The sequence below is a fragment of the Rhodococcus sp. 14-2483-1-2 genome, assembly GCF_002259405.1.
Lineage (GTDB): Bacteria > Actinomycetota > Actinomycetes > Mycobacteriales > Mycobacteriaceae > Rhodococcoides.
In genome coordinates, this window is record NZ_NPFW01000021.1 from 230,687 (window position 1) to 287,360 (window position 56,674).

The 56,674-nt window shown below is 65.0% G+C and carries 58 protein-coding genes and 1 tRNA gene (1 of these 59 only partly in view); 42 read left to right on the forward strand and 17 right to left on the reverse strand.

Translation table 11 applies throughout. The features are described 5' to 3' along the window. The 3 genes in view from CH295_RS19540 to CH295_RS19550 are tightly spaced (at most 8 nt apart) and all read left to right on the forward strand, a layout consistent with a single transcriptional unit that may run on beyond the window. A protein-coding gene (locus CH295_RS19540) for a circularly permuted type 2 ATP-grasp protein (RefSeq protein WP_082323755.1) crosses the window boundary here: on the forward strand, window positions 1-598 show its final stretch. Its footprint begins 1,097 nt before the window's first position; 598 of the gene's 1,695 nt are visible here — the last part of the coding sequence; the start codon falls outside the window, past its left edge; the stop codon is at window positions 596-598. Further along, a complete protein-coding gene (locus CH295_RS19545; RefSeq protein ID WP_032394562.1) occupies window positions 599-1,573 on the forward strand; it encodes an alpha-E domain-containing protein in 975 nt (324 codons plus the stop codon). An 8-nt stretch (window positions 1,574-1,581) separates the two neighbouring features. Further along, window positions 1,582-2,412, forward strand: a complete 831-nt coding sequence (locus tag CH295_RS19550) for a transglutaminase family protein (RefSeq protein WP_094635545.1) — start codon at window positions 1,582-1,584, stop codon at window positions 2,410-2,412. Window positions 2,413-2,461: 49 nt separating this feature from the next. On the opposite strand, the gene CH295_RS19555 is transcribed toward CH295_RS19550, so the two are convergent. Continuing rightward, entirely contained in the window at window positions 2,462-3,031 is a 570-nt protein-coding gene (locus CH295_RS19555; protein WP_094741841.1) for a type II toxin-antitoxin system PemK/MazF family toxin, read from the reverse strand. Window positions 3,032-3,181: 150 nt separating this feature from the next. Between CH295_RS19555 and lepA the strand changes: the two genes are divergently transcribed. Together lepA and CH295_RS19565 are read left to right on the forward strand one after the other, a co-directional pair. Then, window positions 3,182-5,029: a translation elongation factor 4 gene (lepA, locus tag CH295_RS19560; RefSeq protein ID WP_052047853.1), complete on the forward strand. Its 1,848-nt coding sequence runs from the start codon at window positions 3,182-3,184 to the stop codon at window positions 5,027-5,029. A 153-nt stretch (window positions 5,030-5,182) separates the two neighbouring features. After that, the gene (locus CH295_RS19565) at window positions 5,183-6,190 is read left to right on the forward strand and encodes a nitronate monooxygenase (protein ID WP_094741692.1); all 1,008 of its coding nucleotides are present in this window, start codon (window positions 5,183-5,185) and stop codon (window positions 6,188-6,190) included. A gap of 10 nt (window positions 6,191-6,200) precedes the next feature. Here CH295_RS19565 and CH295_RS19570 read toward each other — a convergent pair whose 3' ends face one another. Beyond that, on the reverse strand, window positions 6,201-8,246 hold the full coding sequence (locus tag CH295_RS19570; protein ID WP_037193573.1) for a glycoside hydrolase family 15 protein: 2,046 nt from the start codon (window positions 8,244-8,246) through the stop codon (window positions 6,201-6,203). Window positions 8,247-8,339: 93 nt separating this feature from the next. On the opposite strand from CH295_RS19570, the gene CH295_RS19575 reads away from it, so the two are divergent. The 6 genes from CH295_RS19575 (at window position 8,340) to CH295_RS19595 (ending at window position 12,759) form a co-directional block, all read left to right on the forward strand. Then, the gene (locus tag CH295_RS19575; protein WP_037193083.1) at window positions 8,340-8,573 is read left to right on the forward strand and encodes a hypothetical protein; all 234 of its coding nucleotides are present in this window, start codon (window positions 8,340-8,342) and stop codon (window positions 8,571-8,573) included. Window positions 8,574-8,691: 118 nt separating this feature from the next. Then, the gene (locus CH295_RS28525) at window positions 8,692-8,781 is read left to right on the forward strand and encodes an Ms4533A family Cys-rich leader peptide (RefSeq protein WP_310180897.1); all 90 of its coding nucleotides are present in this window, start codon (window positions 8,692-8,694) and stop codon (window positions 8,779-8,781) included. Window positions 8,782-8,984: 203 nt separating this feature from the next. After that, window positions 8,985-10,007 carry a sulfate ABC transporter substrate-binding protein gene (locus CH295_RS19580; RefSeq protein WP_094741842.1) on the forward strand — a complete coding sequence of 341 codons (1,023 nt, stop codon included), beginning with the start codon at window positions 8,985-8,987 and terminating at the stop codon, window positions 10,005-10,007. Window positions 10,008-10,013: 6 nt separating this feature from the next. Beyond that, the gene (gene cysT, locus CH295_RS19585) at window positions 10,014-10,907 is read left to right on the forward strand and encodes a sulfate ABC transporter permease subunit CysT (RefSeq protein WP_082323739.1); all 894 of its coding nucleotides are present in this window, start codon (window positions 10,014-10,016) and stop codon (window positions 10,905-10,907) included. Then, on the forward strand, window positions 10,904-11,707 hold the full coding sequence (cysW, locus tag CH295_RS19590; RefSeq protein WP_094635543.1) for a sulfate ABC transporter permease subunit CysW: 804 nt from the start codon (window positions 10,904-10,906) through the stop codon (window positions 11,705-11,707). The genes cysT and cysW overlap by 4 nt, the downstream gene beginning before the upstream one ends. Then, window positions 11,704-12,759, forward strand: coding sequence for a sulfate/molybdate ABC transporter ATP-binding protein (locus tag CH295_RS19595; RefSeq protein ID WP_037193080.1), 1,056 nt, complete (start codon window positions 11,704-11,706; stop codon window positions 12,757-12,759). The genes cysW and CH295_RS19595 overlap by 4 nt, the downstream gene beginning before the upstream one ends. Here CH295_RS19595 and CH295_RS19600 read toward each other — a convergent pair. From CH295_RS19600 to CH295_RS19620, 5 genes are read right to left on the reverse strand one after another with little or no spacing between them, the layout of a single operon-like run. After that, window positions 12,719-13,555, reverse strand: coding sequence for a sirohydrochlorin chelatase (locus CH295_RS19600; RefSeq protein WP_094741693.1), 837 nt, complete (start codon window positions 13,553-13,555; stop codon window positions 12,719-12,721). The two genes, CH295_RS19595 and CH295_RS19600, sit on opposite strands and share 41 nt — an antisense overlap. Beyond that, entirely contained in the window at window positions 13,552-14,856 is a 1,305-nt protein-coding gene (locus tag CH295_RS19605) for a sulfate adenylyltransferase subunit 1 (RefSeq protein WP_037193077.1), read from the reverse strand. The genes CH295_RS19600 and CH295_RS19605 overlap by 4 nt, the downstream gene beginning before the upstream one ends. Next, window positions 14,856-15,800 (reverse strand): sulfate adenylyltransferase subunit CysD, encoded by a 945-nt coding sequence (gene cysD / locus CH295_RS19610; RefSeq protein ID WP_037193075.1) that lies wholly within the window; start codon window positions 15,798-15,800, stop codon window positions 14,856-14,858. Before cysD ends, CH295_RS19605 begins: the two co-directional genes overlap by 1 nt. Then, entirely contained in the window at window positions 15,797-16,507 is a 711-nt protein-coding gene (locus tag CH295_RS19615) for a phosphoadenylyl-sulfate reductase (RefSeq protein WP_094741694.1), read from the reverse strand. The genes cysD and CH295_RS19615 overlap by 4 nt, the downstream gene beginning before the upstream one ends. Beyond that, a complete protein-coding gene (locus tag CH295_RS19620; RefSeq protein WP_094635660.1) occupies window positions 16,504-18,222 on the reverse strand; it encodes a nitrite/sulfite reductase in 1,719 nt (572 codons plus the stop codon). Before CH295_RS19620 ends, CH295_RS19615 begins: the two co-directional genes overlap by 4 nt. Before the next feature lie 356 nt (window positions 18,223-18,578). On the opposite strand from CH295_RS19620, the gene hemW reads away from it, so the two are divergent. Next, window positions 18,579-19,790: a radical SAM family heme chaperone HemW gene (gene hemW, locus CH295_RS19630; protein WP_037193070.1), complete on the forward strand. Its 1,212-nt coding sequence runs from the start codon at window positions 18,579-18,581 to the stop codon at window positions 19,788-19,790. A 10-nt stretch (window positions 19,791-19,800) separates the two neighbouring features. On the opposite strand, the gene CH295_RS19635 is transcribed toward hemW, so the two are convergent. Next, window positions 19,801-20,106 (reverse strand): type II toxin-antitoxin system VapB family antitoxin, encoded by a 306-nt coding sequence (locus tag CH295_RS19635; RefSeq protein WP_032379172.1) that lies wholly within the window; start codon window positions 20,104-20,106, stop codon window positions 19,801-19,803. 134 nt (window positions 20,107-20,240) lie between these two features. On the opposite strand from CH295_RS19635, the gene hrcA reads away from it, so the two are divergent. The 8 genes from hrcA (at window position 20,241) to era (ending at window position 28,092) form a co-directional block, all read left to right on the forward strand. After that, entirely contained in the window at window positions 20,241-21,284 is a 1,044-nt protein-coding gene (gene hrcA, locus CH295_RS19640) for a heat-inducible transcriptional repressor HrcA (protein ID WP_037193069.1), read from the forward strand. Window positions 21,285-21,382: 98 nt separating this feature from the next. Beyond that, the gene (gene dnaJ, locus CH295_RS19645) at window positions 21,383-22,540 is read left to right on the forward strand and encodes a molecular chaperone DnaJ (RefSeq protein WP_094635539.1); all 1,158 of its coding nucleotides are present in this window, start codon (window positions 21,383-21,385) and stop codon (window positions 22,538-22,540) included. A gap of 3 nt (window positions 22,541-22,543) precedes the next feature. Then, window positions 22,544-23,317: a 16S rRNA (uracil(1498)-N(3))-methyltransferase gene (locus CH295_RS19650; protein WP_094741696.1), complete on the forward strand. Its 774-nt coding sequence runs from the start codon at window positions 22,544-22,546 to the stop codon at window positions 23,315-23,317. After that, the gene (locus CH295_RS19655; RefSeq protein ID WP_094741697.1) at window positions 23,314-24,069 is read left to right on the forward strand and encodes an alpha/beta hydrolase family protein; all 756 of its coding nucleotides are present in this window, start codon (window positions 23,314-23,316) and stop codon (window positions 24,067-24,069) included. Before CH295_RS19650 ends, CH295_RS19655 begins: the two co-directional genes overlap by 4 nt. Before the next feature lie 93 nt (window positions 24,070-24,162). Next, entirely contained in the window at window positions 24,163-25,206 is a 1,044-nt protein-coding gene (locus CH295_RS19660) for a PhoH family protein (protein ID WP_032394544.1), read from the forward strand. Window positions 25,207-25,254: 48 nt separating this feature from the next. Next, window positions 25,255-25,797 carry an rRNA maturation RNase YbeY gene (ybeY, locus tag CH295_RS19665; protein WP_032394543.1) on the forward strand — a complete coding sequence of 181 codons (543 nt, stop codon included), beginning with the start codon at window positions 25,255-25,257 and terminating at the stop codon, window positions 25,795-25,797. A 40-nt stretch (window positions 25,798-25,837) separates the two neighbouring features. Then, complete coding sequence (locus tag CH295_RS19670; RefSeq protein ID WP_094741698.1) at window positions 25,838-27,160, forward strand: hemolysin family protein; 1,323 nt, start codon at window positions 25,838-25,840, stop codon at window positions 27,158-27,160. 17 nt (window positions 27,161-27,177) lie between these two features. Further along, a complete protein-coding gene (gene era / locus CH295_RS19675; protein WP_094741699.1) occupies window positions 27,178-28,092 on the forward strand; it encodes a GTPase Era in 915 nt (304 codons plus the stop codon). Window positions 28,093-28,104: 12 nt separating this feature from the next. On the opposite strand, the gene CH295_RS19680 is transcribed toward era, so the two are convergent. Then, window positions 28,105-29,526, reverse strand: a complete 1,422-nt coding sequence (locus tag CH295_RS19680; RefSeq protein ID WP_094741700.1) for an amidase — start codon at window positions 29,524-29,526, stop codon at window positions 28,105-28,107. A gap of 73 nt (window positions 29,527-29,599) precedes the next feature. Between CH295_RS19680 and recO the strand changes: the two genes are divergently transcribed. The 4 genes from recO to CH295_RS19700 are packed head-to-tail and all read left to right on the forward strand — an operon-like array spanning window position 29,600 to window position 32,663. After that, a complete protein-coding gene (gene recO / locus CH295_RS19685; RefSeq protein ID WP_094741701.1) occupies window positions 29,600-30,433 on the forward strand; it encodes a DNA repair protein RecO in 834 nt (277 codons plus the stop codon). After that, window positions 30,390-31,208: an isoprenyl transferase gene (locus CH295_RS19690; RefSeq protein WP_052047848.1), complete on the forward strand. Its 819-nt coding sequence runs from the start codon at window positions 30,390-30,392 to the stop codon at window positions 31,206-31,208. The genes recO and CH295_RS19690 overlap by 44 nt, the downstream gene beginning before the upstream one ends. Further along, window positions 31,201-31,620, forward strand: a complete 420-nt coding sequence (locus CH295_RS19695) for a hypothetical protein (RefSeq protein ID WP_094741702.1) — start codon at window positions 31,201-31,203, stop codon at window positions 31,618-31,620. Before CH295_RS19690 ends, CH295_RS19695 begins: the two co-directional genes overlap by 8 nt. 50 nt (window positions 31,621-31,670) lie before the next feature. Further along, window positions 31,671-32,663: an iron-siderophore ABC transporter substrate-binding protein gene (locus CH295_RS19700; RefSeq protein ID WP_037193032.1), complete on the forward strand. Its 993-nt coding sequence runs from the start codon at window positions 31,671-31,673 to the stop codon at window positions 32,661-32,663. 6 nt (window positions 32,664-32,669) lie between these two features. Here the strand turns inward: CH295_RS19700 and CH295_RS19705 are convergent, their stop codons facing one another. Beyond that, window positions 32,670-33,110 (reverse strand): Fur family transcriptional regulator, encoded by a 441-nt coding sequence (locus CH295_RS19705; protein ID WP_094741703.1) that lies wholly within the window; start codon window positions 33,108-33,110, stop codon window positions 32,670-32,672. After that, the gene (locus tag CH295_RS19710; protein WP_306437421.1) at window positions 33,107-33,568 is read right to left on the reverse strand and encodes an ArsR/SmtB family transcription factor; all 462 of its coding nucleotides are present in this window, start codon (window positions 33,566-33,568) and stop codon (window positions 33,107-33,109) included. Before CH295_RS19710 ends, CH295_RS19705 begins: the two co-directional genes overlap by 4 nt. A gap of 185 nt (window positions 33,569-33,753) precedes the next feature. Here CH295_RS19710 and CH295_RS19715 point away from each other — a divergent pair, with 185 nt between their 5' ends. Further along, window positions 33,754-35,139: a glycine--tRNA ligase gene (locus CH295_RS19715; protein ID WP_032379159.1), complete on the forward strand. Its 1,386-nt coding sequence runs from the start codon at window positions 33,754-33,756 to the stop codon at window positions 35,137-35,139. Window positions 35,140-35,208: 69 nt separating this feature from the next. Here CH295_RS19715 and CH295_RS28445 read toward each other — a convergent pair whose 3' ends face one another. Further along, window positions 35,209-37,245, reverse strand: coding sequence for a TPM domain-containing protein (locus CH295_RS28445; protein WP_288143194.1), 2,037 nt, complete (start codon window positions 37,243-37,245; stop codon window positions 35,209-35,211). Window positions 37,246-37,373: 128 nt separating this feature from the next. Here CH295_RS28445 and CH295_RS19725 point away from each other — a divergent pair, with 128 nt between their 5' ends. The 7 genes from CH295_RS19725 to dnaG are packed head-to-tail and all read left to right on the forward strand — an operon-like array spanning window position 37,374 to window position 44,898. Continuing rightward, a complete protein-coding gene (locus CH295_RS19725) occupies window positions 37,374-38,303 on the forward strand; it encodes an ABC transporter ATP-binding protein (protein ID WP_094741844.1) in 930 nt (309 codons plus the stop codon). Beyond that, window positions 38,300-39,103, forward strand: coding sequence for an ABC transporter permease (locus CH295_RS19730; protein WP_094635530.1), 804 nt, complete (start codon window positions 38,300-38,302; stop codon window positions 39,101-39,103). The genes CH295_RS19725 and CH295_RS19730 overlap by 4 nt, the downstream gene beginning before the upstream one ends. A 46-nt stretch (window positions 39,104-39,149) precedes the next feature. Next, window positions 39,150-40,259 carry a sensor histidine kinase gene (locus CH295_RS19735; RefSeq protein ID WP_094741845.1) on the forward strand — a complete coding sequence of 370 codons (1,110 nt, stop codon included), beginning with the start codon at window positions 39,150-39,152 and terminating at the stop codon, window positions 40,257-40,259. A 12-nt stretch (window positions 40,260-40,271) separates the two neighbouring features. Next, window positions 40,272-40,880, forward strand: a complete 609-nt coding sequence (locus CH295_RS19740; protein ID WP_037193024.1) for a response regulator transcription factor — start codon at window positions 40,272-40,274, stop codon at window positions 40,878-40,880. Window positions 40,881-40,936: 56 nt separating this feature from the next. Then, entirely contained in the window at window positions 40,937-41,653 is a 717-nt protein-coding gene (locus CH295_RS19745; protein ID WP_037193022.1) for a YdcF family protein, read from the forward strand. Then, window positions 41,654-42,928, forward strand: coding sequence for a deoxyguanosinetriphosphate triphosphohydrolase (locus CH295_RS19750; RefSeq protein WP_094741704.1), 1,275 nt, complete (start codon window positions 41,654-41,656; stop codon window positions 42,926-42,928). Window positions 42,929-42,981: 53 nt separating this feature from the next. After that, window positions 42,982-44,898, forward strand: a complete 1,917-nt coding sequence (gene dnaG / locus CH295_RS19755) for a DNA primase (RefSeq protein ID WP_037193018.1) — start codon at window positions 42,982-42,984, stop codon at window positions 44,896-44,898. Here the strand turns inward: dnaG and CH295_RS19760 are convergent. Further along, window positions 44,895-45,140 (reverse strand): hypothetical protein, encoded by a 246-nt coding sequence (locus tag CH295_RS19760; protein ID WP_141217061.1) that lies wholly within the window; start codon window positions 45,138-45,140, stop codon window positions 44,895-44,897. The genes dnaG and CH295_RS19760 overlap by 4 nt on opposite strands. 138 nt (window positions 45,141-45,278) lie before the next feature. Here CH295_RS19760 and CH295_RS19765 point away from each other — a divergent pair. Further along, window positions 45,279-45,351 (forward strand) — tRNA-Asn (locus CH295_RS19765). A gap of 270 nt (window positions 45,352-45,621) precedes the next feature. Next, window positions 45,622-46,536, forward strand: coding sequence for an AfsA-related hotdog domain-containing protein (locus CH295_RS19770; RefSeq protein WP_094635525.1), 915 nt, complete (start codon window positions 45,622-45,624; stop codon window positions 46,534-46,536). Here CH295_RS19770 and CH295_RS19775 read toward each other — a convergent pair. Beyond that, complete coding sequence (locus CH295_RS19775; RefSeq protein ID WP_037193014.1) at window positions 46,514-47,155, reverse strand: ScbR family autoregulator-binding transcription factor; 642 nt, start codon at window positions 47,153-47,155, stop codon at window positions 46,514-46,516. The genes CH295_RS19770 and CH295_RS19775 overlap by 23 nt on opposite strands. A gap of 96 nt (window positions 47,156-47,251) precedes the next feature. Between CH295_RS19775 and CH295_RS19780 the strand changes: the two genes are divergently transcribed. Next, window positions 47,252-47,929: a VOC family protein gene (locus CH295_RS19780; RefSeq protein ID WP_094741705.1), complete on the forward strand. Its 678-nt coding sequence runs from the start codon at window positions 47,252-47,254 to the stop codon at window positions 47,927-47,929. A gap of 1 nt (window position 47,930) precedes the next feature. Here CH295_RS19780 and CH295_RS19785 read toward each other — a convergent pair whose 3' ends face one another. Next, window positions 47,931-48,764, reverse strand: a complete 834-nt coding sequence (locus tag CH295_RS19785; protein WP_094741706.1) for an oxidoreductase — start codon at window positions 48,762-48,764, stop codon at window positions 47,931-47,933. Between the two features lie 95 nt (window positions 48,765-48,859). On the opposite strand from CH295_RS19785, the gene CH295_RS19790 reads away from it, so the two are divergent. The 3 genes from CH295_RS19790 to CH295_RS19795 all read left to right on the forward strand — a co-directional run bounded on the left by CH295_RS19790 (window position 48,860) and on the right by CH295_RS19795 (window position 51,073). Continuing rightward, the gene (locus CH295_RS19790; RefSeq protein ID WP_094741707.1) at window positions 48,860-49,327 is read left to right on the forward strand and encodes an NUDIX hydrolase; all 468 of its coding nucleotides are present in this window, start codon (window positions 48,860-48,862) and stop codon (window positions 49,325-49,327) included. Window positions 49,328-49,401: 74 nt separating this feature from the next. After that, a complete protein-coding gene (locus tag CH295_RS27880) occupies window positions 49,402-49,554 on the forward strand; it encodes a hypothetical protein (protein ID WP_155292937.1) in 153 nt (50 codons plus the stop codon). A 52-nt stretch (window positions 49,555-49,606) separates the two neighbouring features. Then, window positions 49,607-51,073, forward strand: coding sequence for a DHA2 family efflux MFS transporter permease subunit (locus CH295_RS19795; protein WP_094741708.1), 1,467 nt, complete (start codon window positions 49,607-49,609; stop codon window positions 51,071-51,073). 9 nt (window positions 51,074-51,082) lie between these two features. On the opposite strand, the gene CH295_RS19800 is transcribed toward CH295_RS19795, so the two are convergent. Beyond that, complete coding sequence (locus CH295_RS19800; RefSeq protein ID WP_037193008.1) at window positions 51,083-51,805, reverse strand: ANTAR domain-containing protein; 723 nt, start codon at window positions 51,803-51,805, stop codon at window positions 51,083-51,085. Window positions 51,806-51,919: 114 nt separating this feature from the next. On the opposite strand from CH295_RS19800, the gene CH295_RS19805 reads away from it, so the two are divergent. The 4 genes from CH295_RS19805 to CH295_RS19820 all read left to right on the forward strand — a co-directional run bounded on the left by CH295_RS19805 (window position 51,920) and on the right by CH295_RS19820 (window position 55,245). Continuing rightward, entirely contained in the window at window positions 51,920-52,387 is a 468-nt protein-coding gene (locus tag CH295_RS19805) for a universal stress protein (RefSeq protein WP_094741709.1), read from the forward strand. Window positions 52,388-52,493: 106 nt separating this feature from the next. Further along, window positions 52,494-54,284 (forward strand): TIGR03767 family metallophosphoesterase, encoded by a 1,791-nt coding sequence (locus CH295_RS19810; protein ID WP_094741846.1) that lies wholly within the window; start codon window positions 52,494-52,496, stop codon window positions 54,282-54,284. After that, window positions 54,281-54,634, forward strand: a complete 354-nt coding sequence (locus tag CH295_RS19815) for a hypothetical protein (protein WP_141217062.1) — start codon at window positions 54,281-54,283, stop codon at window positions 54,632-54,634. The genes CH295_RS19810 and CH295_RS19815 overlap by 4 nt, the downstream gene beginning before the upstream one ends. A 23-nt stretch (window positions 54,635-54,657) precedes the next feature. Next, on the forward strand, window positions 54,658-55,245 hold the full coding sequence (locus tag CH295_RS19820; protein WP_141217063.1) for an EI24 domain-containing protein: 588 nt from the start codon (window positions 54,658-54,660) through the stop codon (window positions 55,243-55,245). Between the two features lie 178 nt (window positions 55,246-55,423). Here the strand turns inward: CH295_RS19820 and CH295_RS19830 are convergent, their stop codons facing one another. Continuing rightward, on the reverse strand, window positions 55,424-56,347 hold the full coding sequence (locus CH295_RS19830; RefSeq protein WP_094741713.1) for a sensor domain-containing diguanylate cyclase: 924 nt from the start codon (window positions 56,345-56,347) through the stop codon (window positions 55,424-55,426). Window positions 56,348-56,674: the final 327 nt, after the last annotated feature.

Consider the following 56,674-nt stretch of genomic DNA (forward strand, 5'->3'; position numbering starts at 1 on the left):
CATGGGCGAGAAGCCGTTGCTGGCCAACGTCGACACGTTCCGGTGCTGGCTCGACGACGAGTGCGAGGAAGTTCTCGACCGCATCGACGAACTGGTCATCAAGCCGGTGGAAGGCTCGGGCGGCTACGGCATCGTCTTCGGACCCGACGCTTCACCGAAGGAACTCGCGACCATCAGCAAGAAGGTTCGCGCGGATCCGCGCGGCTGGATCGCGCAGCCCGTCGTGCAGCTCTCGACGGTGCCGACCAAGATCGGCGACCGTTTGGTACCCCGCCACGTCGACCTACGGCCGTTCGCTGTCAACGACGGCGACGACGTCTGGGTGTTGCCCGGCGGTCTCACTCGGGTGGCGTTGCCGGAGGGTTCTCTGGTGGTCAACTCGAGCCAGGGCGGCGGCAGCAAGGACACCTGGGTTCTGGCCACCCGAACGTCGCAGGAGGAGCAGGAGCTCGCAGGCGAGGAGATCGTCAGCGTTCCGCCGGAGTCACCGATGGCCGAACAAGGCCCCGAGCTGACGATGGACCAGCAGATGAATCAGCAACAGCAACAGCAACAGCAGCAAGCAACGAACTCGGACTCGAACGGCGGTGGACAGTAAATGCTCGCGCGCAACGCAGAGTCGCTCTACTGGATCGGGCGGTACGTCGAGAGAGCGGACGACACGGCCCGCATTCTCGACGTCACCGTCCACCAGCTTCTCGAAGACGCCACGGTCGATCCCGACCACACCTCGCGAGTGTTGTTGCGAGTGCTCGGGTTCAAGCACGAGCCGGACGTCTCGCTCGACGTGTGGTCGCTCACCGAGGTCGTCGCCTTCAGCCGAGACGGATTGGGTTCGATCGTGGACTCACTGTCGAGCGCGCGCGAGAACGCCCGCGGTGCGCGTGAAGTCACGTCCAGTGAGATGTGGGAGTGCTTGAACACCACGTACAACGGGTTGAACGAGCGCATCAGGGCGTCCAAGCGCACCGGCCCGGCCGAGTTCTTCAGCTACATCGAAGAGCGCGCCGCGATGTTCGCCGGTCTCGCGGACTCCACCCTCAGTCACGACGACGGCTACCGCTTCCTCCTGCTCGGTCGCTCGGTCGAGCGCATCGACATGATCGTTCGGTTGTTGCTCTCGCGAGCCGGTGACCGGCCGTCGTCGCCGGCGTGGGTCACTGTGCTTCGCTCCGCCGGTGCCCACGACACCTACCTGCGCACCTACCGCGGCGCGCTCGACGCCCAGCGAGTTCTCGAATTCATGTTGTTGGACAGGCTCTTTCCTCGATCGGTGTTCTACGCACTCAACGAGGCGGAACGTTCGCTGGATCAGCTCGACCATCAGCCCAACAGTCGAGTCGGTGCGCGCGCCGAAGCGCAGCGCCTACTCGGTCGCGCTCGCAGCGAACTCGAATTCCTCCGTCCCGGGGAAATTCTCGACGATCTGCAGGAGCGCCTGCTCTCTCTGCAGGAAACCTGCCGTGAGCTCGGTGATGCGATCTCCAAGCAGTATTTCCACGCCGCTCCGTGGGTTGCGTGGACGGACGCCGGCTCCGGAACATTCGAAGATCAATTGGAAGGTGAACTGTGAGCTGGCGTATGCGTGTCGTGCACACCACGGGCTATCAGTACGACGCACCGGTGACGTCGTCGTACAACGAGGCTCGGTTGACGCCGCGAAGTGACAATCGGCAGAACGTGATTCTGAACCGAGTCGAGACCAACCCGGTGACGCGTTCCTATCGCTACACCGACTACTGGGGCACTGCGGTGACGGCGTTCGACCTGCACGCACCGCACACCGAGCTCGAGGTCACCGGATCGTCGGTGGTCGAGACCGACCCCTTCGTCTACCCGGACGAGAACGCCTCCTGGGAAGAACTCGCGAGCGATCCGGTCATCGACCGTTTCAACGAGGTCCTCGACAACACCGAGTACGTGCCGAAGAACAGGCAACTCGCGTCGGTGGCGAAAAAGCTGTCGAAGGGCCTACCGCCGCAGGAATCGGTGGTCGAGATCGCCAACTGGGTCAACCAGGAGATGTCCTACGTGCCGGGAACCACCGGCGTGCACACCTCGGCCGTGGAAGCGTGGTCGGAGAAGAAGGGCGTCTGCCAGGACTACGCCCACCTGACGCTGCTGATGCTGCGCAGCGTCGGCATCCCCAGCCGGTACGTCTCGGGCTACCTGCACCCGAAGAAACAGGCCGCGATCGGTGCGACGGTGGAAGGCCAGAGCCACGCCTGGATCGAGGCCTGGACCGGGGCGTGGTGGGGCTACGACCCGACCAACGCCATCGCCGTCAACGAGCAGCACGTGTCGGTCGGACTCGGCCGCGACTACGCCGACGTCCCCCCGCTCAAGGGCATCTTCTCCGGCGGCGGTTCGACGGCTCTCGACGTGGTCGTGGAAATCACGCGGTTGGCTTGAGCTCGGTGCGCGTTGTGCGCCCTTTCATGGGGTGCACAACGCGCACACATCAGTTCCAGCCGAAGTCGCGGCGCAGTCTGTTTGCCACGGAATCGAATTGGGGCTTGCTCAGAATGGCGCCCTCGCGTCGGATACCGTCCTCGGGCACGTCGAGAACCCGATCCAGGCGAATCCAGCTCGGTCGGCCCTCGGCGTCCCAGGCCCCGGATCCGATCGACTGCCAGTCACGGTCTCCGTCGCGGCTGCTCTGGCTCGACAACATCAGGCCGAGCAGATCGTTGCCCTCGCGTCCGATGACCAACACCGGGCGGTCCTTGCCCTGGCTGGCATCCTCCTCGTACGTGACCCAGGTCCAGACGATTTCGCCGGGATCGGCTTTGCCGTCCAGGTCGGGGGAGTACTCGATGGTGCGGGCTCGTTGTGCCGTAGGCCTGGTCTGCGACGCCACCGGACGCCCAGGACGAGGAGTCGGCGCGGACGTGCGCGTGGCCGTCCCGCTGATCGCGTCCTTGCCCTTCTGCACGGCACCGGACTTCTGCAATTGACGCAGTAGCCGAGGGCCCTCGCGCATCGCGATCTTGCCCAGTTCCTTGCCGAATCTGCTCCAGTTGCCAGCCATGCGGCGAGTGTAGCGATGCAGACGCTGCTGCTCATCGCCCGAACCGCGGCGACGTGAACACCCGAGTCGGACAGCCGGGGACGGCGCACCGTTCTCGGCGTGGGACGATAGAGAAACCCGTTCGCTCATTTCGAACACGCCAGCCGAAGGATACGAGTGCCCAGCTTCGCCGACACGACGTTCACCGATCCGTCCAGGATCAGGAACTTCTGCATCATCGCCCACATCGACCACGGTAAGTCGACGCTGGCCGACCGGATGTTGCAGCTCACGGGCGTCGTCGACGACCGGTCGATGCGCGCTCAGTACCTGGACCGGATGGATATCGAGCGCGAGCGCGGCATCACCATCAAGGCACAGAACGTGCGACTTCCGTGGGTCGTCGACGGTGACGAATTCGTCCTGCACCTCATCGACACGCCCGGCCACGTCGACTTCACCTACGAGGTATCGCGTGCACTCGAGGCCTGCGAAGGGGCAGTGCTGCTGGTCGACGCTGCGCAGGGCATCGAGGCGCAGACGCTCGCGAACCTGTACCTCGCTCTCGACAAAGAGCTCACCATCATCCCGGTGCTCAACAAGATCGATCTCCCCGCCGCCGACCCGGACCGCTACGCCGCCGAGATCGCCCACATCATCGGGTGCGAGGCCGACGACGTTCTGCGCGTGTCCGGCAAGACCGGTGTAGGCGTCGAGGAATTGCTCAACGAGGTCGTCAAGCTGGTTCCGGCCCCGGTCGGCAATCCGGACGGGCCTGCCCGCGCGATGATCTTCGACTCGGTCTACGACACCTACCGCGGCGTCGTCACGTACGTGCGAGTGGTCGACGGCGCGCTCAACCCGCGCGAGAAGGTCACGATGATGTCGACCGGCTCGACACACGAGCTGCTCGAGGTCGGCATCGTCTCGCCCGATCCGAAGGCCACCAAGGGCCTGGGTGTCGGCGAAGTGGGATACCTGATCACCGGAGTGAAGGACGTCCGTCAGTCCAAGGTCGGCGATACCGTCACCACCTTCCGCAAGGGCGCGACCGAGCCGCTGACCGGCTACCGTGAGCCCCGTCCCATGGTGTACTCGGGCCTCTACCCGCTCGACGGTTCGGATTACCCCGACCTGCGCGACGCTCTGGAGAAGCTGCAGCTCAACGATGCTGCACTGACGTACGAGCCCGAGACTTCGGTGGCGCTCGGATTCGGCTTCCGCTGCGGATTCCTCGGGCTGCTGCACATGGAGATCACCCGCGAGCGGCTCGAGCGAGAGTTCAACCTGGACCTGATCTCGACCTCGCCGAACGTCGTCTACCGCGTCGAGATGGAAGACGGTGCCGAGCACATCGTCACCAATCCGTCGTACTGGCCCGAGGGCAAAGCGCGCGAGGTGTTCGAGCCGATGGTCAAGTGCACCATCATCTCGCCGAGCGAGTTCATCGGTTCCATCATGGAACTGTGCCAGGGACGACGTGGCGAACTCGGCGGCATGGATTACCTGTCCGAGACCCGCGTCGAGCTGCGCTACACGATTCCGATGGCCGAGATCATCTTCGACTTCTTCGACATCCTGAAGTCGCGGACACGCGGATACGCCAGCCTCGACTACGAGGAGATCGGCGAGCAGAGCGGAGCGCTCGTGAAGGTCGACATCCTGCTGCAGGGTGAGGCCGTCGACGCGTTCTCGGCGATCGTGCACAAGGACGCTGCTGCTGCCTACGGCAACAAGATGACGACCAAGCTCAAGGAACTGATTCCGCGTCAGCAGTTCGAGGTGCCGATCCAGGCCGCCATCGGATCTCGCATCATCGCCCGCGAGAACATCCGCGCGATCCGCAAGGACGTTCTGGCCAAGTGCTACGGCGGCGACATCAGCCGTAAGCGCAAGCTGCTCGAGAAGCAGAAAGAGGGTAAGAAGCGGATGAAGACGATCGGTCGCGTCGAGGTGCCGCAGGAAGCCTTCGTCGCCGCGTTGTCCTCGGAATCGTCCTCGGACAAGCCGAAGAAGTAGGGCAGCAGTTCCGGGTCGCAGGAATTGACCTCACACCCTTTCTACCGACTGCGCGCCCCCGCTCGCCACAGAACAGGGGCGCGCAGTTGTCAGTAGGGTCGCGCGGTCCCACCGAACCCTGTCGGAAATGGCGGGCGAGTACATTTCGAACCTGTGACGACGCCGATTCTGAAGCAGCTGCGTGTTCCCGTTGTCGGTGCGCCGATGGCAGGTGGTCCTAGTACTCCTGAACTCGCCCGTGCGGTGTCGGAGGCAGGTGGACTCGGCATGATTGCCGGTGCGCTGTTGACGCCCGAAGCCTTTGCGGCGCAGATCGATTCGATGCGCGGTCTGCTGTTCGGTGTCAATCTCTTCCTGCCGGAGGAGCCATCGGGTGCGGATGTGGAGTCCTATGCCGAGCACCTGGCACCCTGGTTCGAGCGTTTCGACGCAGAGCCGGGAGAGTTGATTCGACGTGACGACTTCTACGCCGAGAAGTTCGCCTGGCTGCTGGCGCACCCGGTACCGCTGGTGTCGAGTACGTTCGCGACGTTCGACGCGGACGAGGTCGCCCAGTTGCACGCCGTGGGAACCGAGGTGTGGGCCACCGTCGCCACCGCGTCGGACGCATCGGTGGCCACCGCCAACGGGGTTGACGCGCTGGTGGTGCAGGGACCCGAAGCGGGCGGTCATCGAGGTACCTTCGACGGCTCGGCCCCGGACGAGCCTCTGACCGAACTGCTGATCGCAGTGCGTGAGATATCCGATCTACCGCGGATCGCCGCGGGCGGACTGATGGATGGCAACGACATTGCGCCACTGCTGGATTCGGGTGCCGCGCATGCCGCGCAGCTCGGTACGGCGTTTCTGAACACGCCGGAAGCCGGGACCAAGCCCGTGCACCGAGAGCAACTGACCGTCGCTCCCGACACCGCGGTGACGAAGGCGTTCTCCGGTCGCCCTGCACGGGGGCTGGTCAACGAGTTCATGCGTGAGAACTCCGACGCAGCACCGTTGGCGTATCCCGATCTGCACTACCTGACGGCACCGATGCGCGCCAAGGCCGCAGCGGCAGGGGATCCGTCGGGACTGTCGATGTGGGCCGGCACCGGTTTTCGCCGTGCACAGGCGGCACCCGCAGCCGAGTTGATCGCCGAATGGGCGAAGCAACTCGGCCGCTGAGCCCGCACTCTCAGGGGTTGGCGTGGGCAGGCTGGAAGTGCCCCGACACCTGGGCTTCCTCGGCGCGGATGACGTGCACCACCGCGTTGATGAGTGCGAGGTGCGTGAAAGCCTGCGGGAAGTTGCCGAGGTGACGGCCGGTGCGGTGGTCGATCTCCTCGGCGTAGAGCTTGAGCGGGCTCGCGTACCCCAACAGACGCTCGCAGAGATGCTTGGCGCGCGGGAGTTCGCCGATCTCGACCAGCGCCGATACGAGCCAGAAGGAGCAGATCGTGAATGTCCCTTCCTCGCCCGCCAGACCGTCGTCGGTGGTATCGGTTCGGTAGCGCAGGACCAGGCCGTCCTCGGTCAGCTCGTCGGCGATGGCCAGCACCGTCGCACGGATGCGTTCGTCCTCGGCAGGCAGGAATCGAAGCAGCGGTGCGAGCAGCAGTGACGCATCGAGCGACGGGTCACCGTAGCGCTGAGTGAGGACACCCCGAGAATCGGTGCCGTTCTCGAGAATGTCCGCCTTGATCTCGTCGGCGATCTCGTTCCACTTGGCCGAGTACTCCTTCTCGCCGTGGATGTCGGCGAGCTTGGCACCGCGGTCGAGCGCGACCCAACACATGAGCTTCGAGGAGGTGAAGTGCTGCGGTTCACCGCGCACCTCCCAGATGCCGCGATCGGGCTTGCGCCAATTGGCGATCGCCTCCTCCACCTGTCGCTTGAGCAGGGGCCACAGGAATTCGGGGACGTGCTCGCGCGACTTGACATGCAGATACACCGAGTCGAGCATCGTGCCCCAGATGTCGTGCTGCTCTTGGTCGTAGGCTCCGTTGCCGATACGCACCGGACGTGCGCCGTCGTATCCGGACAGGTGTGGCAGCTCGCTCTCGTCGAGCGTCTTCTCGCCGCCGATGCCGTACATGACCTGTAGCGGATTGACCTCGCCGTTGGCAGTGGTCGCCACATCGGACATGAACGCGAAGAAGTCGTTGGCCTCACGGTCGAGTCCGAGTGTGTAGAGGCCCCACAGTGCGAACGTCGAGTCTCGTACCCACGTGTAGCGGTAGTCCCAGTTACGTTCTCCACCAGGAGTTTCCGGAAGCGATGTTGTCGACGCCGCCAGCAGTGCACCGGTGGGGGCGTAGGTCAGACCCTTGAGTGTCAGGGCGCTGCGCTGCAGGTAGCCCCGCCACGGGTGATCGGGGAACCGGCCGATCGTGATCCACTGCCGCCAGCACTCGGACGTGCGCCACATCTTGTCCGCGGCTTCCTCGAAGGTCTGCGGCGCAGGCAGATCCGACCACGACAGCGCGACGAACACGTTGTCGCCCTCCGTCATTCGGGTGCGGGCGCGGGCTTCACGTCCTTCGATGCCGATGCGGAGGTTGGTGGTCAGCTTCAACGTGGGCTGATCTCCGCCCGCACTGGCCTCGCAGGTTGCGGTGGTTTCCTCGTACACCTTGCCGGTGTACTCCCACTTCGCCGGCGCGCGGTGGTAGTCGAAGGCCGGCTCGCAGCTCATCTCGAGTTCGACCGTGCCGCTGACGCACTTGATGGTGCGCAGCAGGATGTGTTCGGCGTCCCAGTCGCTCGGTGCGCGCTTGTGGGTGCGAGAGCGCTGATCGGTGTTGTGCCACGGTCCCATGACGAGTGCGTCGCGGACCACGAGCCAACCGGTTTCGGTCTGCCACGTCGTTTCGACGATCAGTCCACCGGGCAGATACCGCCGTGCCGCCGGCACCGATTGACCGTACGGGCCGACACGGAAATGGCCCGCGCTGCGATCGAGAACCGCTCCGAAGATGCTGGGGGAGTCCGGACGAGGCACGCACATCCACTCGACCGATCCGTTCCGAGCGATCAGGCAGGTCGTCTCGCAGTCCGAGAGGAAGGCGTAGTCGTCGATCGGCGGAAAGGCACTTCGATAGGACGTCAGGGTGGACACCGGTGCGTCGGTACTGCCCAACGCTCCCTGAACCTCGACCCCGCCCAAACCTGGATGCCCCGACCCCATGGCGGGCTCGTCGGCCACCGGGGGCACTGGCGAAACATCTTCGTATGCCGTCATGGCGTAATCATCGACCGATCCACGGCACGCGTCCACTGCTGGTCGTCGATCGGCGTGGCGTGAGAGCGGAACGAGCTGGTTTAAGCTGCGAGGGTGGAATCGATCGCACGCTGGTGGGACGGCGTCGAACTGTGGGTGACGGGTTTGCCGTTCGTGCCACAGTCGGTAGTCGTGCTGCTGGTCATCGTGCCTACCGCGTTCCTGCTGGCACGTGTCTTCGATCGCGTGCTGGCGGTAGTTCTGCACTTGCTCGGGCGTGATGCCCGGGCTGCTCGCGACGCGGAGCCCTCGGGTGCGGCCACCACTACGACGAAGGATGGACAGTAATGCCACGGTCTCGGGTCACGCTGGCGCTCATCGCGCTGCTGGTGCTGGTTGTCATCGCCTGGTTGCTCACTCGATAGCCGATTAGAGTCGGTCCGGAACCTCTGCTAGATTTCTGACCGTGTCTTCTGCCGCCGAGTACCGCGTCCGCCATCAGTTGGCGTTGATTGCTGTCGGCATGCTGGCAGTCGCCGATATCGACTGTTGTTGATTCTTTCCTTCGTCGAATCGGTTCCGTCGATCCGTTGCCCACGCGCCTACATCTCGCGGTCGGGCGGTTCACGACGTACTTTCTGCCACTCACGGTGATCTCGCGATGACACGCGGCCACGGTGGTGCTCCGGTTCGACCTCGGGAATGTCGACTCTGCCCAGCTCGCACTCACTGCACACCATCATGAAAGGCCTTTTCTCGATGAGGCATAACTCTCGCTACCTGCTGACCACGTTCGCGGCCGTGGGAACCCTTCTACTGACTGCCTGCGGCGGTGGATCGAGTGACGTCGTCGGCGGTGAGCCGGACACCGCGAGCGGCCCCGCACTGACCCTCGTGGGTTATGCAGTCCCCAAGAATGGTTGGGACGCAATCGGTCCGGCCTTCGCGGCAACCGAGGACGGCGACGGTACGGCGATCAACGCGGACTACGGCGCATCGGGCAATCAGTCGCGCAAGGTGGCCGACGGCGCACCCGCCGATATCGTCAACTTCTCGGTCGAACCCGACATCACCCGTCTGGTGCAGGCAGGCAAGGTCGACGAGGACTGGAATCAGAATGCTTACGGCGGCGTGCCGTTCGGCTCCGTGGTGACCATCGTCGTACGCGAGGGCAACCCCAAGAACATCCGTACCTGGGACGATCTGGTAAAGCCCGACGTTCAGGTCATCAGCCCCAGCCCGCTCAGCTCGGGCTCTGCCAAGTGGAACCTGCTCGCTCCCTACGCGGCGAAGAGCAACGGCGGCCAGGACAAGCAGGCCGGTCTCGACTTCGTGCGCACACTCGTCGCCGATCACTTCCCGGTTCAGCCCGAATCCGGCCGCGCCGCAACCGAAGCCTTCCTGCAGGGCCAGGGTGATGCGTTGCTCAGCTACGAGAACGAAGCACTCCTGATCGAGGAACAGGGACAGAACGTGGAGCACGTCGACGTTCCCGTGACATTCCGCATCGACAATCCCGTGGCCGTGATCAACGACAGCGCCAATCTCGATCGCGCCAATGCTCTGAACGATTTCATCTACACCGACGAGGGCCAGAAGATCTGGGCGGAGGCCGGTTTCCGACCGACGAACCCCGACATCGCGTCGGAGTACTCCGACAAGTTCTTCACCCCCGAAAAGCTGTACACCATCGATGATCTCGGTGGCTGGACCCAGGTGGACGCAGATCTGTTCGGCGACAACGGTGCGATCACGACGATCTATCAGGAAAGTACTCGGTAGAGATCGATGTCATCTTCGACCACCGAAGCCGCAGCTGCGGCTTCGACCCTCTCGCCCGGCACGAGACCACGGTTTCGTGCCGGGCGGGAAGGCCGAAAGTTCAGGGGTCCGGGATCGGTCGGTCCACTCGGCCTCGGCGTCGCAGTGTTGTGGCTCAGCGTCATCGTGCTGCTTCCGTTGGCGGCGTTGACGGTTCAGTCGTTCGACGACGGCTTGACCGGTTTCTGGAACGCGGTCACCGAGCAACGCGCCTTGGCCACGTTCAAGGTGACGCTTCAGGTGTCGGTGGCCGCGGCCGTGGTCAACCTGTTTCTCGGAACCCTCATCGCCTGGGTACTGGTGCGGGACGAGTTCCCGGGCAAGCGTTTCGTCAATGCCCTGATCGATCTGCCGTTCGCGTTGCCGACCATCGTGGCCAGCCTGGTTCTGCTGTCGCTGTACGGTCCTGCGAGCCCGATCGGGTTGGTGTTCAACGCAACCAAGCCCGCGGTGATCGTCGCGCTGCTGTTCGTCACATTGCCGTTCGTGGTACGAGCGGTGCAACCGGTGCTGATCGAACTCGACAAGGATGTCGAGGAGGCCGCGGCCTCGCTCGGCGCGAACAACTGGACCATCTTCCGCCGCATCGTCCTGCCGGTACTGCTGCCGGCGATCCTCAGCGGCGGCGGCCTCGCCTTCGCGCGCGCCATCGGCGAATTCGGGTCGGTGGTGCTCATCGGCGGGAACATCCCCAACGACACGCAGGTGGCGTCCCAGTACATCCGTGAGCTCATCGAGTACGACCGCCCCACCGACGCGGCCGCGATCTCCGTTGTGCTGCTGGCGATCGCGTTCGCAGTGCTGTTCGTCCTTCGCGTGGTGGGCAATCGCCTGGCCCGACGTGAGGAGCAGATCTCGTGAAAATCGGTCTGCCGATCAAACTGACGCTCCGCACCGTAGCTCTGCTGTACCTCGCCGTTCTGGTGCTCTTTCCCCTCGGCACCATCCTGTTCCGCACCTTCGAGGACGGCGTCGTCACGTTCTGGGAGCAGATCACCACGCCGGCCGCGCAGTCGGCGTTGCAGCTGTCGTTGTTGATCGTCGCCATAGTTGTTCCGATCAACATCGTGTTCGGTGTGGTCACCGCCCTGGCGCTCGTGCGAGGACGGTTCCGTGGCAAGGGTGTCCTGGAAGCCATCGTCGATCTGCCGTTCGCGGTGTCGCCCATCATCACCGGCGTTGCGCTGATCCTGCTGTGGGGTGCCAACGGCTGGTTCGGTGGCGTCGAAAGCCTCGGCTTCAAGGTCATCTTTGCGCTTCCCGGCATGGTCATCGCCACGATCTTCGTCACGCTGCCGTTCGTCGTGCGCGAGGTCGAACCCGTGCTGTACGAAATCGGTGAGGAGCAGGAGGAGGCCGCCTCGACGCTCGGTGCGTCGTCGTGGCAGACGTTCTGGCGCATCACTCTTCCGGCGATCCGGTGGGGACTGACCTACGGCGTCGTACTCACCGTCGCGCGCTCGCTCGGCGAGTTCGGTGCCGTCATCATGGTCTCGACCAACCTGCCGGGCATCTCCCAAACACTGACGCTGCTGGTCAACTCACGATACGAGGACTTCAATCAACAGGGCGCGTACGCCGCGTCCACATTGCTCATGGCGATCGCCGTCATCGTGCTGCTGTTGATGACTGCCCTCGACAAGAAGAGGACGAAACAATGACCGAGACATCCCCCGAGATCGAGATCTCCGTCGTTGGCGGCAACAAGCACTACGGCGACTTCGCCGCGCTCGACAATGTCAGCATCGACATTCCCAAGGGGTCGCTGACGGCACTGCTCGGCCCCAGTGGCTCGGGTAAGTCGACGCTGCTGCGCTCCATCGCCGGGCTCGAGCAACTCGACTCCGGTCGGGTGGTGCTCGCAGGCCAGGATGTGACGTGGGTGAGCCCGCAGCGCCGCGAGATCGGATTCGTCTTCCAGCACTACGCGGCGTTCAAACACCTCACGGTGCGAGACAACGTCGCGTTCGGCCTGCAGATTCGCAAGCGGCCCAAGGCCGAGATCGCCAAGAAGGTCGACGAGTTGCTCGAGATCGTCGGGCTGGCCGGTTTCCAGAGCCGCTACCCGGCGCAGCTGTCCGGTGGACAGCGCCAGCGCATGGCGTTGGCTCGCGCTCTCGCCGTCGACCCGCAGGTGCTGCTGCTCGACGAGCCCTTCGGCGCGCTCGACGCCAAGGTGCGCGCCGATCTCCGTACGTGGCTGCGTCGACTGCACGACGAGGTGCACGTCACCACCGTGCTGGTGACCCACGATCAGGAGGAGGCGCTCGACGTCGCCGATCGGATCGCGGTGCTCAACAAGGGTCGCATCGAGCAGGTGGGCAGCCCGGAAGATCTTTACGATCGCCCGGCCAACAACTTCGTGATGTCGTTCCTCGGTCAGGTCGCCAAGCTGAACGGACTGCTCGTGCGACCGCACGACATTCGCGTCGGACGCGACCCGTCGTTGGCGCAGGCCCAGGCCAGCGGGACGGCCGAATCGGCCGGTGTCACGCGTGCCGTCGTCGAGCGGGTGGTGCACCTCGGCTTCGAGGTGAAGGTCGAATTGAAGAACGCGGCCACCGGTGAACTGTTCGCGGCCCAGATCACCCGCGGTGACAGTGAGGCTCTCGGTCTTCGCGAGGGCGAGACGGTGTACGCGCGAGCGACTCGGGTGCCGAAGATTGCAGACGCTAGCGGTGCAGACGCGATCGACGGTGCACCGGTTCGCTGAACGGGTGCGGTCGAGCGTTCGGCTCCGGTGTCGCAACGGCTCGTGCCGCAGGAGTGGAGCCTGCGGAACGACCCATCGAGACTGCGGAGTCGTAGCGCCGCGACACCAGTTCTGCCAGCGCCGGATGGGCTCCGATCACTTCGGCATGCACCACATTCGGTAGGCCTGCCACAGACTCTTCGATCCTGTCGGTGAGCAGCCCCGGGGCCAGGAACCAGGGTGCAACGACGATGCGGTCGGCTCCCAGTGTGCGCAGCTGTGTGATCGCATCGGTGGCGGACGGGGAGACCGATGTCGCGAAGCAGGTCACAGCTCCGGCCCAGTCTGTTCCGGCGAGCACTTTCTGCGCGATGACTCGGGTGCGCTGATTCGCCGGTGCCACCGATGAGCCGACAGCTGCCAGGGCGATTCCGACCGTCGAATCGGATGCTGCGACACCGGTATCGGCGATACGGTCACGGACTGCCTCGATGAGGAGTCGGTCGTCTCCCAGAACGTCGGCCTGCGTTATCGAGACGTGCGGGTGTCGCGTTCTCGCCGCTTGTAAGAGCTCGGGCAGATCGACTTTCGCATGAAAAGCCCTGCCCAGCAACATCGGAACGGCGACTATGCGTCCGTGTCCGGCATCGGCCAGGTCGTCGACCACCTGATCGACGCCGGGCTCGGAGAGATCGAGAAATGCGACGCGGACGTCCAGATCCGGTCGCCGTCGACGCAGGGCGTCGACGGCGCGGTGAATCGTGGCGCTCGAGCGCGGGTCACGGCTGCCGTGGGCAACCGCGATCAGTGCGCTCACGCCGGAACTGCCGACCCCAGCTCGACGGCAGCCAGAGCGTTGCCCACGAGCCCGGCAGCCAACGTGTTGCCACCGGCCGGATCGATCAGCAGGAAGCTGCCCGTGTGCCGGTTGACGGCGTAGTCGTCTGCCACGATGGGCTCGGCGACGCGCACCGAGATTCGACCGATTTCGTTGAGCTCCAACGACTCCGGGCCTTCTTGTGCGGTGAGCTCCTGCTCGTCGAAGCGCTCGATCAGCGTCCCGACGATGGCCTGGGTGGTGCGAGTGCCGTGCTTGAGCAACAGGCGAGCGCCCGGGCGAAGCGGCTTCTCGGCGAGCCAGCACACCGTGGCCTCGAAGTCGCCGATCGGCTCGGGTGCGTCCTGCGGTGAGGCGATGGTGTCGCCGCGCGAGACGTCGACATCGTCGGCGAGGACGAGGGTGACGCTGCGTCCGGCGTGAGCGGTACGCAATTCGCCGTCGGCGGTGTCGATGCGCTCGACTGTCGTTCGGGTGCCGGAGGGCAGGATGACGACCTCGTCGCCGACGTCGACGGAGCCCGCTGCGACCTGGCCGGCGTATCCGCGATAGTCCGGGAATTCCGCTGTGCGGGGCCGGATCACGTACTGCACGGGGAATCGCAGACCGACCCGGTGCGGTTCGGCGTCGACCGGGACCGACTCGAGGTGCTCGATGAGGGTCGGACCGTCGTAGTACGGGGTCTTCTCGGACTTCACCGCGACGTTGTCGCCGTGCAGTGCGGACACCGGGATCTCGATGACGTCCTCGCTGGACCAGCCGAGGGAGGAGGTCAGCGAGTTGAACTCGGCCGAGATCTCGGCGAACACCGTTGCGGGGTCCTCGACCAGATCGATCTTGTTGACCGCGAGCACCAGGCGCGGAACGCCGAGCAGAGCGAGAACCGCTGCGTGCCTGCGGGTCTGAGTGATGACACCCTTGCGGGCGTCGACCAGCAGGATGACCAGCTGAGCCGTCGACGCACCGGAGACGGTGTTGCGGGTGTACTGCACGTGGCCGGGGGTGTCGGCCAGTACGAACGAGCGGTGCGGCGTCGCGAAGTAGCGGTACGCGACGTCGATGGTGATGCCCTGTTCACGCTCGGCGCGTAGGCCGTCGACCAGCAGGGACAGATCCGGTGTCGCCAGTCCCTTGTCCACCGAAGCCCGAGTGACGGCATCGATCTGATCGGCCAGAACGGATTTGGTGTCGTACAACAGCCGACCGACGAGGGTCGACTTGCCGTCGTCGACGCTACCTGCGGTGGCGAGGCGAAGAAGCTGAGTTCCTGTGCTGCTCATCAGAAGTATCCTTCTCGTTTGCGATCTTCCATGGCAGCCTCGGAGACGCGGTCGTCGCCGCGGGTGGCTCCGCGTTCGGTCAGTCGAGATGCGGCTACCTCGGCGAGGATTGCTTGGTTGTCGGCGGCCTCGGACAGCACGGCACCGGTGGTGGATCCGTCGCCGACGGTGCGGTAGCGCACCGACAGGGTCTGCAGCTCTTCGTTCTCGGCCGGTCCGCCCCATACGCCGGGCGTCATCCACATGCCGTCGCGCTGGTAGACGGGGCGCTGGTGGGCGTAGTAGATGCTCGCCAGTTCCACGTCGTCACGGGCGATGTAGCGCCAGATGTCGAGTTCGGTGAAGTTGCTGAGCGGGAACACCCGCACCTGCTCGCCGGGGGAATGCTTGCCGTTGTACAGGTTCCACAGTTCGGGGCGCTGCTTCTTGGGCTCCCACTGGCCGAACGCGTTGCGCAGCGAGAAGATTCGCTCTTTCGCTCGGGCTCGTTCCTCGTCGCGTCGGGCACCGCCGAAGACGGCGTCGAACCGATTCTCGGAGATCGCGTCGAGGAGGGGAACGGTCTGCAGCGGGTTGCGGATGCCGTCGGGGCGCTCGGTGAGGCGTCCGTCGGCGAGGTACTCCTCGACGCTGGCCACGTGCAGGCGCAGGTTGTACTTGGCGACGACGTGGTCGCGGAAGTCCAGCACCTCCTGCAGGTTGTGGCCGGTGTCGACGTGGAGCAGAGCGAACGGCAGGGGAGCGGGCCAGAACGCCTTGATCGCCAGGTGCAGCAGGACTGTCGAGTCCTTGCCGCCGGAGAACAGGATGACGGGGCGCTCGAACTCGCCCGCCACCTCGCGGAAGATGTGGATGGCCTCGGATTCGAGTGCGTCGAGCGTGTCGAACCGATCTGCGTCGAGATGGGTTCGACCGACGGTGGCCGAGGTGAGGTCGAGTGTCATGAGGCGTGCAACCCACATTCGGTCTTGGCCTTGCCGGCCCAACGACCGCTACGCGGGTCGGCTCCGGGGGCAGGTTTGACGGTGCACGGTGCGCACCCGATGGATGGATAGCCTTCGTCGACGAGGGGATTGACCAGAATCGAATGTTCGTCGATGTAGGCCTGCATCTCCTCGTCGGACCACGGTGCGATCGGGTTGATCTTGACCAGGCCGAAGGCGTCGTCGAACGAAATGAGCGGGGCGTTGGCACGGGTGGGCGCTTCGACCCGCCGGATGCCGGTGACCCAGGCGCTGTAGTTCGCCAGTTCCTTCTTCAGAGGGGCGACCTTGCGCATCGCGCAGCACCGGTTGGGCTCGCGGGCGAACAGGTCCTTGCCCTCGATCGAATCCTGTTCCGCAACAGTCTTCTCGGCGCGGGCGTTGACGACGTGCACGCCGTAGACCGCCTCGACGGCGTCGCGCGTCCCGATGGTCTCGGCGAAGTGGTAGCCGGTGTCGAGGAACAACACGTCCACGCCCGGATGGACCTGTGCAGCGAGGTGAACGAGAACCCCGTCCTGCATGTTGGAGGCAACGATGAAGTCGTTACCGAAGTTGTCCTCGGTCCACTGCAGCAGCTCCAGTGGGCTCGCCCCGTCGAGGTCGCGGGCACCGCGCTCGGCGATGTCCTTCAATTCCTCCACCGTCAAATTCAGCCTGGTACTCATCGCAAATCCGCCTCGTCTGCTCGTACGGCCCACTGAGCGAACCGTTCGCCGTCCTCGCGGTGCTTGTCGAAATTGCGCACCACTCTGTCGATGTAATCTCCCAGCTCGGAGCTGTTGACCTTGTGCTGGCGCAACTTTCGGCCGAACGCACTGTCGAGTCCGAGGCTGCCTCCGAGATGAACCTGGAAACCCTCGATCTGATTCCCGGCTCCGTCGTCGACCAGAAGTCCCTTGAACCCGATGTCGGCGATCTGCGACCGCGCGCAGGAGTTGGGGCAGCCGTTGATGTTGATCGTGATCGGCACGTCGAGCTTGCTGTTGATGTCGGCCAGGCGCTCTTCGAGCTCCGGTACGAGAACCTGTGAACGCTTGCGGGTTTCGGCGAACGAGAGCTTGCAGAACTCGATGCCGCTGCACGCCATCAGATTCTTGCGCCAGTGCGAGGGCCGGGCAGGGAGGCCCAACGCGTCGAGATCGGAGATCAGCTGCTCGAGCGTCTCGTCCGGAACATCGAGGACGATCAGCTTCTGGTACGGCGTGAATCGCACGCGATCGGACCCGGCCTTCTCGGCGGCGTCGGCGACGGCGGCGAGGATGGTGCCGGAGACGCGGCCCGCGATGGGGGCAACACCGACGGCGTTGAGGCCGTTCTTGAGCTTCTGGATACCGACGTGATCGCGGGGCCGAGCGGGCTTCTCGGGAGCCGGGCCGTCGATGAGCTTGCGGTGCAGGTACTCGTCCTCGAGGACCTGACGGAACTTCTCGATGCCCCAGTCCTTGATGAGGAACTTCAGGCGCGCCTTGGTGCGCAGTCGGCGGTAGCCGTAGTCGCGGAAGATCGAGACAACGCCTTCCCACACGTCGGGAACGTCCTCGAGCGGAACCCAGACGCCGACTCGCTGCGCGAGCATGGGGTTGGTGGACAGGCCGCCGCCGACCCACAGGTCGAGTCCGGGCCCGTGCTCGGGATGCACGACGCCGACGAATGCGCAGTCGTTGATCTCGTGCACCACGTCCTGCAGGCCCGAGATCGCCGTCTTGAACTTGCGCGGCAGGTTGGAGTACTCCGGCTTGCCGATGTAGCGCTCGACGATCTCGTCGATGGCGGAGGTGGGGTCGAGGATCTCGTCGACGGCCTCGCCCGCGAGCGGGGAACCGAGCACCACGCGTGGGCAGTCGCCGCACGCCTCGGTGGTCTTCAGGCCGACCGCTTCGATCCGACGCCAGATCTCGGGAACGTTCTCGACCTCGACCCAGTGGAATTGAACGTTCTCGCGGTCGGACAGATCGGCGGTGTCGCGACCGAACTCCTGGGAGATGCCGGCGAGGACACGCAGCTGCTCCAGGTTCAACGCGCCCGCGTCGCAGCGGATACGCATCATGAAGTACTTGGCCTCGAGCAGGTCGATGTTGTCGTCACCGGTGAAGGTGCCGTCGTATCCCTGCTCGCGCTGGGTGTAGAGGCCCCACCAGCGGAAGCGGCCGCGAAGGTCGCCCTTGTCGATGCTGTCGAAACCCTGCTTGGAATAGATGTTCTCGATGCGGGCACGCACGTTGAGCGGGTTGTCGTCCTTCTTGGACTGCTCGTTGGCGTTCAGTGGCTCCCGGTACCCCAGTGCCCACTGTCCCTCGGCTCGACGCTTGGTCGGCCGCGGCGTGCGCTCCCGTGGTGTGACGGAGGCAGCGTCGGTGGTCGCGTCGCTGGTCGACGACATGCATTGCTCCTGCATCTTTGTGCTGGCCGGTACCCGGGACGAGGGCGCAGGCAATTGCGCTTTCGACGACAGTGGGAAACCGGTGGATCGAATGGACGTGCTCGAAGGAGGCTGGTCAGCAGCCGGTCGTGTGTCGACACGACGCGCTGCAGACACGGCCGAGATCGACATGGCGGCGCGCCACGAGTCGAATTCCTGAGTCGGTCACGGGTGCCATTGTGCCACGTCATCGGGGCGACGGACGACCGCGGCGGCTATTTACCCAAATTTCGGGGTAAATAGGCTGGCAGGGCTGTTGCAGTCACGATTGCGAACGGTGGGCTGGAGCGATCGTGAACTCTGGGACACTGGAGGGCGTGAATACCGTCGTACCCGCCCCGTCCACCTTCGAGCTGCCGGTCGAGGCATTCGACGGGGTGGGGGATCGCGCGTTCGGGATCTACGTGCACGTTCCGTTCTGCGCCACGCGGTGTGGGTACTGCGACTTCAACACCTACACGGCGGGAGAGCTGGGCTCATCGGCGTCGCCGCAGTCCTGGTTGGAGGGCTTGCGACGTGAGTTGGACACCGCGGCGGGTCTGATCCAGGCCGGCACGGGGCGCGTCCCGACCGCCGACACCGTCTTCGTCGGCGGTGGCACGCCGTCACTGCTCGGGGGCGACGGTCTGGCCGACGTCCTGGGTGCGGTCAGGTCCAGTTTCGGTCTGACCGACGGCGGCGAGGTCACCACGGAATCCAACCCGGAATCGACGTCGCCGGAATTCTTCGACCGGCTCCGCGACTCGGGCTTCACCCGCATCTCGCTCGGAATGCAGTCCGCCGCACCGCATGTGCTCGCCGTGCTCGATCGCACACATACGCCGGGTCGCGCGGTCGCCGCGGCCAAGGAAGCACGAGCGGCGGGATTCGAGCACGTCAATCTCGACCTCATCTACGGCACGCCCGGTGAGCGAGACGGCGATCTGGATCAATCCCTCGCCGCGGTTCTCGAGGCTGGCGTCGACCATGTCTCGGCGTACGCACTGATCGTCGAGGACGGCACAGCCATGGCTCGTAAGGTTCGCCGCGGTGAGCTGCCTGCACCCGACGACGACGTGCTGGCATCCAGGTACGAGCGCATCGACACGGCGTTGAACGCTGCAGGCCTGTCCTGGTACGAGGTGTCGAACTGGGCCACCGACGCCGACGCGCAGTGCCGCCACAACATCGGCTACTGGGACGGCGGCGACTGGTGGGGCGCCGGGCCCGGCGCACACAGTCACATCGGCGGCACCCGGTTCTGGAACGTCAAACACCCGGCGGCATACGCCGATCGCCTGGCCACCGGGGTTCTGCCGGTGCACGGCAGCGAGTTACTCAGCGCCGAGGATCGACACCTCGAGGAACTGATGTTGACCGTCCGACTCCGAACGGGAGTGCCGATGAGTGTGCTCGGGCCCGCCGAGCGCGCCGCTGCCGAACAGACGGTCGCGGACGGGTTGATGGCGGCGCAGGGTGATCGTCTCGTACTGACCGACCGGGGGCGTTTGCTCGCCGACGCGGTGGTGCGCACTATCGCAGCCGCCTGAACAGTCTGTTTCAGGCGCTCAGTGCGTCGTAGTCGAACACCCTGGCGTGCAACACAGTTCGATTTCGCAGGGCCGCACGCACTGCGCGATGCAAGCCGTCCTCGAGATAGATGACACCACGGAACTGGACCGCGTGGGGGAACAGATCGCCGTAGAAGGTGGAGTCCTCGGACAGCAACCTGTCCAGCTCGAGCACCTTGGTGGTGGTGACTATCTCGTCCAGACGGAGCTGGCGCGGCGGGATTCTCGACCAGTCTCTGATGGACAGACCGTGCTCGGGGTACGGCTTTCCGTCACGAACACCTTTGAAGATCATCGCGAGCCTCGAGCCGCTGGACCGAATCGAAAGAACGTTTCCACTCGGACCACAGTAAGGCCTTGCACGAGCGTGCGTTCGCCGGCTACTAGACTCGAGCGACGATTGGAAACGAGAACGGAGGTGGGCACCGGATGTCGAGCACCGACGACAGGCGGTTCGAGGTTCTACGAGCGATCGTGGCGGACTACGTGTCCACCCAGGAACCCGTCGGTTCACGTGCCCTGGTCGAGCGCCACAACCTGGGAGTGTCCAGTGCAACGGTGCGTAACGACATGGCCGTGCTCGAGGCCGAGGGCTACATCGCCCAGCCGCACACCAGCTCCGGTCGGGTTCCGACCGACAAGGGCTATCGACAGTTCGTCGACCGAATAGCCGACGTCAAGCCGCTGTCGGCGGCCGAACGCCGTGCCATCCTGGAGTTCCTCGAGAACGGCGTCGACCTGGACGACGTGTTGCGACGCGGCGTCCGCTTGCTGGCTCAGTTGACCCGTCAGGTCGCCGTGGTGCAGTACCCCACGCTGTCGGCGTCCTCGGTTCGCCACCTGGAAGTGGTGGCGCTCACCCCGGCCCGGCTGCTGCTGGTGCTCATCACCGACTCCGGGCGAGTCGATCAGCGCATCGTCGAGCTCGGCGACGTGATCGACGACGAGAATCTGGCTCGGCTGCGGCGTCTTCTCGGCGGTGCGCTCGAAGGCAAGCGGCTGGCGGCGGCGTCGGCTGCGGTGGCCGAACTCGCGGAGAACGCTCCGCCCGCGCTGCGCGACGCGATGATTCGATCGGCAACGGTGCTGGTGGAATCACTCGTGGAGCATCCCGAGGAACGCCTGGTTCTCGGCGGAACGGCCAACCTGACGCGCAACGCCGCGGATTTCGCCGGCGACGCGGGGTTTCCCGGATCGCTCCGGGCGGTACTCGAGGCGCTGGAAGAGCAAGTGGTGGTCCTCAAGCTGCTCGCCGTGACGCAGGACACTCGCACCGTCACGGTGCGCATCGGCGAGGAGACGCAGGTCGAGGAGATGCGCGGGACATCGGTGATTTCCACCGGGTACGGGTCGGCTGGCATGGTCCTCGGAGGAATGGGTGTTCTCGGGCCGACCCGAATGGACTACCCAGGAACAATTGCGTCGGTTGCCGCGGTTGCCAGGTACATCGGCGAGGTCCTGGCCGAGCGCTGAGACGAGCGAGAACCGATCGAACGCAGGCGGCGGGGGCACGGGCGGCCGGCACACAGCTTCATCGAACGAGATTCATCTTCTAGGACGAAAGAGACGACGTGGCACGGGATTATTACGGGACTTTGGGCGTCGGCCAGCAGGCGACGGACCAGGAGATCAAGCGCGCCTACCGCAAGCTGGCGCGAGAACTGCACCCGGACGTCAACCCGGACGAGGCCGCGCAGGCTCGGTTCAAGGACATCTCCACCGCATACGAGGTGCTCTCCGATCCGGAGAAGCGTCGCATCGTCGACTTGGGCGGCGACCCGCTGCAGCAGGGCGGCGGAGGCGGCGGCGGGGGATTCGGTGGAGCCGGATTCGGCGGCGGCCTTGGAGATGTGTTCGAGGCGTTCTTCGGGGGCGGCGCGGGCGGATCCCAGCGCGGTCCGAAGGGGCGCGTCCAGCCGGGCGCGGATTCACTGCTGCGTACCAAGCTCACCCTCGACGAGTGCGCCACAGGCGTGACCAAGCACATCACCGTCGACACGGCGATTCTCTGCGACCTGTGCACGGGCTCGGGCACCAACGGCGATTCCAAGCCGGTTCGCTGCGAAACCTGCGGCGGTGCCGGTGAAGTGCAGTCGGTGCAACGCTCGTTCCTCGGCCAGGTCATGACCAGCCGCCCGTGCCCCACCTGCCGCGGCGCAGGCGAGACCATCCCCGACCCCTGCCGCAAGTGCGGCGGCGACGGTCGCGTCCGGTCGCGTCGCGACATCTCGGTCAAGGTGCCGGTCGGCGTGAGCAACGGCATGCGGATCCGGCTGGCCTCGCAGGGCGAGGTCGGTCCCGGCGGCGGTCCCGCTGGAGACCTGTACGTGGAGATCGTCGAACAGCAGCACGAGGTGTTCGTGCGCGACGGTGACGACCTGCACTGCACCGTCCGCGTCCCGATGGTCGACGCCGCGCTCGGTACCTCGGTCAACATCGACGCGATCATCGACGGACCCACCGAGATCTCGATCGAGCAAGGGACACAACCGAATTCGACGACGGTACTGCGCGGTCACGGTATGCCCAAGCTGCGCTCCGGCATTCGAGGCGATCTGCACGCGCACCTCGAGGTCATCGTGCCGACCAAGCTCGACAGCAAGCAGACCCATCTGCTCGAACAGCTCAGGTCGATGCGCGACCGCGACTCGGCGGAGGTCGTCACCACCGGTTCGGCACACAGCGGCGGGCTGTTCTCGCGGTTGCGGGAAGCATTCAGCGGTCGCTGATCGATGGCCCCCACGGTCTTCTACCTCTCGCCCCTGCCGAACGTCGGCGAGCTCGCGGTGCTCGACGGCAAGGAAGGGCACCACGCCGCGACGGTTCGACGCATCCGCGTCGGCGAGCGGGTGCTTCTCGGTGACGGAGCAGGCGGCTTGGCCGACGCGATCGTCGCCGCAGCGGAGAAGAACCGACTGGAACTGACCGTGCAGTCGCGCAGCGAGATGCCGCGTCCCACTCCGGTGGTGACGCTCGTACAGGCGCTGCCGAAGGCGGACCGATCGGAACTCGCCGTCGAGCTGGCCACCGAAGCGGGCGTCGACGCGGTCGTACCCTGGCAGTCCGCGCGATGCGTCGCACGGTGGGAAGGCCCGAAAGCGACCAAGGGCGTCGCCAAGTGGCGGAGCACCGCGGCGGAGGCAGCCAAGCAGTCGCGTCGGGCATTCGTCCCCGAGGTCTCCGAGTTGCACGATTCGCGGGAGGTCAGCGCCTTCGTGCGCGGCGTCGTGGAGCGCGGCGGAATCGTCGCCGTGTTGCACGAGGCGGCCACCTCGGCGTTCCGGGATCTGCCGTTCGACTCGGTGCCCGAGGTCGTGATCGTCGTCGGACCCGAGGGCGGGCTCGACGACAGGGAGGTCACCGCTCTGACCGAGGCGGGTGCGACGCCGGTGGTGCTGGGCCCGACGGTACTGCGCACCTCGACGGCAGGAGCTGTGGCTCTCGGCGCGCTGGGTGTCCTGACCTCGCGCTGGACCCAACTACCGCCCGACTTCCAGAACTCGTGAGCGCGCGGATCAAGATCGAGTACGGCGATCACCCGGAGCAGTTCGGCCACCTCTACCTGCCTGCCGAGCCGATGGATCACCGGACGCCGGTGGTCGTGGTGGTGCACGGTGGCTTCTGGAGCGGACAGTACGGGTCCACTCTGGGTACCCAGTTCGCCCGCGCAGTCGCCGGAGCCGGAGCGGTCGCGTGGAACATCGAGTACCGACGCGTCGGCGCAGGTGGGTACTGGCAGGAGATGCAGTCCGATGTGACCGCAGCACTCGACGTGGTCGCCGGGGAACTGCAGCACCATGCCCCGGTCGGGATCGACGACGTCCGCGTCATCGGCCACTCGGCAGGCGGACACCTGGCTGTGTGGCTCGGCGGCGAGACCGGCACGAAGGTCCGCCCGTCGCGCATCGTCTCGCAGGCCGGCGTGCTCGACCTGGAACCTCGCGGTGCGGCGGGACGCACCAACCCAGCAGTCGAGGCGCTGTTGCTGGCCCGGTACGAGGACGATCCCGACCTGTACCGGTCGGCCTCACCCGCGGCCCGCGCGCCCATCGGCATCCCGACGATCGCCCTGCACGGATCCGAGGACATCCAGGTACCCGCGGCGCAGAGCGAGCGGTACGTAGCGCTGGCGAGCGCTGCCGGGGACGACGCGCGACTGACGATCGTGCCGGGGGAGGACCACTTCGCTTTCCTGAATCCCGATTCGCGGTGTTGGGCGCTCTCGCTCGACGCGGTGATCGGTGCCACCAGCGAGTAATGGGAATGCGCATCGTTGCTGCGGCGTTAAACTCGATCCATACCAAGTGCGCGTCCGATTAGCCGACACCAGAGAGCAGGCCATAGCCACCACGTGAGTGAACACAGCGAATTTCCCGCCGAGCGTGACGTTCGGTCCACCTTGGAACTCGCCCCCGAAGCGGTGATGCCACTGCTGGGACAGTCCGACGAGAACCTGCGGGCGCTCGAACAGATGCTGACGGCAGATATCCACGTACGAGGAAACGCCGTGACGCTCACCGGAAAAGTGGCCGATGTGGCGCTGGCCGAACGGGTGATCTCCGAGTTGGCCGCGTTGGCCAAGCGCGCTCAGCCATTGACTCCCGATGCGGTGCGCCGATCGATCGCCATGCTCACCGAGGGCGTGTCGGATTCACCGGCCGAGGTGCTGAGCCTGGACATCCTCTCGCGCCGCGGCAAGACGATCCGCCCCAAGACGCTGAATCAGAAGCGGTACGTGGATGCGATCGACGCCAACACCATCGTGTTCGGAATCGGTCCCGCGGGTACCGGCAAGACGTACCTGGCCATGGCGAAAGCCGTGCAGGCACTGCAGACGAAGCAGGTCAGCCGCATCATCCTGACGCGTCCGGCAGTGGAGGCTGGGGAGCGGCTCGGCTTCCTTCCCGGAACGCTGCACGAGAAGATCGACCCGTACCTGCGTCCGTTGCACGATGCGTTGCACGACATGATGGACGACGAGGCGATCCCCAAGCTGATGCAGGCCGGGGTCATCGAAGTCGCCCCGCTCGCCTACATGCGCGGCCGCACGCTCAACGACGCATTCATCATTCTCGACGAGGCGCAGAACACCACCGCCGAGCAGATGAAGATGTTCCTGACCCGACTCGGATTCGGGTCGAAGATCGTCGTGACCGGCGACGTGACTCAGGTCGACCTTCCCGGTGGCGCGCGATCCGGGCTGCGTGCGGCGTCGGAGATCCTCACCGACGTCGACGACATCCATTTCGCGCAGCTCACCAGCAGCGACGTGGTGCGACACCGATTGGTCTCGGAGATCGTCGACGCGTACGAGCGGTTCGAGTCGACATCGGAAGGCGTCATTCCCAACAGGGCGCAACGCCGCACCGGTGGACCGCGTTCGGCGAGAAGATGATTCGGATGTACGAAAACGACAGGCAACGAGAGCGTGGGTAGTGGCTAGATGAGTATCGAAGTGTCCAACGAGTCGGGGATGGACATCTCCGAACCCGAGCTGGTCTCGGTCGCACGGTTCGCGATCGCCGGCATGGACGTGCATCCCGCCGCGGAACTGTCGATGGTGCTGGTGGATTCGGCAACGATGGCAGATCTGCACATGCGGTGGATGGATCTGCCAGGCCCCACCGACGTGATGTCGTTTCCGATGGACGAGCTCGAGCCGGGCGGTCGTCCCGACGCCCCCGAACCCGGACCGGCGATGCTCGGCGACATCGTGCTGTGCCCGTCGTTCGCCGCCGATCAGGCTGCTGCAGCTGGTCATTCGCTCGAGCACGAGCTGGCGTTGCTGACTGTGCACGGTGTACTGCACCTGCTCGGCTACGACCACGCCGAGCCGGACGAAGAGAAGGAAATGTTCGAGCTGCAGAACCGGCTGCTGGCCGAATGGTACGAAGACGCCAGGCGGGCAGAGCAGGCCGCCGAACAGGCCGCCCGCGATGCCCGGCTCCTCGGCAAGGCCGGTTTCGTCGACGGACTCGATCGATGACCTGCGTGGTCGAACAGCTGGAAGTGTGGGGTCGTAGCGCGTGAGCAGTGCTGTTGCGCTCATCGTGTTCGCAGTCCTTCTCGTGCCTCTCGGAGGCCTGTTCGCCGCCGTCGATTCCGCGCTGAACACGGTCTCGCGTGCGCGAATCGACGACATGGTCAAGGACGAGCGCCCCGGTGCCACCGGCCTCGTCGTCGTGGTCGGTGACCGCCCGCGATACGTCAACCTGATGGTGCTGCTGCGCATTCTGTGCGAAATCGGCGGCACCGTCTTGCTCGCGGGTGGCCTGACGCAGTTGATCGACTCCACCATGGCGTTGGTGATCACCGCGGTGGCCATGGTGTTGGTCAGTTACGTCGTGATCGGTGTCGGTCCGCGAACCCTCGGTCGGCAGAACGCGTACTCGATCGCGTTGGCGGCCGCGCTTCCGTTGCGTGCACTCGGGTGGCTCCTCGGACCGATCAGCAGACTCCTCATCCTGATCGGTAACGCGATCACCCCCGGTAAGGGATTTCGCAACGGCCCCTTCGCCTCCGAGATCGAGCTTCGAGAACTGGTGGACATGGCCCGCGAGCGCGGCGTCGTGGCCGACGACGAACGGCGGATGATCCAGTCGGTGTTCGAGCTGGGTGACACCTCGGCCCGTGAAGTCATGGTCCCGCGCCCCGAGATGGTGTGGATCGAGTCCGACAAATCAGCAGGACAGGCCACCTCGTTGGCCGTGCGCAGCGGACACTCCCGCATCCCGGTGATCGGCGAGAACGTGGACGACGTGGTGGGTGTCGTCTACCTCAAAGATCTTGTGCAGCAGACGTATTACTCCACCGACGGTGGCCGCGGAGTGCAGGTGTCCGAGCTGATGCGTCCGGCCGTATTCGTTCCCGACTCCAAGGCACTCGACAGTCTGCTCGCCGAGATGCAGCGCGATCGAAACCACATGGCCCTGCTCGTCGACGAGTACGGGGGCATCGCCGGGCTGGTGACCATCGAGGACGTGATCGAGGAAATCGTCGGCGAGATCGCCGACGAATACGATTCCGACGAGGTTGCGCCCATCGAGGAACTCGACGACGGACGCTATCGACTCTCCTCGCGGGTGCCGCTCGAGGACCTCGGCGAGATCTTCGGTATCGACATCGAATCGGAGGAAGTCGACACCGTCGGCGGACTCCTCGGCTACGAGCTCGGTCGAGTACCGTTGCCCGGTTCGCAAGTGATCACTCATGGCCTGCTGCTGCGCGGAGAAGGTGGAGCCGACCCCAAGGGCCGCGTCCGTATCGTCACGGTCCTGGTCGAGAAGCTCGAACCCGAAGAAGACTCCACCGAGGACGACGACTCGTCCGACGCCACTCGCCAACACTGAAATCTGGAGGTGCTCTTGTGTCCGAGCAGAACAACGGTGAGTTCCGATCCGGATTCGTCTGTTTCGTGGGCCGACCCAACACCGGCAAATCAACACTGACCAACGCGTTGGTGGGATCGAAGATCGCCATCACGTCCTCGCGTCCCCAGACGACGCGGCACACCATTCGCGGCATCGTGCACCGCGAGCACGCCCAGCTGATCCTGGTCGACACTCCCGGCCTGCACCGACCGAGAACGCTGCTGGGGCAACGTCTCAACGACCTCGTGCAGGACACCTACTCCGAGGTCGACGTCATCGGACTCTGCATCCCCGCGGACGAGAAGATCGGGCCCGGTGACCGATGGATTCTCGAACAGGTGCGGCACATCGCCCCCAAGACGACGCTCATCGGCATCGTGACCAAGATCGACAAGGTCAAGAAGGAACGCGTCGTACAGCAGCTGATGTCGCTGTCGAAGCTGCTCGGCGAGAATTCGCACGTCATTCCGGTGTCGGCCGAATCGGGCGAGCAGATCGAGAAGCTCGTCGATCTGCTGGCCTCCGAACTTCCACCGGGGCCGGCGTTCTACCCCGACGGTGAGCTGACCGACGAGCCCGAGGAAATCCTCATGGCCGAACTCATCCGTGAGGCCGCGCTCGAAGGTGTCCGCGACGAGCTGCCTCACTCGCTGGCCGTCGTCATCGACGAGGTCGTGCCCCGTGAAGGCCACGACAACATGCTCGACGTGCACGCGATCCTCTACGTCGAGCGATCGAGCCAGAAGGCGATCATCATCGGCAAGGGCGGTTCGCGACTCAAAGAGGTCGGCACGGCGTCGCGGCTGCAGATCGAGAAGATGCTCGGCACCAGGATCTACCTGGACCTGCACGTCAAGATAGCCAAGGACTGGCAGACCGATCCGAAGCAGATGGGCAAGCTCGGCTTCTGATCCAGTAGTGGGCTACGAGGTTTCGCTCACCTGGGTCCACCAGGGATCGGGGCGCTTGCGGTGCCACTGCAGCACGTTCTCGAGTTGAGCGGCGACCGATACCAGCAGCGGCTCGGAGGATTCGTGGCCCATCAACTGCAGGCCGATGGGTAGGCCGGCGGCGGTGAATCCTGCGGGCACGTTGACGCTCGGCCAGCCGAGCACGTTCCACGGCCAGGTGTACGGGCAGTGTTCGGTGATGACCCGATCGGTATCGGCGTTGGAGATGCCGTCGATGGCCTCGATCCGCGGCGGCGGAGTAGCCGTCGTCGGGGCGAGTACGACGTCGTACTCGTCGAAGAACCGGCCGACGCGGCGTCCGATGCGCGGTTCGGCCGCACGGGCTGCGCGCAACGGGGCTCCGGCGAGTGCCCGGCCGCTCTTGGCGTTGGCCCGGGTCCTCGGGTCGGCGAGAGACGGATCGGGAAGGCGGTCGAGCCAGGTCGCTACGCCTGCGAGCGAGCGCGGTAAGAAGTTGAGCCCCAACAACATTCCGTACGCCGGGTCGTCGACGACCACTCGGTGCCCGAGCAATCGCAGCACCGCTGCCATCTCGTACGCGGCAGCGGCGATCTCCGGGTCCAGTGGTGCGGGCGTCGGGATGAACGGCTTGCGCAGGCTGAGCGCTATCCGCAGCGAACCCGGATCGCGTCCGACGGCGTCGGAGACGGTCAGCGGAGCCGGACGATGCAGATCTCCGTTGTGACTGCCCGAGACCACATCGAGGAGCAGGGCTGCGTCGGCCACGGTACGTGCGAGCGGGCCGATGACGGTGATGCCGTTGAATGCCTCGGGCTCCGGCCACGACGAGATGCGTCCGCGTTGCGGCTTGATCCCCACCAGGTTCGTCCACGAGGCCGGAATCCGCACCGAGCCTGCACCGTCGGAACCCAGAGCGGCAGAGACCAATTCGGCAGCCACTGCTGCAGAGCTACCGCCCGAGGAGCCGCCGGGGGTGCGCTCGCGGTCCCACGGATTGCGGGTGTGCCCGAATGTACCGCCGGTGAACGGCCACTGGCCGAGTTCCGGGCTGTTGGTCTTTCCGACGATGACCGCTCCGGCAGCACGCAGTCTGCGCACCACCTCCGAATCCGAGGTTGCGGGTGGGAAGTCGCCCGCGCAACCGAAGGCGGTCGGTTCGCCCGTGACATCGACGTCGTCCTTGACGGCGATGGGAACGCCGAGCAGGGGAGCGGTGGTGCCGTCGGCGCGCAGGCGATCCGCTTCGGCTGCCTCGGCGAGAGCGGCGTCGCGGCGCACGATGCGGAACGCGTTGAGCGTGGGTTGACTCTTCTCGATGCGATCGAGTGATTCGGTGACCGCCTGTACCGACGTGATGTGACCCGACGCGAGAGCGGCAGCCTGGGCAACGAGAGTCGACCGATGAAAATCCACGCCTGCACAGTATCGACTCGTCTTCAGCGCGGGAAGCGGTCTTCGCCGCAGCCCACGTGGGACACTGGAGAGCGTGAGGCCATACCGTGACAACGCAGTCGTCCTGCGCCAGCACAAGCTGGGTGAGGCCGATCGCATCGTCACGTTGTTGACCAAGGAGAACGGGATCGTGCGCGCCGTCGCCAAAGGGGTACGCCGCACCAAATCCAAGTTCGGTGCCCGGCTGGAGCCGTTCGCGCACATCGACGTTCTGCTCTATCCAGGCCGCAACCTCGACATCGTCACCCAGGTGCACACGGTCGACGCGTTCGGCGGAGACATCGTCGCCGACTACGGTCGCTACACCACCGGTTGTGCCGTTCTCGAAACTGCCGAGCGGCTGGCAGGTGAGGAACATGCACCGGCGCAGCGACTGCATCAGCTGACCGTCGGTGCGCTTCGAGCACTTGCCCAGCACGTCCGCCCTCCCGAGCTGGTGCTCGACGCGTATCTGCTGCGAGCCATGGGCTTCGCCGGATGGGCACCCGCACTGACCGATTGCGCGCGCTGCGCCGCAGTCGGGCCACATCGCGCATTTCATGTCGCCGCAGGTGGAGCGGTGTGTGTGCACTGCCGTCCGCCGGGATCGGCGACGCCGTCGACCGGAGTCCTGGACCTGATGGTGGCGCTCGAACGTGGTGAGTGGGACTACACCGTCACCACCTCCGATACCGTCCGCAAGCAGGCCAGTGGCCTGGTGGCGGCGCATCTGCAGTGGCACCTCGAGCGTCAACTGCGCACGTTGCCGCTCATCGAACGCTCGCACCCGCATCAGGTGCCGCTGGCGCAACCTGACTCCGTGTTCGCCGACACCGTCGGGCAGGATGGGGACCGTGATTCGACGACGAGAGCCGCAACCCCGGCCTGACGAGCAGTCGGCAGTGCGACCGCCGGATCCGCACCCCTCGGGCGCTCGGCCACCGATCCTGCAGCCGGAATTGATTCCTCGCCATGTTGCGTTGGTGATGGACGGCAACGGTCGATGGGCACAGGATCGTGGTCTGCCGCGCACCGCGGGGCACGAGCAGGGTGAAGCGGTCCTCATGGACACCGTGTGCGGGTGCATCGAGATCGGGGTGCAGTGGTTGTCCGCGTACGCATTCTCGACGGAGAACTGGAAGCGCAGTCCCGACGAGGTCAAGTTCCTGATGGGCTTCAATCGTGACGTCATTCGTCGTCGACGCGACGAGATGAACGAGATGGGTGTCCGAGTTCGCTGGGCCGGCCGTCGACCGAGGTTGTGGGGCAGTGTCATCAAGGAACTCGAAGTTGCCGAGGAGTTGACGAAGCACAACACCGTGATGACGTTGACGATGTGCGTCAATTACGGTGGCCGAGCCGAGATTGCCGATGCCACAAGGGAAATCGCTCGACAGGTGGCCGCGGGCAAGCTGAACCCCGAGAAGATCACCGAGGCCACCGTCGCCAAGTACCTCGACGAAGCGGATATGCCCGACGTGGATCTGTTTCTGCGTCCGTCGGGGGAGCAGCGGACGTCGAACTTCTTGCTCTGGCAGTCGGCCTATGCGGAGTTCGTGTTCCAGAAGAAGCTCTTCCCGGATTTCGACCGTCGGGATCTGTGGGAGGCGTGTATCGAATACGCCTCGCGGGACCGACGATTCGGTGGAGTCAAATATGAGTGACATCGCGAACGGGGCGTCCGACGAGGGGCTTTCGTTGCAGGCCCGTGCCCAGTTGGCGCTCTCGCAGTTCGCGACGGTCACACTCGGTGACGAGGGTTCTCTCGGTTTCGACTACGCGGGCGCTCTGTGCTCGCTGCGTGCCGTTCGACTCTCGCCCGAACTCGAGGTGCTCTCGCTGACGGCTGTCCTGGCGTGGGACCGGCCGCTGAAGCCGGCTCTGCACAAGAAAGTTGCCGACCGCAATGCGGATTCGCAGTTCGGTGCGATCTCGGTCAACACCCATGACAAGCTCGCAGATGTGTTGTTGCGCTACACCTTTCCCGCGAGCGGCCTGGACGACGAGGCAATGTTGACGATGCTCATTCTGGTGCTCGCCGGAGTCGAGAAGGCCCGTGAGGGTCTACTGCCCTGATCCGTCAGCTAAGGTTTGCCTGTACTTACTTCCAGTAGAGGCGGATGCAAATGACTGTGCGGTGGACCCGAATGCTCACGGCTGTGGTGGCGGTGATCGCCCTCGGTGTGGCGGTGACGGCCTGTTCGACCGCCGACACCGGCGACACGGCAACGCAGTCGGCGGACGGTGCATTCCCGGTGGTCATCGATCACATCTACGGCAGCACGACCATTCCGGAGAAGCCCACTCGCATCGTCACGCTCGGGGTGTCCGACGCCGATGCCGTCATCGCGCTCGGCACCGTTCCCGTCGGCAACACCGGGTACACGTTCTACGAGACCGGACTGGGACCGTGGACCGACGAGTTGGTCGGTGACGCGCCGTTGACGCTGTTGGGCTCGGAGTCCGAGCCGAACTTCGAGCTGATCGCCTCTCTGGCACCGGATCTGATCACCGGACTCAATGCAGGTTTCGACGAGGCGACGTACGAAAGGCTCAGCGGCATCGCGCCGACTGTCGCCCGACCTGCAGGATCTGCCGCCTATGCCGTCGATCGTGAGGTGGCCACCGACACCATCGCGCGCGCGATGGGTGAACGCGACCGCGGCGAGGAGTTGAATGCGCAGACCACCGCTGCGCTCGAGCAGGTTCGAAGCGAACATCCCGAGTTCGCAGGCAAGACGGCAGCAGTGGTGCTTCCGTACGACGGCCAGTTCGGCGCATTTCTGCCCGGTGATGCCCGCGGTACATTCGTCACCTCGCTGGGCTTCGAGGTCCCGGAAGCGATCCGCGCCGAGGACGACGGCACCAACTTCTTCGTTCCGGTCGGGGCCGAGAACATCTCGATGCTCGACGCGGATCTGGTGCTCTACCTCGGTACCGGTGACGACATCGACGTGGTGGCCGAGAACCCGATATTCGGAACGCTCGACGCTGCACGGAATGACGCGATCGTTCCGTTGTCCACCGATCAGCGTGGAGCGATCACGTACAACTCGGTGCTGTCGATTCCGTTCGCCATCGACGCGTTGGTACCTCGCGTGGCAGAGGCCGTCGCCTGAGCAGATTCACCGAGCGGCAGCGCTGCACTGACTGCAGGTGCCGAAGATCTCGATCGTGTGGCTCACGTCGCCGAAGCCGTTGGACTCGGCGACGCTCTGCGACCACTTCTCGACGGTGGGGCCTTCGACCTCGACGGTGAAACCACACGAGCGGCACACCAGGTGATGGTGATGTCCGGACGAGCAGCGCCGGTAGACCGACTCGCCGTTGTCGGTGCGGAGTACGTCGACGGTCCCGGCGTCCGCCAAGGTCTGGAGTGTGCGATACACCGTGGTGAGGCCGATGCCCTTACCGCGCTTGCGCAATTCGTCGTGCAGATCCTGTGCGGATTTGAACTCTTCGATGGTGTCGAGCAGGTCCGAGATCGCGCTGCGCTGTTTGGTGGCTCGCACCCCGACGACGACCGGTCGTCTGGGGGTTGCGGTATCGGTGGACTTGTCGGTCACGGGTTCCGGCCTTCCTCGGCGTGGGCCACGGCGTCGACGACGATGTGGGAGAGGTGATCGTCGACCAGTCGGTACAGGACCTCACGGCCGTTGCGTTCTCCACGCACCACACCCGCTGCCTTGAGTACCCGAAGGTGCTGGCTGATCAACGGCTGAGTGACACCGAGGGCGACGACGAGTTCGTGGACGCATCGCTCGGACTCGCGCAGCTGCAGCACGATGGCGATGCGTACCGGAGCCGCGAGTGCTCGCAGGATGTCGCCCGCCGCAGTCAGTGTCTCCTTCGGCGGAATGTGAGCCGGGGGAGCGACGGCGAACGGATCGCCGGAGTGCAACGGATGCTCGGGGTCCTGCCTGTGGGTCGAACTTGCTTCCACTGTCGAGTCCGTGGACACGGTTGCGGCTCCTTCGGTCGCCGGCTCGTTGCCGGCGGACTCTCCCTGCACGATCGACGTCATGGCACCAGGTTAGTGCAGTAGTTGTTATTGCAAATCGTATTCATTGTGGTATGCACAGGTGCGCATGTCAACTTCCCGACTCGACCGCTGTTCGGATTCGATCGCCGAGCCAGATAGTCTGATCAGGGCGAAAACCGCCCACGTCACCTCTTACACGATGTAACCGAAGATGGAGAGCTCCGCCAGTGGCACCCAAGTCCAAAGTCGAAACCGTCGCCAACCTCGCCAAGCGCAGAGGCCTCGTCTACCCGTGCGGCGAGATCTACGGCGGTACCAAGTCGGCCTGGGATTACGGCCCGCTGGGCGTCGAGCTCAAGGAGAACATCAAGAAGCAGTGGTGGCGCAACATGATCACCAGCCGCGACGACACCGTCGGGCTGGATTCCTCGGTGATCCTGCCGCGTCAGGTGTGGGAGGCGTCGGGCCACGTCGAGACGTTCTCCGACCCGCTGGTGGAGTCGCTGCACACCCACAAGCGCTATCGCGCCGATCACCTCATCGAGGCCTACGAGGAGAAGCACGGCCACCCGCCGGAGAACGGCCTCGCCGACATTCGCGACCCCGAGACCGGTGAGCCCGGCTCCTGGACCGAACCGCGTGCATTCTCGGGACTGCTCAAGACCTTCCTCGGCCCGGTCGACAACGAAGAGGGCCTGCATTACCTGCGTCCCGAGACCGCACAGGGCATCTTCGTCAACTTCGCCAACGTGCTGACCACCTCACGCAAGAAGCCTCCGTTCGGTATCGGCCAGATCGGCAAGAGCTTCCGCAACGAGATCACTCCCGGCAACTTCATCTTCCGCACCCGTGAGTTCGAGCAGATGGAGATGGAGTTCTTCGTCAAGCCGGGCGAGGACGACGAGTGGCATCAGTACTGGATCGACTACCGCATGAAGTGGTACACCGATCTCGGTATCGATCCGGAAAACCTGCGGCTCTACGAGCACGCCAAGGAGAAGCTGTCGCACTACTCCAAGCGCACCGTGGACATCGAGTACAAGTTCGGCTTCCAGGGCAGTGCCTGGGGCGAACTCGAGGGCGTCGCGAACCGCACCGACTACGACCTCTCGGTGCACTCGAAGGCGTCGGGTCAGGACCTGAGCTACTACGAGCAGGCCACCGACACCCGCTACACCCCGTACGTCATCGAGCCGGCCGCAGGACTGACGCGTTCGCTGATGGCGTTCCTCGTCGACGCGTACACCGAGGACGAGGCCCCCAACGCCAAGGGCGGCGTCGACAAGCGTGTCGTACTCAAGCTCGACCGTCGTCTCGCTCCGGTCAAGGTCGCGGTGCTCCCGCTCTCGCGCAACGCCGATCTGACGCCCAAAGCGAAAGATCTTGCGCAGCAACTGCGTCAGTACTGGAACGTCGAATTCGACGACGCCGGAGCCATCGGTCGCCGCTACCGTCGTCAGGACGAGATCGGCACCCCGTTCTGCATCACCGTCGACTTCGACACCCTCGACGATCATGCCGTCACCATCCGCGAGCGCGACACGATGGCGCAGGAGCGTGTGGCACTCGATCAGGTCGAGGGCTACATCGCGTCTCGTCTGATCGGCGCGTAAGAACCTCACTCACCCGACAGGGCCCGATCTCGCGATGAGATCGGGCCCTGTCGGCTGTCGATGGGTGGGTCAGAAGCGGCCGCCACCACCGCCGAATCCGCCGCCACCGCCGCCGCCTCCGAAGCCCCCGCCGCCGCCGAATCCGCCACCGAAGCCTCCGCCACCTCCGCCGCCGCGAAGCACGCTGTTGATCAGGATGCCGCCGAGCACGGCTCCCGCAACGTTGCCGCCGCTACCGCCACCGCGCGGGCCGTGACGATTCTCCCAGTTCTGTACATCGGCCTGGGCGATCTGCGATGCGCGTGACGCCAATTGGCTGGCTGCGTGTGCATGTTTGAGGGCTTCGTCGGGGTTCTCGGCCTCGAGTTGGCGAGCCGCACCGAGGTGGCGTTCGGCCTCGGACAGGCGCGTTCTGGCGTCGGCACCCACCCCGCCGCGACGTGTCGAGATGTAGTCCGCGGCAGCGGTGATCTGCGCCTGAGCGGCCGCGATGTCGCGATCCAGACGGGCCCGCAGTTGGTCCTCGGCCGCCTTGTCCGCCGACGCCTCGTCGACGATCTTCTCGAGTTCGGCGTCGGCCGCCGCGAGCGCGGTGTAGCTGCCGAGAGGGTCCGAGGACTGCGCCGTCTCCGCGTTCTTCAGCGCCGTCTGCGCCGCAGTCATCGCCGACTGCAGTTCGGCTCCACCGTGTTCGGCCAAGCCGCGAGCCTGCTCGATGTCGCGGCGAACGTCCGCGATGGCGTCGGGCAGGGTGGCGATGGCATGCCTGATGTCGTCCCGGGCATGGTCGACACCGTCGAGCAGGGTCTTGGCCTGGTCGACGGCTCGTTCGGCCGTACGAATCGCGGTGACCGCAGGCCCCTGCTTTCCTGGCGGCAGTGCTGCCGCCTTACGGCCGGCCTCGATGTTGTCCTCGGCCAGGGCCATACGGTCCTTGGCCATCGTGACGTTGTCCGCGATCGAGGACAGGGCGGAGGCGGCGAACTCCGAATGCAGCTCGGTGAGAACCGATTCGGATTGCGGGATTCTCACCGTCAAGCCGACGACGGCCTGGGTCAGTTCGTCGAGGTGGGCGTCGGCGTTCATCACGAGATCGCGGAACCCGTCGAATTCCTCCACCCGCGAATCGAGTTCGCGATCGGCCTGGCCACAGGAGGAGATGATCTCGACGAGCATCGCCCGTCGCTGATCGGGAGTTTCCGGAATGGCATCGTCGAGACGTTGGCGGATCTCGAAGGCGGACGCGAGAGCCTTCTTGGCGTTGTCGTGGGCGGCGATGAACGTTGCTGCCGCAGAATCTCCGAACTCTCCACGGGCGAGATTCAATTCCTCTTCGCTGGCGCGCACCGCGTTGTCGGTCTCGACCAGAATTTCCTTGGCGCGGGTGTCGAGAACGTCGATGGGGAAGGCGGCCAGTGCGGCCGGGTCGCTCGGGTCGATCTTCGCCACGGCTTCGACCTCGGCGGCGACGCGGGCCTTCTTGCGCCGGGAGGAGTAGACGACGGCTCCGCCGCCGGCCACGGCCAGTACGCCGACGCCGATCAGCAGTGGTGCCGACGAGCCACCACTGCCGCTCGAGGCATACGCGTCGCCGAGTGCACCGGCTGCCGCAATGGCCGCACCGGACCAATCTTCTTCGCGCAGTGCAGGTTCGACGTCGTCGAGACGGATCGAATCTTGCTCGGAGGTGGTGATCTGAGACAGCCCGGTGTTCACACCGAGGTAGTACGAACGGTCCACGGTCGCCACGGCGAGCAGAACGTCGCGCTGACCGAGGTCACTTCTCGACGCAGTCTGCTCGGCCCAGTTCGCCGCCGACAGGTTGTCGAAGTCCGCGACATAGGTGACCCACAACCGGACCTGACTGTTGCCGTAGAGGTCGTCGATCGAGGTCTGGACCTCGGCGAGGGCATCCGGGTCGAGTGCCTGGACGTTGTCGGTGATCTGGGTGGCCAGCCGCGAGGGAGCCTCGGCGGATGCAACCCCTGGCGCGAGCAGGACCGCGGCGAACAGGGTCAGAGCACCCACGGCGGCGAGACGACGAAATCGATGGATTGCTGCTCGAACGACTGGGGCGCTGGTGTGCCGCCGGTGCTGGACTGCCATGCGCTGAAATCTACCGGCTGGGCGGCGAGGACATCGAGCAGGTCGATCCGGACGCATGACAGTTGTCACCCCGCAATCGTGACGCTCGAACGAGGTCGGAGCCGCCCGATCGCAGCAGAGTGATTCCCATGACCACAACGAAGGCAGTCGAACTGCGAAACGTCACCAAGACCTATGGCTCGGTCCGGGCGGTCGACGGGCTCAGCCTGTCCATCGAACCGGGCGAGGTCGTCGCATTCCTCGGACCCAACGGAGCGGGAAAGACGACCACCATCGACATGATGCTCGGCCTGGCAACACCCACCACCGGGTCGGTGTCGGTGTTCGGCGGCACTCCGGCCGACGCGATCGCCCAGGGCCGCATCTCGGCCGTCATGCAGACCGGCGGTCTGCTGCGCGATCTGACCGTCCGCGAAACCGTGGAGCTGACGTCGGCACTGTTCGCCCGCACCCGGTCGGTGAAGGAGGTTCTCACCCGGGCAGGCATCGCCGACATCGGAGATCGGCGAGTGGCGAAATGCTCCGGCGGTCAGCAACAACGCCTTCGGTTCGCGCTCGCACTGTTGCCCGATCCGGACCTGTTGGTGCTGGACGAGCCGACCACCGGCATGGATGTCGAGGGTCGTCGCGACTTCTGGAACGCCATTCGTCAGGACGCCAGCACCGGCCGAACGGTGCTCTTCGCAACGCACTACCTCGACGAGGCCGACGCCTACGCCGACCGGATCGTGTTGGTGCGGCACGGCAAGATCGTCGCCGACGGCAGCGCCGCCGAGGTGAAGAACCTGGCGGCAGGACGCACCGTCACCGCCACGCTGCCCGGCGTCGACCAGTCGATGCTGCTCTCTCTGCCCGGAGTGGACCGCGTCGAGACGCGCGGCGATCGGGTGATCGTGCACGGACGTGACTCCGACGCCGTGGCCCGCTACCTACTCAACGACGCGCACGCGACCGATCTGGAGATCGTCTCGCGCAACCTGGAGGACGCATTCCTCGCCCTGACCACCGACTCACAAAACGACACAGCCGAAAACGACCTCGCCGGGAGCATCCGATGACCACGAGCACTCACCCCGCCACCACCCGCACCTCTGCCAGAGCCGTTGCCTGGGGCGGCTTCTCGCCTACGTTCCTCGGACTCGAAATTCGCAGGCTCTTCCGAAACAAGCGAACTCTGATCTTCACGTTGGTGATGCCGCCGGTGTTCTTCGTCATCTTCGGTACGCAGTCCGACTACCGGACCGACTACCCGTTCGCGCATGGGAACGTCACCGCGTACATCGCCATCAGCATGGCGGTCTACGGCGCGATGCTCGCCACCACCAGCGGGGGAGCGATGGTGTCGGTCGAACGAGCTCAGGGGTGGAGCCGACAGTTGCGGTTGACCCCGCTCAAGCCCGTCGCCTACATCGTCACCAAGGTCCTCGTGGCCATGACCATGGGTGCAGCAGCCATCGTCGTGGTGTTCGTCGTCGCGAAGTTCTTCGGGGCCGACATGCCGATCTGGGTGTGGCTCGCATGCGGTGTGATCGCGTGGCTCGGGTCCGCAGTCTTCGCTGCATTCGGCTTGTTCATGGGGTACCTGCTGCCGTCGGAGAACGTCATGCAGATCCTCGGACCGGTGCTGGCGTTCCTGGCGTTGGCCGGCGGATTGTTCGTTCCGCTCGGCGACAGCGGCTGGTTCCCGATGCTGGCCCAGTTCACCCCGCTCTACGGCCTGGCCACCATCACCCGGGCACCGTTCACCTCCGCTGACACCGGAACCTTGCTGATCGCCGTGATCAACCTGGTGGTGTGGGCGACGGTGTTCGTCGCCGGAGCTGCGTTGCTGTTCCGAAGAGACACCAAGCGTGCCTGAGACCGAAACCACTGATCATGTCGTCCACAGAGATACCGTGGGCGGCATGACCACGTTCACCGCCGACCTTCCCGAGGGCCGGATCTGGCGGTTCGGCTGGATGTTCGGAGCCATCTGGCTGGTGTACCTGATCTATCCGTTGAACGACATCCTTGCTCTGGACTACGTGCCGGCGAAGGTTGCCGGGGTCATGACGATCGTTGCCTTCGGTGCCGTGTTCACGTCCACTTTCTGGCGTTTTCGTAACGGACACCGCCGAGGAAAGCCACTGCCGGTCTCGCAGGCGTGGATCGCGCTCGGGGTCATGATCGCGCTGACCGTGATCATGAGCGTGTCGATAGGAACCACCGCATTCGGCGCGACCGTCTACATCGCAGTACTGGCCATGATGACCCTGCCGGTCAGGCAAGCGTGGGCGTTGGTGTTGGTGATGGTCGCGCTCGTCGAGGCGGTGCCACGCTTCTTGTCGTCCTGGGAGCCCGACACCTTCTTCGCATTTCAGCTGCTGATCAGCGCGGCCGCGGCCTGGGGCATCACCCAGGTGTTCCAGCGCAATCACGAATTGGCCGTGGCCAGGCAACAATTGGCAGACCTGGCCATCGTGGCCGAACGCGAGCGCATGAGCCGGGACGTGCACGACATCCTCGGCCATTCCCTGACCGTCATCACCGTCAAGAGCGAACTGGCCGGCAGGTTGATCGAGATCGACCCCGCGCGAGCGGCCGTCGAGATCGCAGAGCTGGAAACCCTTGCTCGGCAAGCACTTGCCGATGTGCGCAGTACCGTCGGAGGTATGCGGCAGGTCGACATCGGATCCGAATTGGCAAGTGCGCAAACGGCATTGACTGCCGCGGGAATCGACGCCGATCTTCCCTGTGACGCCGACGTGGTGCCGCTGCGACACCGAGAACTGTTCGGTTGGGTGATCCGGGAAGCGGTGACCAACGTGGTTCGACACTCGAGCGCACGGCACTGCCGGGTGACGCTGACGGCGTCGAGCATCTCCATCGTCGACGACGGAGTGGGACCGGCAGACAAGGAGTCCGGCGGCAACGGTCTGCGCGGTCTCGGTGAACGCGTGGCTGCCGCGGGTGGTGTACTGACGATCGCCCGGGTGCCGACCGGCGGTTTCAGGGTGGAGGTACACGGTGAATAGGACGCAGGCGCAATGACCATCACACTGTTGCTGGCCGACGATCAGGCTCTGGTGCGGGGTGCACTTGCAGCTCTGCTGGGGCTCGAACACGATCTCGAGGTCGTCGCCGAGGTGGGACGCGGGGACGAGGTTGCCGCTGCCGTTCTCGAACATCGACCCGACGTCGTTCTGCTCGACGTGGAGATGCCGGGAAAGAACGGGATCGAGGTCACCGCCGAACTCGCGCTCGTCGCGCCGCAGTCGAGGGTGCTGATCGTCACCACATTCGGTCGACCCGGCTACCTCCGACGCGCCATCGATGCGGGTGCGTCGGGCTTCGTGGTCAAGGACACCCCCGCCAAGCAGCTGGCCGACGCCGTTCGGCGCGTGCACATGGGGCTTCGCGTGGTCGATCCGACGCTGGCGACCGAAACCCTGACCGACGGCGTCTCTCCACTGACGGCCCGAGAGCAGGAGGTTCTCCGCGCGGCTGCCCGGGGCGGGACGGCAGGGTCCATCGCTGCTCAGGTCCACCTCTCGGAGGGAACGGTGCGCAATCACCTGTCGTCGGCGATAGGGAAGACCGGCACCAGCACTAGAGCCGAAGCGGTGCGAGTGGCGGAGGACCGAGGGTGGCTGTAGGTCCTGCGAGGCGCGCCGCTGCCACCGAAGATGCGTAGGCCTGGCAAACTCGAGGGGTGAATTCAACTCTCGACCGAGATTCGTACGGCGACCCGTACGACGATCGGTATGCCCCGGACCCCGGTCCCGAGCGCCTCGGCTTCTTCGGAACGCTCGGACGCTGGACCGGCCGGCTGGTCGCGGGAGTGATCCTGATGTCGTTGGTGCTGGTCGCCGGAACAGCGGTGCGGGTATGGCAGGTGGCGCGCATCGACGACTATTCCAAGGCGGACGCCATCGTGGTGCTCGGCGCGGCGCAGTACAGCGGCACACCCTCGACTGTGTTCGAGGCACGACTGGACCAGGCCGCGTCACTGTACGAACAGGGAATTGCCCCCGAGATCGTCACCGTCGGCGGAAAGCAGGAGGGCGATCTGTTCACCGAGGCCGCCTCGGGCCGCAACTATCTGATCGATCAGGGAGTTCCTGCCGACGCCATCACTGCCGTCGAGACCGGCTCGGACACCCTCGAGAGCATCGAGGCAGTGAGCAACACCCTGCGCGAACAGGGCAAGTCGTCGGTGGTGTTGGTCAGCGATCCATGGCATTCACTACGCACCCGAACCATGGCGCGCGACGCCGGACTCGACGCCTGGACCTCACCGACACGCACCGGTCCCGCGGTCTACACCAGAGAATCCCAGGCGCACGGAATCGCCAGGGAGACAGGCGCTCTGCTGTGGTACCAGCTGACCCACTTCACTGCGGACTTCTCCTACACGGCAGGCCAGTAGATGACCGGCACATACTCGGCACACGACGTCGAACGATTCGTCCCCGAACCTCCGAAGACCGCAGGACTGCGAGCCGGGGCGGACAACGCCTCGCATCGAAGCGCCTTCGCGCGCGATCGAGCGCGCGTGTTGCACTGCGCCGCCCTGCGCCGGCTCGCCGACAAGACGCAGGTCACCGGTCCTCGAGACGGAGACACCCCGCGCACGCGATTGACGCACTCGCTCGAAGTTGCCCAGATCGGCCGCAGCATCGCCGAGGGTCTGGGCAGCGATCCCGATCTGGTGGACCTCGCCGGGCTGGCGCACGACATCGGCCACCCGCCGTACGGACACAACGGTGAACGCGCCCTCGACGAAGTGGCCCAGAACTGCGGTGGCTTCGAGGGCAACGCACAGAACCTCCGCATTCTCACCGGACTCGAGCCGAAGATCCTCGACGCCGACGGCCGCAGCGCAGGACTCAACCTGACCCGAGCCTCGCTCGACGCGGCCACCAAATATCCGTGGATCAGGCCCGCGCCCGGCGCGAAATTCGGTGCCTACGACGACGACTCCGCCATTCTGGGCTGGGTGCGTGACGGTGCGCCGGACAAGCACAAGTGCCTCGAAGCGCAGAGCATGGACTGGTCCGACGACGTGGCGTACTCGGTGCACGACGTCGAGGACGGCGTCATCGACGCTCGAATCGACCTACGGGCTCTGTCCGATCCGATCGAGCGACGCGCCCTCGCCGAACTCGGCGTCGCGGAATTTCGCGGGCTCGATGTCGACGAACTGATCGAGGCTGCCGATCGACTGTCGAGAATGCCCGTCGTGGTCGCGGTCGGACGTTACGACGGCACCCTCGAAGCCTCCGTCGCGCTCAAACACATGACCAGTGAACTGGTCGGACGCTTCGCGACCGCCGCCATCGAGGGCACCCACGAGAAGTACGGCACTGCGCCGCTGAGCCGATACGACGCCGATCTGGTGGTGCCGTCGATCGTCGGCTCGGAGGTGGCGTTGCTCAAGACGATGGCATTGCGGTACGTGATGTCCGACGCCGGCCACAAGATTCGCCAGGAGCGCCAACGCGACCGTATCCACCGCGTCGCCGAGTGGTTGATGCGCTCGGCTCCGGGCGAACTGGACCCCATTCTGGTGCCCGCCTGGCAGCGGGCCGACAGCGACGCGGAACGGACTCGTGTGGTCGTCGACCAGATCGCGTCGTACACCGAAAGTCGACTCGAACTCATCGACAAGCGGTCACTCGGAGCTCAGGCCAGCTGGGGCTGACCGCGCCGCCGACCGAATGTGGGTAGGTCCGGATCGGGACTAGACTGCCCTTCGTGGCCGGCCGAATTCCTGAACGCGACATCGCCGCCATTCGCGAACGCACACGGATCGAAGACATAGTCGGCGACTACGTCTCTCTCAAGCGCGCGGGCGGCGACTCCATGAAGGGGTTGTGCCCCTTCCACGACGAGAAATCCCCGTCGTTCCACGTTCGCCCCAACCACGGTCACTATCACTGCTTCGGCTGCGGCGAGGGCGGTGACGCCTACTCCTTCCTGCAGAAGATCGAGCACATCTCGTTCGTCGAGGCCGTCGAGCAACTGGCCGATCGGTTGAACTACTCGATCTCCTACGAGGGCGGAGGGCCGTCGGTTCAACGCGACCGCGGCACCCGCGCGCGCCTGATCGCCGCGAACGCGGCAGCGCAGGAGTTCTACGCGGGCAGGCTCAGCGGGCCCGACGCCCAGGCTGCGCGGGACTACCTCACCGAACGCAACTTCGACGGGCACGCCGCGTTGGCCTACGGCTGCGGATATGCACCCGACGGCTGGGACACCCTCACCAAACACCTGCTGGGCAAGGGCTTCGAGGCCAAGGAGATCGTCGACGCAGGCCTGGCGACACCCGGTAAGCGCGGGACACCGATCGACCGTTTTCGGCGTCGGTTGGTGTGGCCCATTCGCAGTCAGAGCGGTGACGTCATCGGTTTCGGCGCACGCAAACTGTTCGACGACGACACGATGCCGGGTAAGTACATCAACACCCCGGAAACCATGCTGTACAAGAAGTCTCAGGTGTTGTTCGGCCTCGATCTGGCGCGCAAGGAAATCGCGAAGTCGCATCAGGCCGTCATCGTCGAGGGCTACACCGATGTGATGGCGATGCACCTGGCCGGGGTCAAGACGGCAGTGGCGTCGTGCGGCACTGCGTTCGGCGAGGACCACCTGGCCATGCTGCGCCGATTGATGATGGACGACAGCTACTTTCGCGGCGAAGTGATCTACACCTTCGACGGAGACGAAGCCGGCCAGGCCGCCGCGATGAAGGCGTTCGAGGGTGATCAGAAGATCGCCGGACAGACGTTCGTCGCAGTTGCTCCGGACGGAATGGACCCGTGCGATCTTCGCTTGAAGTCCGGCGACAACGCCGTTCGCGATCTTGTCGCCAGGCGTACCCCGATGTTCGCCTTCGTAGTCAAATCACTGCTGCGAGAGCATGATCTGGACACACCCGAGGGGCGCGTCGAGGCGTTGAAGCGAACCGTTCCCGTGGTCGCCCGCATCAAGGATGCGTCGCTTCGGGACGAGTACGCGCGGCAGTTGGCCGGCTGGACCGGGTGGGACGACACCGCAATGGTGCTCGCCCGGGTGCGCGACGAGGCGAAGAAAGGTGCCCGGGGCGACACGAGCGGCAAACGCGTCCCGTTCGAGAAGCGTCAGGCTGCTCCCGTGGAGGCCCCCACGGGACCTCCACGTCCCAACCCAACCGATCCGTCTCTGTGGCCGCAGCGGGAAGCCCTCAAGGCGGTACTGCAGATGCCTGCGATGGCAGGCACGGTGTTCGATTCGCTTCCGCCGGAAAGCTTCCATCACCCGGCGTACTCGGCCGTGCGCGACGCAGTGGCCGCTGCCGGCGGCACCGCTGCAGGCCTGGGCGGAGGGGAGTGGGTCGACGCCGTCGCCAAACAGGCCAAGGACGCCGTGGTCGTGTCGTTGGTCACCGAGTTGGCCGTCGACCCGATGCGCGTGGCCGACGACGCCCTCACTCGCTACATCTCCGGCGTACTCGCGCGACTCCAGGAAGTGTGGGTCGGCCAACAGGTGGCCGAACTCAAATCGAAACTGCAGCGCATGTCTCCGGTGGAGAAGCCCGACGACTACAACGCGTTGTTCGGCGACCTCATCGCCCTCGAGCAGTACCGCCGCAGTCTGCTCGAGCTCGCCGTCGGAAGTGTGGCCGAGGTCGGTTAGCGCCGCAGCTGATCGCGGGGAACGAAGACCTGGGTCTCGTCGTCGATCGGCTGCATCGGCTCCAGTCGGGGCTGAGTGTTGAGGGAATCGGACAGCTTCTGGCGGCCGACCTCGATCGCCTTCTTGGTGGCCGGGCTCGACGCGACGGCGCTCGCAGTCTTGCGAATCTGCTCGTACCGGCCTCGTCCTGCCTTGGCACCGAGCACATACGCAGCTCCAGCCGCCAGTACCAAACGAATCATCAGTAGGTCCTTCCCTCGAGCGTGCGGCTGTTCTTCCATCTTGCCCGACGAACCTCGAGCAGGGCGATTTGGTACTCGGCAGGGGGTGTGCGCTATTGTTTCCAACGGCTCGCACGAGAGTGTGACGCCGCGAGGTAATCCCCCATAGCTCAATTGGCAGAGCATTCGACTGTTAATCGAAGGGTTCCTGGTTCGAGTCCAGGTGGGGGAGCGCAGTCCCCGTTCGGTTCGCCCGGGCGGGGATTTTTGCTGTCGGGAGTGTGCCGCACGAGCCCCCCGGCGCGGCCCGTGAACGTACCGGACATGTGGTACCGAGAGTTCGAGTTAGTTAACAGATCGTGACGCCAATTTCTGTATATCGAATGAATGAATCCCATCGACCGATGTCAGGTTTGTCGGTCGTCCGCGACATACTGAACGAGCGATCCCGGTGGCTCAACAGTGCTATAAAAAGCCGGGTCGGTCGGTTTTAAGGGGCTTCATGAGTTTGAGTTACGCAGCAACAGTTCCGCGGCACCTCGTGCATCGGAGGTCGCCGGGCGACGTTCTGTTGACCGATTACGAGACCGTCGACGGTACGCATCGGGCGGCGGTGCAGTTCCCGACGTCGCATCGCATGTTCGCGCCGGTCCGCCGAACCCACGACTCGTTGATGGTGGCCGAGGCTCTGCGCCAAGCGATCAGCCTCTTCTGTCACGTCAACCACGGCGTTCCACTCGATCATGTGGTGTTCATCGAGCACTCCCGCTTCGAGATCCTGGACCCGCTCTCCGTCGACGACATCGACGATTCGCTTGTCGCAGAGTCGATCACGACCGACGTGACGTTCGAGAACGAGTCGCTGGACAACATGAAGCTCTCCGCCCGGCTCCTGAACGGCACCCACCTCGTCGCGTCGGGGACGGCGTCGGTCCGGACCATCGGACCCGAGGTGTACTCGCAGTTTCGCAAGTCGACCGTTGCCGACCCCCACTTCCGTTTCCTGCCGGCCGGAACCGAGGTGGTCTCACCGTCCTCGGTCGGACGTCTCGATCCGTCCGACGTGGTGTTGGCACGGCACACATCCGACGGGACCATCGTCGTGGCGCCGGATCCGCGCAACCTGGCGATGTTCGACCACTCGGTCGAGTATCTGCCGGGCGTCACGATGCTCGAGGCGGGCCGTCAGGCTCTGCGCTTGGCGACCGGAACACCGACGCTGGATTTCACCTCCTGCGAGGTGAGGTTCATGGGATTCGCCGAGTGGACCAACCCGTGCTCGGTGATCGTCGACGCGGACTCCACCGACGGCATCTTCCGCATTCAGTTCGAGCACGACGGCGAGGTGCTGTCGGCGATGTCCGTCACGACGACGTCCGAACCGTGGTTGGCCCCTACCGATCGCTCCAGTCGATAAGGGCGTCTTCGGCCACTGTCGTCACCCGCGCGAGGCGTCGACGCGGCACCACCGAGGGCAGCAACATCTGCCACATCTCGGTCAGCCGTTGCTGTAGATCGGCGCGTCCGGTCAACATCTCCGATACCGTCTGCACGCCGGTGAACGACGCGACGATGTATCGACCGAGCGTGAGTGCGTCGATACCGTCGACGATGTCGCCCTCGGCCTGAGCACGTGCGGCCAGATCGCCCATCTTGCCGATCCAGTCCTCGAACGCGCGCGCATTGGGGCTGTCCACGATGGCCGACTCCAGCGTCAACCGCATACCCCCGCGGGCGATGGAGTCGGTCTGTAGTTGTCGTCCCAGCTCCTTGCTCACCAGGATCAGGGCGTCCAACGCTTTCGGCGTCTGCTCGATGATGAGGGCGCTCGCACTCGCCGCCATGGCCAGCTGCGCGTCGATCACTGCCTGCGCCAGATCTTCCTTGGACGAGAAATGGAAGTACATCGCGCCTTTGCTGACCCCGGCATGGGCGATGATGGTGCTCAAACTTGCTGTGCCGTAACCGAACTTCTCGAAACTGGCGGCGGCCCCCTCGAGTACGGCCTGCCTGGTGGACGCTGCACGCTCCTGCATCGGTAGACAATAACTGTTGCCCGGGTTCGCGGCACGGCGGAGTGAAGGACGTTCGCGCTGCAAAATAGTCCTCGCCGGCTGCGTACGATCGGCGCGGTGACGACAGCGCGATTCAAGGATCTGTGTATCGATGCAACGAATCTCGAGGCAATGGTGACCTTCTGGTCCGCAACCGTCGGACTCGGTGTCGTTCGTACGGGCTCGCCCGACATCGTGAAGCTCGGCGGGGTCGAGCCCACACAGACAATCTGGGTCAATCGGGTACCGGAGTTCAAGGCAGTCAAGAATCGTGTCCATCTGGACGTGCACGTGACAACGACCGAACTGCCCGGTGCCAAACCAGTTTCGGCCCAGGGTGAATTCGGCTGGCGCGTGATGGCCGATCCCGACGGAGGGGAGTTCTGCGCCTTCGTCCGGCCGGAAGTCGGCCCCTACAGGATGTACGAACTGGTGGTCGACGCTCTCGACGCGAAGACTCTGGCCGGCTGGTGGGCACAGGTACTCGGCGGAACGACAGAGGGCAGCGAGGAAGGCTGGCACGCGATCGAGGGCGCTGCCGGAGTGCCGTTCGAGTCGATGGTCTTCGCCCAGGTTCGCGAAGCCAAGACCGGCAAGAACCGTGTCCACTGGGACATCGAGGTCGACTTCGTCGACGCGATCGCCGAATTGGAATCACTCGGCGCACGGGTGCTCCGGCGACCGGACTCGGACATCGAATGGACCGTCATGGCGGACCCGGAGGGCAACGAGTTCTGTGTGTTCGTGACTGAGTGAGTCACCTGTAGTCGGTATCGGAACCTGCAGTGCGAACGTCGCGGGCTTGATCGAGGCGACCCTGGAGGTAGGTCTCGATCCACTCGAAGGACTTCGAGCCCAGCGGAAGCCGCAGCGGGGGAGTTTCCGAAGAAATCGCGGCGATGATGGCATCGACACCGCGGCGTGGGTCGCCGGGCTGATGGCCGTGGGTGGCTTCGAAGGCAGTTCGAGCCGGTCCGATCAGGGTGGCGTAGTCGTCCAGAGGGGTTCCCCATTGCATCGACCGTCCGCTCGCGTCGGTGCGAAACGGGCCCGGTTCGACGATGGTGACCCCGATACCGAGATGACGCACCTCCGCGGCGAGAGCCTCCGAAAAGCCTTCGAGCGCGAATTTGCCTCCTGCATATGCGGTTCCGCCCGGACCGGGTACCACGCCGATGACCGAGGACATCTGCACGATGTGGCCGCTACGGCGCGCCCGCATCGAAGGCAGCACCGCCCGGGTGACGGCCAATGGGCCGAAGAAGTTGACCTCGAGGTTGTGGCGAAAGTCGGGTTCGTCGATCTCCTCGAACGCGCCGAGCAGGCCGACACCGGCGTTGTTGACCAGGACGTCGATGCGTCCGAATCGGTCGAGAGCGTAGGCCACGGCGGAGTCGATCGAATCTCGGTCGGTCACATCGAGCCGTGCGTGGAGCAACCGATCGCTTTCGGGCCCCTCGAGATCGGCGACGCTGCGGGCGGTGGACAGCACTCGATCACCCGCGTCCAGTGCGGCAGCGACGAATTGACGGCCGAAACCCGAGCTGGCCCCGGTGATCAACCAGACCCTGTCCGATCCCGTCGTGTCCATGTCGCCCTACCTCTCGAAGATGTTGGTCGTGAGCCGCGATAACGGTAGTGATGGCGAATGACGGAGAGCAACCGAATTGATGGCAGGCTGAGGCAATGGTCGATACGAGTGCGGGAATCCTGTTGTATCGCGTCGGTGTCGACGGTCCGGATGTCCTGATCGCTCACCCCGGCGGACCGTTCTGGGCGCGCAAGGACGAGGGAGCCTGGTCGATCGTCAAAGGGTTGATCACCGATGGCGAAGACCCCTGGACGGCGGCTCAGCGGGAATTTCGAGAGGAAGTCGGCAGCGATGTGCCGGCCGGAGAACACATCGAACTCGGCACCGTCACACAGCGCGGCGGAAAGATCGTCACCGCGTTCGGCGTCGAGGCCGATCTGGATGTCTCGAATGCGGTGAGCAACACAGTCGAGATCGAGTGGCCCCCGAAATCCGGCCTCATGAAGTCGTTTCCCGAGGTCGACCGCGTCGAGTGGTTCCCGCTGGCGCAGGCGAGAACGAAGTTGCTCGCCTCCCAGCACCCCTTTCTGGACGCACTTGAGGCCGTTGTGGCAGCGCCGTAGTTTCGGCGCGGGTTCCCGGGGTATCCAGCGGCCGGAAATGACGAGGGTCGCGGATGCAGGGTGGGAAATTGATCATGACGCCTACGGGTACGGCAGGCGCAACTGCTCACGCGGAGACTGCTCTCGTGGAGACCGTATGGGGCGGCCGCGTAGTGGCATCGGCGTTCGTGGTCTTGTCCACCGGACTGTCGTGGGTCTTCGTCGCAACGGCAATGATCGGACAGTGACCGAGGATCGGTCGGCCGATACTGCTCGGCGACAACGACGAAGGACGGCACAGTGACCGACGGCATTGCCTCTGCAACTCCACCAGCGACAGAGGTACCCGCGCGGGCCTGGAAAGCGCTCGTGGTTCTGCTGCTCGGTATGTTCATGGCCCTGCTGGACACCACCATCGTGAACGTGGCACTACCGACGATCAGCACCACGCTGGAGGCGTCGGAATCGGTTCTGTCGTGGATCATCTCGGGGTACGCCCTCGCCTTCGGATTGGCTCTCATACCGGCTGGCAAGGTGGGCGACCGGATCGGCCACAAGTGGGTGTTCTGCACCGGTCTCGCCCTCTTCACCGTCGCGAGCTTCGCGTGTGGTCTGGCTCAGGACGATCTGCAACTGGTCGTCGCGCGAGTCGTTCAGGGCTTGGCAGGCGGCATGTTCGTGCCCGCCGTCACCGCGTTCATCCAACTGTTGTTCCCAGGGCCGGTGCGGGGCAAGGCATTCGCCATCATGGGTGCGGTCATCGGAGTGTCGACTGCGCTCGGTCCCATCGTCGGCGGTCTGATCATCCAGGCTTTCGGCGACGAGAACGGCTGGCGACTCGTCTTCTGGGTCAACCTGCCGATCGGAATCGTCGGTCTCGTCGCGGCTGCAGTACTGCTCCCGGGCAAGACCGATGCCGAACCGGCAGCCCGCCCCGGAATCGACTGGCTCGGACTGATACTCATCTCCGCAGGTCTCATCGCATTGCTGGTTCCGCTGATCGAAGGCCAGGAATTGGGCTGGCCCATGTGGACCTACCTGACGATCGCCGCGGGTGTCGGTCTCATCGCGTTGTTCGGCTGGTGGGAAGTGGTTCGGACCGGCCGTGGACAGAATCCGTTGGTGCCACCTCGATTGTTCACCCGTCCGGCCTTCACTGGAGGCGTGATCCTCGCGCTCGTCTACTTCGCTGCCTTCACGAGCATCTTCTTCACCATCTCGCTGCTGTGGCAGACCGGACTCGGAAACACGGCCCTGGCATCGGGACTGGTGTCCATACCGTTCGCGATCGGCAGCATCATCGCGGCCTCGCAGAGCAACAGGCTGACGATCCGTCTCGGTCGCACCGTCCTGATACTCGGCGCGTCGCTCGTCTCGATCGGGCTGATCTGGCTGTGGATCATCCTCGCGACCAGCTCGGCCGACACGATCTCGCACTGGACGCTGATGGTTCCACTGTTCATCGCGGGTCTCGGCAACGGCGCGTTCATCGCACCCAACGCCCAGTTCATCGTCGCCACCGTCGATCGCGACGACGCGGGAGCAGCGAGCGGGGTCATCTCCACCATGCAGCGCGTCGGCTCGGCGATCGGTATCGCCGTCATCGGCAGCGTGCTGTTCGGATCTCTGAACATCACCGGCCCCGACACCGTCGGATCCGGCTTTCTGCACGGCGCGGCGATGGCGATGGCCGTGAGTGCAGCGTTCAGTGTGGTCGCACTGGCGTTGGTGTTCGCGCTCCCCAAGAAAGTCCAGAGCGGGCACTGAGCGCACCGCTCAGGAGGACAAGCCCTTGCTGTGCCGATCGACGACGGTTGCTGCGAGGTCGGCAATCTTGACGTTCAGGTCCTGAGAAGACTTACGCAGCAGGGCGAACGCCTCGTCGCCGGACACATCGTGCAGAGCCATGATCAGGCCGATCGCCTTGCCGATCTCACGGTTGCTCTCGAGCCCGTCACGCAGAGTAGACGCCTCCTGACCGTTCATGACCGCAGCAACGGTGACCGCCGTGAATGCCGTCAGAATGATCGCCTTGCTCGCACTGTCGGTGTCGAACACACCTGGCTTGTCCGTGAACAAATTGAGCGCGCCGACCTTCTGATCGTCCACGTTGAGCCGAAATCCCATGGCACCTCGCACCGGCGTGCGGTTCAACACACCGCGAGCCATCGCGGGCCACTGGGTGGGTGTTCGGAAGTCGGCTTCGAGCTGCGCTGCCTCGCTGGTGATCGCGTCCAGGCAGGGGCCTTCGCCGGTAGCGCGCTCGATATCGTCGACGATGCGCGCGATATCGTCCGAGGCGGCTACGGTGACGGGCTTTCCGTGGCGCATCAGCATCAGGCTCGCGTGATCGCAATGGGGAACGATCAGCACCGCGGCGTTGCAGATCGCAGTGTAGATCGCCTCGGCGCTGCTGCCTCGATACACGATGTCGGCCAGAGCGGCGAACACTGTAGCCGGATCCGTCGACGGGCCGTCGTGCTGCGTGACTTCGTTCACTTGGCTACTCCCGTCCAGTGTCGGTGTTCGAGCGACCGGCACTCGAAGTGAACCAACCGTACCGCCACGGGATGGGGTGTTCGAACATGCGGGTACCGGCAGTAGCCTCAGGTCGTGAGCGATGCGCAAGGATCCACCGGTTTCGAGTACGGCTACGACGGTCCGAAGTCGATCGTCGTAGGGGTCGACGGTTCCGATTCCTCCTGGCGCGCGGCTGCCTATGCGGCAGGACTCGCTCGTAGGCAGCGGTCGCTGCTGGTGCTGGTGTACGTGCAGCCCATTGCGACGGCGTCGTGGGGCCAGGCCGGCATCTCACTTGTCGAAACCGGACAGCAGATCGCCGACGAGTTGCTCGACTACGTCCGAACCTCTGCGGCACGATTCGGGGATCGGGAGCACGTGCGGTGGGAGTTCCGGACCGCGCAAGGCGACCCGTACAACGGGCTGATCGCCGTGGCAGAGCAATTGCGCACCGACGCCGTCGTCGTGGGAGCGTCCGAGAACGCGGGGCATCGAATCGCCGGTTCGGTGGCGGTGCGGTTGGTCAAAGCGGGCCGCTGGCCGGTGACCGTGGTGCCCTGAACGATCCGAAATCGAGCCTGACTGCCGTCCGCACTGTAAAAATAGGCAGTCACCTCGTCGGATGCGAGGCGCACGTGGTGCCGTTCTCGAGGATCCGAGGAGTTCCATGGCTGGGCTGTCGCGTCGACAATTCATAGCTCGAGTAGGGGCTCTGGCGGCGGCGTGGGGAATCGCGCCCCACGTGCTGGGTCAGGCTCTCGTTGCGCACGCCCAGCCCGTGGAGGCGGACGGGACCGGAACACTCGCGCAGACGATCCTGCGAACCTCGACCGGACCTGGGAAGTACCGCGTGCTCGGCGCCGGTCCGGGGGAGCCGTACGTTGCTCGCCTGGACGTTCTCGGACGAGCGCCGAGTCCGTCGAGGGTGCAATCTCGACGGTCGTTGCTCTACCTCGGGCACCTCTCGGACATGCACGTCATCGATGCGCAGTCGCCCGGACGCATCGAGCCCATGATCGTTTCCGACCACGCCGCCTGGGGATCGGCGTTCCACCCGCAGGATCCGCTGACCGTGCACGTCACCGCGGCGATGGTGAAGGCTTTCGCGGACGCTCGGATCAGCCCGGTCACCGGCGCACCGATGGGAGCGGCGGTCGTCACCGGAGACAGTGCCGACATGCACTCGCATCTCGAACTGCGCTGGTACATCGATGTTCTCGACGGCGTTCCGGTTCGGCCTACGAGCGGGGCCGCAGATGTCTTCGAGGGTGTCCAGGCCTGGCCGGAGGCGCAGTGGGCCTATCGGCCGGGTGATCCGTCGGGAGGGTCGTTCGGCGACTACGGATTCCCGACGCTTCCCGACCTCCTCGAACAGGCGATGTCGGGCACCGTGGAATCGGTGGGGCTGCCGGTGCCGTGGTATTCGGTGTACGGCAACCACGACACGCTGCTGCTCGGGACATTCGATCTGTCCTCGCAACTGCATTCGCTCGCCGTCGGGGGTCGCAAGGCGTACACCCTCGAGGCGACGGCTACGTCGGCTCTGGCCGGCTACGCGTCGACGGCCAGTCCGCTGCAGCGGATGGTCGATGCTCTGGGCGTCGGATCCGGTGCGCGACCGGGGTTTCGCGCAGTCTCGGCCGATCCGTCGCGATACCTGTTCGAACAACGCGAGTTCATGCAGGAGCACTTCGAGACCACGCCGACGCCGGGTCCGATCGGTCACGGCTTCACCCAACACAACCTCGATTCGGGCGAGACCTGGTGGACGGCAGACCCCACCCCGAACATCCGCACGTTCGGTCTCGACACCTGCAACGCTGTCGCCGGGCCCGACGGCGCGGTGCCGGAGAACCAATTCGACTGGCTCACCCAGCAATTGGAGCGGGCGCAGGCCGAGAACAAGCTCGTGCTGATCTACACGCACCACAACAGCCTCACACTGGAGAACCGAGCACAGAGGCCGGGGCAATCGGTGAAGCTCTACGGCGCAGACGAATTCATCGATCTGCTGCTGAAGTATCCGGTGGTGATCGGCTGGCTCAACGGCCACACCCACCAGAATCAGATTTTGGCGCACTCGCGAGACGGACGAGGATTCTGGGAGATCACGACCGCGTCGTGCATCGATTTCCCGCAGCAGCAGCAAGTGGTCGAGATCGTCGACAACCGAGACGGGACCCTGTCGCTGTTCACCACGGTCCTCGACCACGCATCTCCGGTCACGCCCGGAAACAGCGGAACCTACCTGGATCTGGCGTCGCGCAGCCGAGAGTTGGCGGCCAACGACTGGGCCGAGAATCCACTGATGCGTCGAGGGTCGCGCCTGGATCGCAATACCGAATTGCTCCTGCCGGCACCGTTCGATCTGAGCACCATCACCGACGCCGCGCTCGAGCAACAACACCTGGACGAACACGCGAGACTGATCGCCTACGAGACGAGGCAGGGCCGATGAACGGTAGACACAGAGTGGCTCTGCTGGTGTCCGCTGTCGTCGTGGCGTGCGCGGGGTGCTCGCAGACCGCTGCGCTCGCCCCGGTCGGCGGTGCCGAGCTCGGAAATCTGCGCTACGCCGTCAACGACGTTCTGTTGGAGAAGGGAGTCGAGATACTGGTCGCGCCGGTGTGCTCGGGTACCGGGGCCGATATCGAATGCGCAGGGGAGACAACGGACAACGAGGCGATTACCGGTTCGGCCACGTCGGACGACGCGAGCACCGTCGAGGTGAAGGTCGGTACGGAGGTTCTCTATTCGGGATCCGTGCAGGATGTGCTCGATCGCAACTCGACGGTCGGTGCGCCGTGAGAGGGGTCGGTGTTCTTGCCCTCATGGCGGTCGTGTCGGCTCTGGTTCAGGCGCTGACAGTCCTGGGCGATCCCGTACCCACGTCCTCTGTCGGGTTTGCGGCATTGGTTCTGGTTTCTGCTGCCGCCGTGGTACTCGCCATGTGGATCACCGCATCGACGGCACTCGACGTGGTGGACGGCAATGCGCGCGGTGCGCTGAGTCGGGCATGGAGACGGCCGCGTGTCCTGATGTGGTGCGTGGCGTTGACCGGGGTGGCCGTTGCGCTGGCAATTCTTTTCCCGCTGCTCCCGGTCATCGTGATTGTGGTTGCGCTGCTGATACTTCCAGGCGTGGCCGACGGGCACCGACATCCGTTCCGCGCAGCGTCGGCTACGGTCCGGCAGTCCCCGGGGCGGTGCGCAGTCGCGGCTGTCGTCACGATTCTGGCCTTCATCCTCGCTTGGGTCGTGGCACTGGTACTGGGTTTCCTCGTCACCGGCGTGGTGGCGGCGTTCCTCACGTGGGTGTGGTTCGGGGCGAATGCTGCTGTGCTGCTGGTGTATTGGTCGCGGTTGTATCGAAGGGCGGTCCGCTACGAAGTGGAGTCCGACGTCGCCGAGCGGAGGTAGCCGTCGGGTGAGACGCCGATGACACGTTCGATCGCCACGTACCCCACGTCGCGGGCGATCTTCGAGATCGGTTCGCTGACCGCCCTGGATCCTTCAGAATCCGACATCCGACGGTGGATCATGTCGAATACACGATCGCTCGACGGGACACTCGAAGACGGCGTGTCGGTTGCCGAGCTCATCGCTCCCGCACGCGCTGTGCCTTGTTCCGATACATCGCGGTGTCGGCCCGATGAATGAGCGTCGCGGCTGAATCGGCGGGTCGTCGTCGTGCCTCACCGGTGCTTATCGATACACGCTGATGCCCATCGATCCCAAGGGGGTGCGTTGCTGCCTCTGCCGCCGCTGCGATGTAGTCGTGTAGGTAACGCTGTTCGTCGAACTGCCAGACGAAGCCTCGGTGAGGCCATACCGATGGGCGGGAAGCGATCAGGAACTCATCACCCGCATACCGGCAGACGATTCTGTCGTCGTGCGACAGGGCGTGAAGTCGGTCGGCGATCGCGGACAGGACTGCGTCTCCGGCGGCATGGCCGTAGCCGTCGTTGACCTGCTTGAAGTGATCGACATCGGCGAACATCACCATTACTTCGTCGCCGGCCGCAAGCCAATCGTCGATGACCGAGACTGCTACGTTGCGACGGTACAGCCCGGTCAGGTCGTCGCGTTCTGCGAGCTCCCGCCACGTTCGTGCCTCACTGACAATAGGATTCGCAAGATCCAGGGCAACGACGATGAGAGGCACGCCGTCGATCACCGCGAGTCCGGTATGCGTCCAGCACGACACCGACACGTCGTCGTCTTGGTGGAGGCGTCGCATCGCGGAGACCGGCGGTTGCGACGATTCCCCTGTTCGAGCGAAGTTGCTCAGTAGATCCTCTGATACGGCCCGGATCTGGGCATGCTCCGTTGGGTGGACGAAGGCAAAGACATCGCGGGTGTCGCTGTATGTGCGGGACAGGTTCGCAGACGTTCGGCACGCGGTGTTGACGGCCAGGATGTGAAAACTGGTGTCGTGAACGAGCGCGGGAAGTGGGATAGCGGCGACGATCTGCTGCGCGGTAGCGATCCGTGGCACGCCCTCGCTTCCCCGTGCCTCCACGTTGCCAGGGTAAACCGACGGGAATTGCTGCGAACAAAAATGCTACCGGTCAGTAAGCAACGCCACACACGGCAAGAACATGCCTCACGAGACGCGGGCTCGTCGAGTGCGCCGAAATACGGTCGACGATGTCACTCTGGAACTTATCCGACCATCCTCGGCTGTCGGGATCGCACCGTGCAGAATCCGCGATCCTGCGCCGACGACAACGTTGCCCAAAAATGGTCTGTTCTTCGACAAGTCGAACCACAGTGGTCAACCGGGAAACCAACGGCGATTCTCGGGCGTCCGAGCTGGTTGCGGCTTCTGAGGCTCGCCGACCTGACA

What these genes read in the sequence shown, in the direction of transcription:
- CH295_RS19635 (WP_032379172.1), bottom strand. Translation starts at nt 20,106, where the DNA reads ATGATCTTCAAAGGTGTTCGTGACGGAAAGCCGTACCCCGAGCACGGT.
- CH295_RS19690 (WP_052047848.1), top strand. Translation starts at nt 30,390, where the DNA reads ATGGGGACCGTGATTCGACGACGAGAGCCGCAACCCCGGCCTGACGAG.
- CH295_RS19810 (WP_094741846.1), top strand. Translation starts at nt 52,494, where the DNA reads ATGGCTGGGCTGTCGCGTCGACAATTCATAGCTCGAGTAGGGGCTCTG.
- CH295_RS19605 (WP_037193077.1), bottom strand. Translation starts at nt 14,856, where the DNA reads ATGAGCAGCACAGGAACTCAGCTTCTTCGCCTCGCCACCGCAGGTAGC.
- CH295_RS19725 (WP_094741844.1), top strand. Translation starts at nt 37,374, where the DNA reads ATGACCACAACGAAGGCAGTCGAACTGCGAAACGTCACCAAGACCTAT.
- CH295_RS19650 (WP_094741696.1), top strand. Translation starts at nt 22,544, where the DNA reads ATGGCCCCCACGGTCTTCTACCTCTCGCCCCTGCCGAACGTCGGCGAG.
- CH295_RS19695 (WP_094741702.1), top strand. Translation starts at nt 31,201, where the DNA reads ATGAGTGACATCGCGAACGGGGCGTCCGACGAGGGGCTTTCGTTGCAG.
- CH295_RS27880 (WP_155292937.1), top strand. Translation starts at nt 49,402, where the DNA reads ATGACGCCTACGGGTACGGCAGGCGCAACTGCTCACGCGGAGACTGCT.
- CH295_RS19700 (WP_037193032.1), top strand. Translation starts at nt 31,671, where the DNA reads ATGACTGTGCGGTGGACCCGAATGCTCACGGCTGTGGTGGCGGTGATC.
- CH295_RS19760 (WP_141217061.1), bottom strand. Translation starts at nt 45,140, where the DNA reads ATGATTCGTTTGGTACTGGCGGCTGGAGCTGCGTATGTGCTCGGTGCC.
- cysT (WP_082323739.1), top strand. Translation starts at nt 10,014, where the DNA reads ATGTCATCTTCGACCACCGAAGCCGCAGCTGCGGCTTCGACCCTCTCG.
- CH295_RS19815 (WP_141217062.1), top strand. Translation starts at nt 54,281, where the DNA reads ATGAACGGTAGACACAGAGTGGCTCTGCTGGTGTCCGCTGTCGTCGTG.
- CH295_RS19570 (WP_037193573.1), bottom strand. Translation starts at nt 8,246, where the DNA reads ATGACGGCATACGAAGATGTTTCGCCAGTGCCCCCGGTGGCCGACGAG.
- CH295_RS19550 (WP_094635545.1), top strand. Translation starts at nt 1,582, where the DNA reads ATGCGTGTCGTGCACACCACGGGCTATCAGTACGACGCACCGGTGACG.
- CH295_RS19710 (WP_306437421.1), bottom strand. Translation starts at nt 33,568, where the DNA reads ATGACGTCGATCGTGCAGGGAGAGTCCGCCGGCAACGAGCCGGCGACC.
- hrcA (WP_037193069.1), top strand. Translation starts at nt 20,241, where the DNA reads ATGTCGAGCACCGACGACAGGCGGTTCGAGGTTCTACGAGCGATCGTG.
- CH295_RS19735 (WP_094741845.1), top strand. Translation starts at nt 39,150, where the DNA reads ATGACCACGTTCACCGCCGACCTTCCCGAGGGCCGGATCTGGCGGTTC.
- CH295_RS19785 (WP_094741706.1), bottom strand. Translation starts at nt 48,764, where the DNA reads ATGGACACGACGGGATCGGACAGGGTCTGGTTGATCACCGGGGCCAGC.
- CH295_RS19740 (WP_037193024.1), top strand. Translation starts at nt 40,272, where the DNA reads ATGACCATCACACTGTTGCTGGCCGACGATCAGGCTCTGGTGCGGGGT.
- CH295_RS19615 (WP_094741694.1), bottom strand. Translation starts at nt 16,507, where the DNA reads ATGAGTACCAGGCTGAATTTGACGGTGGAGGAATTGAAGGACATCGCC.
- CH295_RS19730 (WP_094635530.1), top strand. Translation starts at nt 38,300, where the DNA reads ATGACCACGAGCACTCACCCCGCCACCACCCGCACCTCTGCCAGAGCC.
- CH295_RS19555 (WP_094741841.1), bottom strand. Translation starts at nt 3,031, where the DNA reads ATGGCTGGCAACTGGAGCAGATTCGGCAAGGAACTGGGCAAGATCGCG.
- cysD (WP_037193075.1), bottom strand. Translation starts at nt 15,800, where the DNA reads ATGACACTCGACCTCACCTCGGCCACCGTCGGTCGAACCCATCTCGAC.
- CH295_RS19750 (WP_094741704.1), top strand. Translation starts at nt 41,654, where the DNA reads ATGACCGGCACATACTCGGCACACGACGTCGAACGATTCGTCCCCGAA.
- CH295_RS19580 (WP_094741842.1), top strand. Translation starts at nt 8,985, where the DNA reads ATGAGGCATAACTCTCGCTACCTGCTGACCACGTTCGCGGCCGTGGGA.
- CH295_RS19790 (WP_094741707.1), top strand. Translation starts at nt 48,860, where the DNA reads ATGGTCGATACGAGTGCGGGAATCCTGTTGTATCGCGTCGGTGTCGAC.
- CH295_RS19775 (WP_037193014.1), bottom strand. Translation starts at nt 47,155, where the DNA reads ATGCAGGAGCGTGCAGCGTCCACCAGGCAGGCCGTACTCGAGGGGGCC.
- CH295_RS28445 (WP_288143194.1), bottom strand. Translation starts at nt 37,245, where the DNA reads ATGGCAGTCCAGCACCGGCGGCACACCAGCGCCCCAGTCGTTCGAGCA.
- CH295_RS19770 (WP_094635525.1), top strand. Translation starts at nt 45,622, where the DNA reads ATGAGTTTGAGTTACGCAGCAACAGTTCCGCGGCACCTCGTGCATCGG.
- CH295_RS19595 (WP_037193080.1), top strand. Translation starts at nt 11,704, where the DNA reads ATGACCGAGACATCCCCCGAGATCGAGATCTCCGTCGTTGGCGGCAAC.
- CH295_RS19545 (WP_032394562.1), top strand. Translation starts at nt 599, where the DNA reads ATGCTCGCGCGCAACGCAGAGTCGCTCTACTGGATCGGGCGGTACGTC.
- CH295_RS19620 (WP_094635660.1), bottom strand. Translation starts at nt 18,222, where the DNA reads ATGTCGTCGACCAGCGACGCGACCACCGACGCTGCCTCCGTCACACCA.
- CH295_RS19820 (WP_141217063.1), top strand. Translation starts at nt 54,658, where the DNA reads ATGGCGGTCGTGTCGGCTCTGGTTCAGGCGCTGACAGTCCTGGGCGAT.
- ybeY (WP_032394543.1), top strand. Translation starts at nt 25,255, where the DNA reads ATGAGTATCGAAGTGTCCAACGAGTCGGGGATGGACATCTCCGAACCC.